Here is a 57,160-nt window from a genome sequence, read left to right on the forward strand (position 1 = left end):
TGGTGGTGGTGTTGGCAGTGACCATTGGTTTAGGCCTGTTGAGCCGACTTATCAGTTACCTGACGCTATGAGCTGCCTCGCGCTCGCTCGGGTAATTGCACCGATTTCTTTTAGCCTTGCGAGATATCCCCATGACTCATCGTATTGTCATCGTTGGCGGCGGCGCCGGCGGTCTGGAGTTGGCTACCCGTCTGGGTAAGACTCTGGGCAAGCGCGGCACGGCCAGTGTAATGCTGGTCGACGCGAACCTGACCCACATCTGGAAACCGCTGTTGCATGAAGTGGCGGCCGGGTCGCTGAACTCTTCCGAAGACGAACTCAACTATGTTGCCCAAGCGAAATGGAACCACTTCGAGTTCCAGCTGGGGCGCATGAGCGGGCTTGATCGCGCACAGAAGAAAATCCAGTTGGCTGCCACCTACGACGAAGCCGGCGTGGAGCTGGTTCCGGCCCGTGAGCTGGGTTACGACTCGCTGGTGATCGCGGTCGGCAGTACCACCAACGATTTCGGCACTCAGGGCGCGGCGCAACACTGCCTGTTCCTCGACACCCGCAAACAGGCCGAGCGCTTCCATCAGCAATTGCTCAACCACTACCTACGCGCGCACGCCGGGCAGACCGACAAGGTCGAGCAGATCAGCGTGGCCATCGTGGGTGCCGGTGCCACCGGGGTCGAACTGGCCGCCGAACTGCACAACGCTGCCCATGAACTGGCGGCTTACGGCCTGGACCGGATCAAACCGGAAAACATGCACATTACCTTGATCGAAGCCGGGCCACGGGTGCTGCCAGCGCTGCCGGAACGTATCGGCGGGCCGGTGCATAAAACCCTGGAGAAGCTTGGGGTTAACGTCATGACCAATGCGGCGGTGAGTGAAGTGACGGCCGACAGCCTGATTACCGCCGATGGCAAAGTCATCAACGCCAGCCTGAAAGTCTGGGCGGCCGGGATTCGTGCACCGGGGTTCCTCAAGGACATCGATGGTCTGGAGACCAACCGGATCAATCAGCTGCAAGTGCTGCCGACCCTGCAAACCACCCGCGACGAGAACATCTTCGCCTTCGGTGACTGCGCGGCCTGCCCGCAGCCGGGCACTGATCGCAACGTACCGCCGCGCGCCCAGGCTGCGCATCAGCAAGCTTCGTTGCTGGCCAAATCGCTGAAGCTGCGGATCGAGGGCAAGCCTCTGCCTGCGTACAAATACACCGACTACGGCTCGCTGATCTCGCTGTCGCGTTTTTCGGCTGTGGGCAACTTGATGGGCAACCTCACCGGCAGCGTAATGCTCGAAGGCTGGCTGGCGCGGATGTTTTACGTATCGCTGTATCGCATGCACCAGATGGCGCTGTATGGCGCGTTTCGCACAGCGATGCTGATGTTGGGCAGCAAGATCGGGCGCGGGACTGAGCCGCGGCTGAAGCTGCACTGATAGACATTGAGGGTGGGGGTGAGCTTGCCTGCTCCCACTTTTCTGCTCATCGCACCGCCGATCTGTGTCTCACTGTATCTCCCCCCATTGTTTCCCCCTTCGCTTACAAACTCCCCCCTTGCGCGACACAGTAGCGATACACCACGCCCGCTAAATGGCCACACCCGAGCAAGGCACCTCGCCTGCACAGGTTTGTCGCCGCACTTACGTGGCGCCCTTTATCGAACGGTTGTGTCGTGCAACCCAGGAGATTTGAAATGTCCCGTACCACCAAAAACACTATCGGTCTGCTCGGCGCTGTTTTGGCCGGTGGCATGATGTTGTCCGGCTCCGTGTTCGCCTCGCAACCGCTGACTCAGGGCTACTTGCTGGCCTCTGCCGAACAGGTGGTGAAGACCCCTGAAGGCAAATGTGGCGAAGGCAAGTGTGGCGATGCGTCGATGGCAAAAACCGACACTGATGGCGACGGCAAGGTTTCCCGTGCGGAATTTCTGAAAGTCGCGCCAAAGTCCAATTTCGACAAGATCGACACCAACCATGACGGCTTCATCGACGAACAAGAGGCTTACGACAACGTGAAAGCCAACTTCGAAGCCAATGGCAAGAAAATGCCAAAAGGTCTGTTCGAGCACTTGAAAGACCAAGACGGCGCCTAAGTTTCTGAGATCCAAGCCGCGCATTCCTGTCGGGAAGCGCGGCTTTTTTCGTCTGGCGGATTTACACCCGAAAGCGCTGCACCATGCTCTGCAAGGCATTGGCCAGTTGTGATAGCTCATGACGTCAAGGGAATCGCATTTCCAGCAGACAAAAAAAATCCCCGAATCTTTCGATACGAGGATTTTTAATATGGTCGGGGTAAGGGGATTCGAACTCCTGACATCCTGCTCCCAAAGCAGGCGCGCTACCGGACTGCGCTATACCCCGGTAAAAAAAAGGCGACCTTTACAAGTCGCCTTCTTCGATCAGTGCTTTTGGCCTCTGATCTTAAGATCTGATCCCAGCGTTAACTGGTTTCAAAAATGGTGGGTCGTGTGGGATTCGAACCTACGACCAATTGGTTAAAAGCCAACTGCTCTACCAACTGAGCTAACGACCCAAAAATGGTCGGGGTAAGGGGATTCGAACTCCTGACATCCTGCTCCCAAAGCAGGCGCGCTACCGGACTGCGCTATACCCCGGTTTGAAATTGGCTCCGTGACCAGGACTCGAACCTGGGACCCAATGATTAACAGTCATTTGCTCTACCGACTGAGCTATCACGGAACTACATATTTCAATTGACAACTGTGAAGCTTGCTTCACCTCTTCGACCCGTTCGCATCGCTGCGTTCGTGTGTCTGAGGCGCGCTATTCTACAATTTTAAGCACCTCTGTCAACCCCCTAAATTGCTTTCAAGTTAATGATTTGCAACTTATTTCAGATTCCTGCTTGGGGAGCAGAAACCCTTCAGGGCGACTTACTGCGGGGCGCACTTTACAAGCCTTTTCCTTTCAGTTCAACAGCCTGGCGAAAAAAAGGCCTCACAATGCGAGGCCTCGTCAGTTTTGCCGGCGCCCTGGATCAGACGAATACAATTTCGTCGTTTTCCACGACACCTTTTGCGGTGTCGCCGGGCATGAAACGGCCCGACAGAATCAGCTGCGCCAGCGGATTCTCGATCCAGCGCTGGATCGCTCGCTTGAGCGGCCGTGCGCCGTAAACCGGGTCGTAACCTACCGCAATCAGCTTATCCATGGCCTCAGGGCTGAGATCAAGCTTCAGCTCGCGCTCGGTCAGGCGACTGCGCAGACGACCCAACTGAATCTCGGTAATGCCCGCGATCTGATCCCGAGCCAACGGTTCGAAGATCACCACTTCGTCGACCCGGTTGATGAACTCCGGTCGGAAGTGCGTGGAAATCGCATCCATCACCGCCGCACGTTGCGCCTCACGATCACCGACCAGTTCCTGGATCTGTACCGAGCCCAGGTTGGAGGTCATGACAATCACGGTATTTTTGAAATCCACCGTGCGGCCATGACTGTCGGTCAGCCGGCCATCTTCCAGCACTTGCAGCAAGATATTGAAGACGTCCGGGTGGGCCTTCTCGACCTCGTCCAGGAGGATGACCGAATAAGGCTTGCGACGCACCGCCTCGGTCAGGTAACCGCCCTCTTCATAGCCCACGTAGCCTGGTGGCGCGCCGATCAGTCGAGCCACGGAATGTTTCTCCATGAACTCGGACATGTCGATCCGTACCATCGCTTCTTCAGTATCAAAGAGGAACTCGGCCAGTGCCTTGCACAGCTCGGTTTTACCGACACCGGTCGGGCCGAGGAACATGAACGAACCGCTCGGGCGATTCGGATCGGACAACCCGGCACGAGAGCGCCGCACTGCGTTGGAAACGGCAATGACCGCTTCGTCCTGGCCGATCACACGTTGGTGCAACAAGCTTTCCATCTTCATCAGTTTGTCGCGCTCGCCTTCGAGCATTTTCGACACCGGAATACCGGTCCACTTGGACACCACTTCGGCGATCTCTTCTTCGGTCACCTTGCTGCGCAGTAACTGGTTTTCAGTTTTGCCGTGCTGGTCGACCATTTGCAGGCTGCGCTCCAGGTCCGGGATGATCCCGTACTGCAGCTCGGCCATGCGGTTCAAGTCGCCTTTTCGGCGGGCCGCTTCCAGTTCCTGACGGGACTGTTCGATTTTCTGCTGGATCTGCGCAGAACCCTGGACTTCGGCTTTTTCCGCGTTCCAGATTTCTTCCAGGTCCGAATACTCACGCTCGAGACGGACGATTTCTTCCTGGAGTTTTTCCAGACGTTTTATGGCCGCTTCGTCGCTTTCTTTCTTCAGCGCCTGGGATTCCACCTTCAACTGAATCAGGCGGCGCTCAAGACGATCCAAAACTTCCGGTTTGGAATCTATCTCCATACGGATGCGGCTGGCCGCTTCGTCGATCAGGTCGATGGCCTTGTCCGGCAGCTGGCGATCCGTAATGTAGCGGTGACTGAGCTTGGCCGCGGCGATGATCGCGCCGTCGGTGATTGCCACCTTGTGGTGAACCTCGTAACGCTCTTTCAGGCCACGCAAGATAGCGATGGTGTCTTCTTCGCTCGGCTCGTCCACCAAGACTTTCTGGAAACGCCGTTCGAGGGCGGCGTCCTTCTCTATATATTGGCGGTACTCGTTGAGCGTGGTTGCACCGACGCAGTGCAGCTCACCGCGAGCCAACGCCGGTTTGAGCATGTTGCCCGCATCCATCGAGCCTTCGCCCTTACCGGCGCCGACCATGGTGTGCAGTTCGTCGATGAACAGAATGATCTGCCCTTCCTGCTTCGACAGTTCGTTGAGCAGGGATTTGAGGCGCTCTTCGAACTCTCCACGGTATTTGGCACCGGCAATCAACGACCCCATGTCCAGGGACAACAGGCGTTTGCCTTTCAGTCCATCCGGCACTTCACCGTTGATGATGCGCTGGGCCAGGCCTTCGGCGATGGCGGTTTTACCCACGCCAGGTTCACCGATCAGCACCGGGTTGTTCTTGGTACGGCGTTGCAGGACCTGAATGGTCCGGCGAATTTCGTCGTCACGGCCGATCACGGGGTCGAGCTTGCCTTCTTCGGCACGCTTGGTCAGGTCGACGGTGTATTTATCCAGTGCCTGGCGCGACTCTTCGTGGTTGGCGTCATTGACGGCCTCACCACCGCGCAAGTTGTTGATTGCATTTTCCAGGGCTTTCTTGCTGACGCCCTGGCCAAGCAACAATTTGCCGAGCTTGCTGTTCTCGTCCATCGCGGCAAGCAGCACCAGTTCGCTGGAGATAAACTGGTCGCCCTTCTGCTGGGCCAGGCGATCGGCCTGGTTGAGCAGCCGCGCCAGGTCCTGCGACATGTTCACATCGCCGGTCGGGTTCTGGATTTTCGGCAGCTGGTCGAGCTCTTTGGTCAGTTCTTTACGCAAGCTGTTGACGTCGAAACCTACCTGCATCAGCAGGGGTTTGATCGAACCACCCTGCTGCTCAAGCATGGCCTGCATCAAGTGCGCCGGCTCAATGCCGGGATGGTCAAGGCCGACGGCCAGAGATTGGGCGTCGGATAGCGCTAACTGCAATTTGCTGGTTAAACGATCTATACGCATGGGTCACCTTCCTTTTGAGCAGGCCGGACCGATAAAACATCCTGAATGAAGAAACCTGCCAGATACCTCATTAGATGTGGTCGATTCTGGGAGTTTCAAGCGTCGTGACGTTGATGCAGGTCAGCTAAGTCTAGCGGTCGTGCCCTGAGACAGCGCACTACAGCCAGATAAGGGAGGCAAACCGACCGGTGCGAGGACTGCGGCGGTAAGAAAAGAAGCGAGGATCGGTCACGGTGCAGAAACCGCCACCATAGACAGCAGTGACGCCACGAGCGGCCAGCCGTAAACGCGCCAGCTCGTAGATATCAGCCATGAATTTGCCAGCATTCTGACTCGGCACAAAGGCGTTAGCGGCTTCGGGCAATTGCTGTACGAAGGTTTCGCGCACTTCCGGGCCGACTTCAAAGGCTTGCGGGCCAATGGCCGGGCCCAACCAGACGAGCACTTCTTCTGGTTGCACGGCCAGCGTGTCCAGAGTCGCTTCCAGCACACCCGCCGCCAACCCGCGCCAACCGGCATGGGCCGCTGCTACGCGAGTGCCGGCACGGTCGCAAAACAATGCCGGCAGGCAATCAGCGGTCATCGCCGTGCAGGCGATACCGGGCGTTGCGGTCCAGCTGGCATCGGCAGTGGCCACCTGGCTTGGGTCTGCGTGGGCCACGGCGATGCCGTGAACCTGCTTTAACCAGGCCGGTTGAATAGAGAAATGATCGGTGAGGCGACGGCGGTTTTCGACAACGGCTTCGGGGTTGTCGTCGACGTGATCGCCGAGGTTGAGGCTGTCGAACGGCGTCAGGCTGACGCCGCCCGCCCGGGTGGTAACGCAGGCTTTGACCCCGGCCGGCGCTGGCCAGTCAGGAATCAGCCAGTCACTCATCCGATGAACGCCTCGCGGTCTTGCTTGAGCAGCGTCAGCAACCAGACGAAATCGTCCGGCAGTGGCGATTCCCAGCTCATCCGCTTACCGGTCGTCGGGTGATCCAGCTCCAGGAACCGCGCATGCAGTGCCTGACGCGGGAACGCCTTCAACGTTTCGACCATGGTCACACTGGCTGCCGGCGGAATGCGGAAACGACCGCCGTAGGCAGGATCTCCGACCAACGGGAAGTTGATGTGAGCCATGTGCACACGAATCTGGTGCGTACGACCGGTTTCCAGTTTCACCCGCACGTGTGTGTGGGAGCGGAAACGCTCGAGCACGCGGTAATGACTGACGGCTTGCTTGCCACCTTCCATCACGGCCATGCGCTGGCGTTGCTGACCGTGACGACCAATTGGCGCGTTGATCTTGCCGCCGGCCGTCACCACACCGATCACAATGCACTCGTAGATACGGCTGACGCTACGGCTCTGCAATTGCGTGACAAGCTGTGTCTGCGCCTGAATGGTCTTGGCCACCACCATCAGACCGGTGGTGTCCTTGTCCAGGCGGTGCACGATACCGGCGCGCGGCACATTGATGATGTCCGGCACGTGGTGCAGCAAGGCATTGAGCAAGGTGCCATCGGCGTGACCGGCGGCAGGATGCACCACCAGACCCGCGGGTTTGTTGATCACCAGGATGTCGTCGTCTTCATAGACGATGTCCAGTTCGATGTCTTGAGCGATCCATTCGCCCTGAGCTTCCTGCTCGGCAGTGAGCTCAAGAATGGCGCCACCATGAACGATGTCTCGCGGGCGGATAACCGCCCCATCCACAGTCAGGCGGCCGTCTTTGATCCAGGCGGAAAGGCGCGAGCGCGAGTGCTCAGCGAATAATTGTGCGGCGACTTGATCGAGGCGTTGGCCGCCCAATTCGGACGGCACCTCTGCGCGAAGTTCAATTTTATCGGACATGCTCGGACTAGGCGTCGGCACAGCCTTTGGTTTCGGCTGCGCGCTTGTGGTTAAATACGGCGTCTTTTGCCCCGAGGCTATTCAACGGGGCGCTCATCATAACAGGACGGCCCCGCCCAAGACAGCGGCCGTCATAGGGACGCAAGCCGCCATGCAAGTGAAACACCTGCTGCTGATCGCCATCCTCGCATTGACCGCTGCTTGCTCATCGAAGGAAGTCGTAGACGAAAACCTGAGCGAAGTCGAGCTGTACCAGCAGGCTCAGCACGATCTGGACAACAATAGCTACACCGCCGCCACAGCCAAGCTGAAGGCGCTGGAGTCGCGTTATCCGTTCGGTCGCTACGCCGATCAGGCTCAACTCGAGCTCATCTACGCCAACTACAAGAACACCGAGCCTGAAGCGGCCAAGTCCGCCGCCGAGCGCTTCATTCGCCTGCACCCGCAGCACCCGAACGTGGATTACGCGTATTACCTCAAGGGCCTGACTTCGTTCGACCAGGACGTCGGCCTGCTGTCGCGCTTCCTGCCGTTGGACATGACCAAGCGTGACCCGGGTGCCGCTCGCGACTCTTACAACGAGTTCGCCCAGCTGACCAGCCGCTTCCCCAACAGCCGCTACTCGCCGGACGCCAAGCAGCGCATGATCTACCTGCGCAACCTGCTGGCGGCCTACGAGATTCACGTTGCCGACTACTACCTGACCCGTCAGGCCTATGTCGCTGCGGCGAACCGTGGTCGTTATGTGGTGGAAAACTTCCAGGAAACCCCTGCGGTCGGTGACGGTCTGGCGGTGATGACAGAGGCCTACCAGCGTCTGCACCTGGACGAACTGGCTGCCACCAGCCTCGAAACCCTGAAGCTCAACTACCCGAACCATCCAACCCTGGTCGACGGTCAGTTCAAGCCTTCGGTAGACGAAGCCGACAACCGTTCGTGGTTGAGTAAGGCGACCCTGGGCCTGATCGAATCCCGTCCACCGCTGCCGCCGGGAGAAACCCGCGCCAACCAGGACGTGCAGAAGCAGTTCCAGGACGCCAAGGATGCGATTCCGAGCGATCTCAAGCCTAAAGACGAAAATGGCGACGTGATCGAAGAAGAGGAACACGAGTCCGAAGCCAACAACAGCGACCGCTCGTGGTTCAGCTACATGACCTTCGGCGTGTTTGACTGACACGTCGGGCGGTACAAAAAGGAGCCTTTCGAGGTTCCTTTTTTATGGGCTCGATTATTACGCTGTGCGCTGGTCATGTCCTTGGCTAAACTGGCTAATCACTCGTCAAATAGCAGCTCATCATGCTTCGTTTACTGTTCTGGATCGCCCTGATTGCCGTTGCGGTATGGTTCTGGCGCAAGTTCAAGGGATCGTCGACAAATCCCAAGTCCTCCGCAGAGCTGGAAGCAGCCCCTATGGTCCGCTGCGCCCATTGCGGCGTACACCTGCCACGCGACCGCGCGCTGAACCTTCAACAACAGTGGTATTGCAGCCAGGCTCACCTTGAGCAAGGCCCGGGCTCCAGTGATCGCTGAGACGTCCAGTCCTGGCAGCAAACAGGCCCTGCGACTGCTGCGCCTCTATCATCTTTACCGTTTGAGCGTCGGCATCACCCTGGTGCTGTTGATCGCCAGCAACATGGACAACCAGCTGCTGACGGTCGCCAATGACGACCTGCTGCGTAGTGGCAGTTGGTTATATCTGGTGCTGAATATCCTGCTGGTGGTGTTTCTCGAGAACACCCGGCGCCCGGCGCAACTGTTCAGCCTGGCGCTGACCGACGTCCTGCTGCTGTGCGGTCTGTTCTACGCCGCCGGTGGTGTGGCCAGCGCCATCGGCAACCTCTTGATCGTATCGGTAGCCATTAGCAACACTTTGTTGCGAGGGCGCATCGGCCTGTTGATTGCCGCCGTCGGCGCGCTCGGCATCGTGGGGCTGAGCTTCCTCCTGAGTTTCAGCCATCCCGCCACCCCCAATGATTACTTGCAAGCCGGCACGCTCGGCGCCCTGTGTTTTGCTGCGGCATTGCTGGTGCAAGGGCTGATCCGACGCCTGGAAGTCAGCGAAACCCTGGCCGAACAACGGGCCAGCGAAGTCGTCGGTCTCGAAGCCCTCAACGCACTGATCCTGCAACGCATGCGTACCGGCATCCTGGTGCTCGACGACCAGCGGCGGGTTCAACTGGCCAACCACAGCGCCTTGAACCTGTTAGGCAGGGAAAGCCTTGTAGGCCAGTTGATCGACGATGACTCACCCATCCTGGTCGAACGCCTGCAACTGTGGCTCAACAACCCGACGCTGCGCCCCCAGAGCCTGAAAGTCGCCAGCAGTGGCCTGGAGTTGCAACCGAGCTTCATTGCCCTGGACCAAAGCCGACACCACCAGACCCTGGTCTTTCTCGAAGACCTCGCGCAAATCGCCCAACACGCCCAACAACTGAAGCTGGCCGCCCTCGGTCACCTGACCGCCGGTATAGCCCATGAAATCCGCAATCCACTGGGCGCCATTAGTCATGCTGCGCAGCTATTGCAAGAATCAGAGGAACTGAACAGCGCGGATCGACGTCTGACACAGATTATTCAAGACCACTCTCAGCGAATGAATCGGGTAATCGAAAACGTCCTGCAACTGTCCCGTCGCCAGCAAACCGTGGCGCAACGGCTCGATCTGAAGCCGTGGCTGGAACAGTTCGTCAACGAAACCCGCGAGGGGGCGACCGAGCATCAGCAGATTCATCTGCGCATCGGCTCAGGAGACTTCAAAACCCTGATGGACCCCAACCAGCTGCCCCAGATTCTCGACAATTTGTTGCGCAACGCCTGGCGCCATAGCGCCTTGAATCACGACCCGGCGCAGGTCTGGCTCGAATTGTTTGTCGACCCGGATAGCCAGCTGCCGATCCTCGAGGTCCTGGACAATGGCCCCGGCGTGGCACCGGAGCATCAAACGCACTTGTTCGAACCGTTCTTCACCACGAGCACCCAAGGCACTGGCCTGGGGCTTTATCTGTCCCGTGAGCTGTGCGAAAGCAACCAGGCCCGCCTAGACTTCAAACCACGCCAAGGCGGCGGCTGCTTTCGCATCACCTTTGCTCACGGACGGAAACAAAGTTGAACATGAGCCCACGGCAAAAAGTCCTGATCGTCGACGACGAACCGGATATCCGCGAACTCCTGGAAATCACCCTGGGACGGATGAAACTCGACACCTTCAGTGCCCGCAACCTCGGCGAAGCCCAGGCCCTGCTGACGCGGGAGACGTTCGACCTGTGCCTGACCGACATGCGCCTGCCGGACGGCACCGGCCTTGAACTGGTGCAACACATTCAACAACGCTACCCACAAATACCGGTGGCAATGATCACCGCTTACGGCAACCTGGAAACCGCGATCAACGCCCTCAAGGCTGGCGCCTTTGACTTCCTGACCAAACCGGTGGACCTCACCCGCCTTCGGGAGCTGGTCAGCAGCGCGCTGCGTTTGCCTGCGTCAGGCGGCACCGGCACCGCCATCGATCGCCGGCTGCTGGGTGACTCACTGCCCATGCGTGCCCTGCGCAAACACATCGACAAACTGGCCCGCAGCCAGGCGCCGGTGTACATCAGCGGCGAATCCGGCAGTGGTAAGGAATTGGTCGCGCGACTGATCCACGAGCAAGGACCGCGCGCCAGCCAACCGTTTATTCCGATCAACTGCGGGGCGATTCCGTCTGAATTGATGGAGAGCGAATTTTTCGGCCATCGCAAAGGCAGCTTCAGCGGTGCCATCGAAGACAAACCCGGACTGTTCCAGGCCGCCCATGGCGGCACCTTGTTCCTCGACGAAGTGGCGGATTTGCCGCTGGCGATGCAGGTCAAGCTGCTACGGGCCATACAGGAAAAAGCCGTTCGCGGTGTCGGCGAGCAGCAGGAAACCGTGGTCGATGTGCGGATCCTTTGCGCCACCCACAAAGACCTCGACGCCGAAGTCGCCGCCGAACGCTTTCGCCAGGATTTGTACTACCGGTTGAACGTGATCGAACTACGGGTGCCGCCCTTGCGCGAACGCCGTGACGACATCGAATCGCTCGCCAGCCATGTGCTCAAACGCCTGGCCATCAGCACCGACCAACCCGCCGCGAAACTCCACCCGGATGCCCTCGACGCACTGAAAAGTTATCGCTTCCCCGGCAACGTGCGGGAACTGGAGAACGTGCTCGAACGGGCTCACACCTTGTGCGAAAACAAGCAGATCGAAGCCAGCGACCTGCGGCTGGCCGAAGGCAACTGCAACCCGGAAGGTGGAGTGCCGGACCTGACGCAGATCGACAACCTGGAAGACTACCTGGAAAACGTCGAACGCAAACTGATCCTCCAGGCCCTGGAAGAAACCCGCTGGAACCGCACGGCGGCTGCTCAGCGGTTGAATCTTTCATTCAGGTCGATGCGCTACAGGCTCAAAAAACTGGGACTCGATTGAGTCTCAGATCCTTCCAACCGGCGCATACGGTGCCGGATCAATGATCGGCTCACGCCCCAGCATCACATCCGCAAACAACTGACACGACGCCGGCGCCAGCACCAAGCCGTTACGGTAATGCCCGCAGTTGAGCCAAAGCCCTTCGAACCCCGGCACCCGACCGATGTAGGGAATGCCTTCCGGCGAGCTCGGTCGCAACCCGGCCCAGTGCCCCACGACCTCGGCATCCGCCAGTGCCGGAATCAACTCCACCGCCGATACCTTCAAACTCTCCAGGGCCGCTTCGGTCGGTGTCTTGTCGAAGCCTTCGTGTTCCAACGTACTGCCAATCAGAATGTGCCCATCGCGCCGAGGAATCGCATAACGCCCCTTGGCCAGAACCATGCTCGGCAGGAAATCCGCGGCGCATTTGTAGAGAATCATCTGCCCTTTCACCGGCTCGACCGGGAGGTCCAGGCCCAGGCATTTGAGTAAATCACCGCTCCAGGCACCCGCGGTCAGTACCACCTGATCGCCATGGATAGCACCCGCGGAGGTCTGCACCCCAACGACCGAAGCGCCTTCACGGATAAACCCGCTGACTTCGCACTGCTCATGAATCGTCACGTTCGGCAGCGCCAACAACGCAGCCTTGAGCGATTTGACTAGCCGCGGATTACGCACATTGGCCACATCGGCCATGTAGATTGCCCGCGAAAAACCCGCACCCAATCCCGGCACGGCATCATGTGCCGCCGAGATATCCACAGCCCGCAGCGGACGGTTTTCCCGCTCGGCCCAGGCCAACGCCTCGGCCTCATCATCCAGGTCCAGCCAATACAACCCGGTGGTATGCACCTCGGGATCAACGCCGGTTGCTGCGAACAACCGCTCACCCAACTGCGGATAAAAGTCTTGGGACCAGTGAGCCAACGCGGTGACCGCCGGGCTGTAGCGCCACGGGTAAAGCGGCGAAACGATACCGCCGCCGGCCCAGGACGATTCCTGACCAACGTTCGAGCGATCCAGCAGCATGACGCTTTGCACTTCGGACGCGAGGTTGAACGCTGTCAGCAGGCCAATCACTCCGCCGCCGACAATCACCACTTGCTGTTGCCTGGTCATGTTCTGATCCAACCGTTAAATAGACAGAGGGACGCAAAAGGCGCCCGAAAAAGGAACTCAGCGACCCCAGCAATCCTTGGTCGTGGCCGTTGCATTGACCATGCTTCTGACACCGGTGTTGGTGATGGTGAAATCCCCACACTGGTCCGTCGCCATGGCTTTGCCAGCCTTGCGAACTGCCGTCAGCAGGAAGGTCTGATCGGTCAGGGTCTGGGTAATGGTGTAAAAGTCATTGCCGGCGCTCAGGCCTGCGGCGCCTGTGTAGACATTACTCTTTGAGTAAAACCGCTCGAGAATTTGCGCCTGCTCGGAGAGCAGACCCGCGACTTCAGTCCTACGCCCCTTTTTCACGTATTCGGTGAGGCTCGGGTAGCCAATGGTGATGACGATCCCGATGATCGCAATCACGATCATGATTTCGATCAGGGTAAAACCTCGGTTGGATCTGCGCATGCCTCAACTCTCACTTACTGAATTTGTCGCCACATGATGCGACGGTTGACACCACCGCCGGGCTTTTCCACCAGCGAGTTCACGCCGCCACCGGAGTCGCTCACGATCTTGCGGGACGCATTGTTGACGATCGCGTTGAGCGTCGGAATACCACCGGTGAAAATCACCCCGCTGGAAATCGAATCCTTGATGTCGACCAGCCCGTCGCCATTGGTGTCGAGCACCGCGTAGTTGAGCATCTTACCGCTGAATGCATCCAGCTCGACCAGTTTGCCGGTACCGGAACTGGCGCAAGGATCGGTGGTGTCCACGCTGGCCGTGGTAAACACTATCCGGCCGGACACCAGATTGGCCTGATTGATCACCCGCTCACCGGTCAACACGTTGTTGTAAACCAATGGCAGATACCAGCCCTTCTCTGCCGGATAGGTCACCTCGTTCCGGCTGGTGGTGATGAATTGTCCGTTGCTGCCCGAGAACACACCGGTCACCGCTTGGGCCTGCAAGCTGGACGTTGTGATTTGCCCGGAGCCACCTTCCGCATCCCACACTGCATAGAACGCCTGGAGGTCTTTGTTGGTCTTGTCGGCCGTCTCGTTGAATTTACCGGTGCCGAAAAACACTTCCTTCCCTCCCAACGGATTGTCCGCCAGCAATGGTTGCGCGGTGATCGGCTGGGTGACGCCACCCGCGGTGGTAAACAGCGGTTTGCGGGAAAACGCCAGGTCCCACGATTCCGGGGCGGTAGCGCTCAAATCAAACTTCCACAGCCGCCCCTTCAAATCGCCGCCATAAGCGGCCTGCACCACATTCTGCGAGTTGACCCGAAGTTTTACCGATGACAAACCGTTGGTAGTTTCGGCGCCGTCGACCACTATTTTCTTGATCAGCGAGCCGTCACGAATGTCGACCACGTACAACGCTGCCACCCCGGAGTTGCTGCCATAACCGTTGGAGATGAATGCGGCCCATCGCCCATCTGCCAAGCGTGCCACTTCCGGTCGTGCGTAGGCATAACCCAGATCATTGAAAACGTTCGCCGTATTTGCAGTGGCCGGCACACTGATTTCCCACACCGCCTTGATCACGTTGCCTGCCGAGGCGTCGAACAACTGCAACGCGTAGAAGGTCCTGCCCCCCGCCCCTGTTCCACCCAATGCCAGGGTCTTCCAGGCGCTGTTGAGTTGCGCATCGAATACCGCAACCTGACCGTCAACCAGAAACTTGTGGCTGACGCCGTTGATGTAATTGGTGTCGGCGATCAAACGCAACGAAGGCAACACACTGGAAGGCATGTAGGCATAACGCCTTGCACCGTTGGCCGAGTTGACGACGTTCACAAAACCGTCGTTGGCGTTCACCACCAGGCTGGCATTCATGTTGGCGGCTTTGGTGGCCAGGTAGGTGCTGTAGGTAGTATCCCCCACCAGATCGGACGCGGTTTGGTCGGTGGGCGCGGCCAGCACGAGTGGCGAATTGATAATGTCGCCGAGCAACACGCTACGCGCTTTCAACCCGGTTTTGTTGGTGCCCTTGCTCCACTCCACCAGATCGCTGCCCGTGATCCCGATGGGCAAGTTCAGGCTGAGGAAAGCCTGCTGGACCGGGGAAAAATTGCCGAAGGCCAGAGTGACGGCGGCGTTGGTCAGGGTGTTCCAGGACTGGTAGGTCGGCGCAGTAGCACCGGGCACGATAGTGGTATCGGTCGTCCATAGAACCGCGGCCGTGTTAACCGCACCCGCCGATGTGAAGCCAAGGGATTTGATGGTGCCCCGCCAGTCCTTGGGGTCGTAGGTGGTCTGGAAGTAGGTTGAGTTGCTGGCAAGAGTGGTGCCGCTGGCAACGCCGCTGCCACCTGAGCCGGCCTTGGCGGTGAGGTCGCTCAAGGCTGCAGTCAGTGCACTGATGAGTTCCGCGCTATCGCTCGCCTGGTAGTATTGGCCCTGTCCGTAGGTCGCCGCATCCGACAACATCTGGTTAGCGACGGCGAAACCCACGGTGTAGGTGTTCATGTTCTGCTTGGAAAAATCCACCTCGTTCCAGCTTTTACCCGCGGCATCTGTCCCTGTGGAGCGCATGTCGATGTCGAAGGCGAACTTGGCGATGTCATCCAGGTACAGGGTGTCGCCCTCATCGTCGCCGGAGAGGTTGGCGCCATCGTTATTGCTGATCCCGTCCCAGTTCGGTAACCCGCTGCCACCCAGCGGATCGTTGGTCGGAAAGGTTCGGTCGTAGGTCGGCAGACCATCGGTAATCACCACCCCGTAATTTTTCTGGCAACGGTACTGAATCGGACTGGTATAGGTGGTGGGCGTCGAGTTGTTGTATGGCGCCATGCCACGGAAATAGCGGGTGATTTCGTAATAGGCTTCTGCCAGCGGTGTATTGGCTTCCGCGCTCAGTTCATCGATCGCGTCGATCAGTGCGTTGTAGTTGGTATTGGCCTGAGCCTGGGTCACGGTGCCGCTGACCGCTGACATATCACTGACCGAACGGGCAATGTAACCGCCGTCATTCTTGTGGTTGCCGACTGCCAGATTGAACGTCGACAGGCCGATGCGCAGCGCGCGGTTGCCAGCCACCAACATCTTGGAAACGTTGCGCGCCACGTTCATCCGGTAATCATTGGGGATCGAGCCATCAGTGAAATCCCGATCTGAATTGTTGGCCAGGCTTTTCAGATAGGACAAGTAATTTGCCGTATACCGCGTGTCCTCGCTCCCCACCGGATCGGGAAGTTTGAGGCAAAGCGAATCCGGACCGGAAGAGCTGTTGTTATAAAAACCGTACCATCCTTTCGAACATTTTCCTCGAGTCAAACTCGACAAAGCAATATTGGTATCGGTCATGTCAAGCTCGCGGCCTTTCGAGCACGAACCATTCGAGAGGCAAATAGTCACCGAGGGGCGTGCGACCGTCGGGTCGAAGCCTGCCGCCCAGATAATGTTGTTCATACTCCCCGAGTCGTCGAGTAACAGCATCACATTGGGTGCGACGGCGGCGGCGCTCAACAGCGGCGAATCCGAGGGCGTGAAGGCGTAAGCCGGCGCTGCCAGATAAAGACTCAACGCCGCGCCGTAGAGCAGCTGCAACAACCAACGGCGCCAGCCTGTGCGGGCCTCAGTACTTCGCATAGATACTCTCCACCACACTGCGCGAGTTGCCTACGATGCCCACAGCGGTCACCCGGTACAGCGTTGCCGACGTGTTGCTCGGCACGTTCACGGCGTTCAGCGTGGTGCCAATGTTCTGCACCCCATAAAAGCCGTTGCCGGAGGCGATCCAGGTCACCCCCGAGGTGGAATTGAACCCGGCGGCGGTGAGGGCCGACGCCTCGGCCGGCGGCGCGCATTGGCTGGTGCCGCTGCAAACCGGCAGTGCGTAGGTATCCAGTTGGACCGCGCTTTCGCCGATGCGCAGCGCGGCTTCGGCGCCCTGGAACGACTGATTGCGCAGGGTCACACTGGCGGCCATTTTTTCCTGCAGGGTGGCGTTTTGCATCGATGAAAGGCCGATCAGTGTCAGCAACAGAAGAAACACCAGGCTGACCAGCAGCGCCATGCCGCGCTGGGAGTGAGGGGTCTTGGAAGAAATACTCATCGGCCCTCCCCTCATGGCAAGCGGTTGCGCAGAGCGGCAACCACGTTAAAGGTTTGATTGCGTACCCGGTTGCTCGGGTCCGTGAGAGTCAACGTCAGGCGTACGCTGCGGATTCGAGCAGGGTCCGACGGATTGCTGCTGTAGCTGGAAGCGGACGAATCGGTAGCCGAACTAGCAAGACCGAAGCTCACGTTGAAGGCACTGACGTTGTCGACCAGCACCGCTTGGGTAGGCGTGGTGCCGCTTCCCATCGTCAGCTGATTGTTCTTAAGGCTGTAAACCAGTCGCCGAATCGGAAACGCCAATTGTCCCGATGCGGGAGCCTGCAAATTTGAATAAGCCGTCGCCGTGTTTCGACAATCGGAAACCACCGTCCAGGTCGACGTACCGCCACCTGCTCCCACATCGGCGGTCACCAAGGTCAGCTTGAGATTGGCATTGTCCCAACTGATCGGCGTTACCTGGCTGGCATTGAAACTCCCCCCGGCGCTTGCGTCAGTGATCGTTCCCAGACAACCAAACATCCCCACCATGCGAATTTCCTGAATCATTTTGCTCAGCACAAATCGAGCATCTTCCTGCAGGTCGGCCGACGCGTTTTGGCTGACGTAGGTGTTCTTGGCTGCAATGAAAATCTGCGCCACACCGAGCACCACGACCAGGCTCAACGCCAGGGCGATCAGCATTTCGATCAGGCCGAAACCTCGATTGAGCCGGCTCATGGCGTCGTCACCGGATCGACGGCGGCGCGACTGCTCAGCACAAAGCTGCGACGGGAATTGGCGGTGTTGGCGGCCCGCGAGTCATCCCAGGTGATGGTGATGGTGTACACCCGCTGATTGAGCGTAACGCTGCCAGTAGCCGTGGCGCCGCCGAAATTGACGATGTTGGTCGTGAAGTCGTAGAGGTCCTGATCCCGGGCGATGCTCAAGTTGCCCGAGGTCGGTGGCGTGACGGTGTAGTCGGCACCGGAGTTGGCGCGAATGCGGTCCATCATGTCGTAGGCGATAAAACTGGCCTGGCTGGTCATCCGCGAGCTGTCAGTATACTTCAGCGCATTGAGCTGAATCGCCGCCGCCCCCAACAGCCCAACACCCAGAATCAACAACGCAACCAAAACTTCGATCAGCGTCATGCCCTCCTGTGCACGCTTGCTCCATCCCCTCATCCGCAACTTCCACCCAATAGAATTCGTCCGTTCAAACACACATTCAGCGTCCTGCTTTGCGCCCCCAGTACATAGCTGATCACTACCGCCGTGGACGGTGCCGACAAACCACCCAGATTGTTGAAATCGATGGCGGTCACTCCTGAGGTTAGCGTCAGAGTCGCCCCGCTGCTCATCGCTGGAACAACCCGCAATACTTTGGCCAATTTGCCAGTACCGTCATAGACCGACAGATCCCCGGTCCAGGCACCGTCTTCTACCGTTGGGCGAACCCGGGTAGTGACACCCCGATCGATCGCCTCGAGCCGGGCGAAATTCAGACCCCGTTGCAGATCACCGATTTCGGTGTCGGCCTTGGTGATTTGCACCGAACGGGTAAATGCCGGTACGGCCAGAGTGATCAGGACCAGAAATACTGCGAGCGCGACCAGCAACTCGATCAGCGTGAAACCTTTTGTACGATGATCCATCGGTGCCCTCCGTTGCCGTCGGCTATACCTGCTTCTACACGCTAGAACATTCGACCGGCAGATGTTCGGTTGTTTTGCCAATACTCGCGCAGGGATCGCGCGGGCCGCAGTACTCCAGGGAGGGAGATGACATGCATCAGCGAGGTTTCAGCCTGATCGAACTGCTCATGGGACTGACAATTGTCGGAATTGTTCTGCAACTGGTCAGTCCGGCGTTCGCAGCACTGACTGAATCGAACCATCGCGAGCAGGCGGCGCAGTTGCTTATCGGCGGTATACGCAACGCCAGAACCGTTGCCATCACACATAACCAGAGCGTCGTGATTCACGGCATCAACGGCGACTGGAGTCAGGGCTGGCGGATCATTCTGGATATCAGTGGTAAAGGGGCAGAGGACAACAGCAATCCGCTGCTCTTTGAGCGCGCGATTGGCGCTCGGGTACCGATTATCGGCAACTGGCCGGTCAGGCGATACATACGTTTCAACAGTATTGGCGAGCCACAGATGCCCGGACGGGCCTTTCAAGCAGGAACATTGCACATTTGCGCAGCCCGCGAACCGGTCACTCACCTCCAGGTGGTGCTGGCCGCTACCGGCCGCGTAAGCCTGCGCAGCCATAAGGCTGAGCAGGCGCTATGCCCTGGGGGCAAAGGCGTTAAAGCAGGGAGCGCACGCGCAACTCTTTAGGCATGGAGAAGGTGATGTTCTCCTCGCGACCGGCCAGTTCATCCGCGCCGGTAGCGCCCCACGCCTGCAACTGCTGGATCACGCCACGCACCAGAACTTCTGGCGCGGAGGCGCCGGCGGTGATGCCGATTCGCTCGACACCCTCGAACCAGCTCTCTTGCAGGTCTTCGGCACCGTCGATCAGGTAGGCTGGGGTGGCCATGCGCTCGGCCAGTTCACGCAAGCGATTGGAGTTGGAGCTGTTCGGGCTGCCGACCACCAGTACTACGTCGCATTCATCGGCCAGTTGCTTGACCGCGTCCTGACGGTTTTGCGTGGCGTAGCAGATGTCGTCCTTGCGCGGACCGCCGATCGCCGGGAAGCGCGTACGCAGTGCGTCGATGACGCGGCTGGTATCGTCCATGGACAGGGTGGTCTGGGTCACGAACGCCAGTTTTTCAGGGTTGCTCACCTGCAAGGCGGCGACGTCTTTCTCGTCTTCGATCAGATAGATCGCGCCACCATTGCTGCCATCGTACTGGCCCATGGTGCCTTCGACTTCCGGGTGACCGGCGTGGCCGATCAGGATGCATTCACGGCCGTCGCGGCTGTAGCGCGCCACTTCGATGTGCACCTTGGTCACCAGCGGACAGGTAGCGTCGAACACTTTCAGACCACGACCGGCGGCTTCGCTACGCACGGCCTGGGAAACGCCGTGGGCACTGAAGATCACGATGACATCATCTGGCACCTGATCCAGTTCTTCGACAAAGATCGCTCCACGAGCACGCAGGTCTTCGACGACGAATTTGTTGTGGACCACTTCGTGGCGCACGTAGATCGGCGGCCCGAAGACTTCCAGTGCACGGTTGACGATTTCGATCGCCCGGTCCACACCGGCGCAGAAGCCACGGGGGTTGGCGAGTTTGATTTGCATGCTGTGCCTCGTGTCTTGCGCGCAAGAAGTTAGATCATTACAACTCTGTAGGAGCAGAGCTTGCTCCGGGCGGCGTTCCGACGAAAGCGGTGTGCCAGTCGACATTGATGTTGAAGGTGACAACACCTTCGTCGGAACGCCGCCCGGAGCAAGCTCTGCTCCTACATTTGACCTTTTTTGGTCAGTTACAGCGATTTGACGTTGATGATCTCGACGTCAAAGGTCAATGTCTTGCCGGCCAGCGGGTGGTTGAAGTCGATGGTCACTTGCTCGTCATCGAATTCCTTCACTACACCGGGCAACTCAGTATTCGCCGCATCGTTAAAGATCACCAGCAAGCCAGGCGACAGTTCCATGTCCTTGAACTGCGAGCGCGGGATGATCTGTACGTTCTGCGGGTTGGGTTGGCCAAAAGCGTTTTCCGGCGCAATTGTCAGCGTACGCTTGTCGCCAGCCTTGAAGCCGAACAGCGCTGCTTCGAAACCTGGCAACAGGTTACCGTCACCGACCTTGAAGGTCGCCGGGGCTTTGTCGAAGGTGCTGTCGACGGTGTCGCCGTTCTCCAGGCGCAGTGCAAAGTGCAAGGTGACTTCCGTGTTCTGGCGGATGCGTTGCTCAGCCAATACCTGTTCAGTCATGAACGGCTTCTCCAGTCTTTTTACTTTTGAACATATCCAGCGCAAGCATCACGGCACCGACAGTAATTGCACTGTCGGCAAAGTTGAACGCCGGGAAATACCAGCGGTTCTGCCAATGCACCAGGATGAAATCGATCACATGGCCATAGGCAATGCGGTCATACAGATTGCCCAGCGCGCCACCCAGAACCAGCGCCAGAGCGACGGCCAGCCAGGTTTCGTTGCGCCCCAGACGCTTGAGCCAGACCACCAGCACTGCACTGACCACCACAGCGATCAGGGCAAACAACCAGCGCTGCCAGCCAGAGCTGTCGGCCAGGAAACTGAACGCCGCGCCTGTGTTGTAAGCCAGTGTCCAGCTGAACAGATCGGGGATCACCACGATTTGCTGGTACATCTCGAGCTTGCCTTCGAAGTAGAACTTGCTGGCCTGGTCGATGACCAGGACCAGCAAACTCAACCAGAGCCAGCTCAGCCGTCCGAAACGACCAGCAGCATTAGGCATAGTGACGAACCTCGCCAGCGCCGCTGATATTGTCGACGCAACGGCCACAGATTTCCGGATGCTCCGGGTTTACGCCGACATCTTCACGGCAGTGCCAGCAACGGGCGCACTTGGCGAAGGCCGACTTGACGATTTTCAACTTCAGGCCGCTGACTTCGGTGACTACCGCGTCCTCTGGTGACTGAACAAAAGGCGCAACGCTGGCGGTCGAGGTGATCAGAACGAAACGCAGTTCGTTGCTCAGCTTGGCCAGATCGGCGCTCAGCGCCTCTTCGGCGAACAGCGTCACTTCGGCTTGCAGGTTGCCGCCGACAGCCTTGGCCGCGCGCTGGATTTCCATTTCCTTGTTGACCGCGACCTTCACCGCCATGATCCGCTCCCAGTAGGCGCGACCCAGTTCGACGTTGTCCGGCAGTTCAGTCAGGCCTTCGTACCAGGTGTTGAGCATCACCGATTCGTTACGCTCGCCCGGCAGGTATTCCCACAGTTCGTCGGCGGTGAAGGCGAGGATCGGCGCGATCCAGCGCACCAGCGCTTCACTGATGTGGTACAGCGCGGTTTGCGCCGAACGGCGGGCCTTGCTGTTGGCGCCAGTGGTGTACTGACGGTCCTTGATGATGTCCAGGTAGAAACCGCCCAACTCCTGCACGCAGAAATTGTGGATCTTGGAGTAGACGTTCCAGAAACGGTATTCGCCGTAGTGCTCTTGCAACTCGCGTTGTAGCAGCAGGGTGCGGTCTACAGCCCAACGGTCCAGGGCGAGCATTTCTTCGGCCGGCAGGATGTCGGTGGCTGGGTTGAAGCCGGTCAGGTTCGAAAGCAGGAAGCGCGCGGTGTTACGGATACGCCGGTAGGCGTCCGCACTGCGTTGCAGGATCTGCTCGGAAACGGCCATTTCACCCGAGTAATCGGTGGAAGCGACCCACAGCCGCATGATGTCGGCGCCCAGGGTGTCGTTGACCTTTTGTGGCGCGATCACGTTGCCCAAGGACTTGGACATCTTGCGGCCGGACTCGTCGACGGTGAAGCCGTGAGTCAGCAGCTCGCGGTACGGCGCGTGGTTGTCGATGGCGCAACCGGTCAGCAACGACGAGTGAAACCAGCCACGGTGTTGGTCAGAGCCTTCCAGGTACAAGTCGGCACGTGGGCCGGTCTCGTGGCCCATCGGGTGCGAACCGCGCAGGACATGCCAGTGCGTGGTGCCCGAATCGAACCAGACGTCCAGGGTGTCGCTGATCTTGTCGTACTGCGGCGCTTCATCGCCCAGCAGCTCAGCGGCGTCCATCTTGAACCAGGCTTCGATGCCTTCGACTTCGACGCGCTTGGCGACTTCTTCCATCAGCTCGGCGGTGCGTGGGTGCAGTTCGCCGCTTTCCTTGTTCAGGAAGAACGGGATCGGCACACCCCAGTTGCGCTGACGGGAGATGCACCAGTCCGGACGGTTGGCGATCATCGAGTGCAGGCGCGCCTGGCCCCAGGCCGGAACGAACTTGGTCTCTTCGATGGCTTTGATCGCGCGCTTGCGCAGGGTGTCGCCGGTCGCTGGTTCTTTGTCCATACCGATGAACCACTGCGCGGTGGCGCGGTAGATCAGTGGAGTCTTGTGACGCCAGCAGTGCATGTAACTGTGTTCGATGGTTTCGGTGTGCAGCAGCGCGCCGACTTCCGACAGCTTGTCGACGATGGCCGGGTTGGCCTTCCAGATGAACTGGCCACCGAAGAACTCCAGCGACGTCGCGTAGACGCCGTTGCTCTGTACCGGATTGAGGATGTCGTCGTTGACCATGCCGTACTTCTTGCAGGTCACGAAGTCGTCCACGCCGTAAGCCGGTGCGGAGTGAACCACGCCGGTGCCGGCGCCCAGTTCGACGTACTCAGCCAGGTAAACCGGCGACAGACGGTCGTAGAACGGGTGACGGAAGTTGATCAGTTCCAGTTCCGAACCGGTGGTTGTCGCGATGACCGAGCCTTCCAGCTTGTAGCGCGCCAGGCACGACTCGACCAGCTCTTCAGCCAGCACCAACAGTTTGTCGCCGACGTCGACCAGGGCGTAGTTGAATTCCGGGTGAACGTTCAGCGCCTGGTTGGCCGGAATGGTCCACGGGGTGGTGGTCCAGATCACGATCGAAGCAGGTTTTCCCAGCGACGGCAGACCGAAAGCGGCCGCCAGCTTGGCTTCGTCGGCAATCGGAAAGGCCACGTCGATGGTCGAGGACTTTTTGTTCTCGTACTCGACTTCCGCTTCAGCCAGGGCCGAACCGCAGTCGAAGCACCAGTTCACAGGCTTGAGGCCCTTGAACACAAAACCGCCCTTGACGATTTCAGCCAGGGCGCGAATTTCACCGGCCTCGTTTTTGAAGTCCATGGTCTTGTACGGATTGGCAAAGTCGCCCAACACGCCCAGACGGATGAATTCGGATTTCTGACCTTCGATCTGCTCAGTGGCATAGGCACGGCACAGTTCGCGGGTCTTGTCCGCGCCCAGATTCTTACCGTGGGTCACTTCGACTTTGTGCTCGATCGGCAGACCGTGGCAGTCCCAGCCCGGAACATAAGGCGCGTCGAAACCCGACAGGGTTTTCGAGCGGATGATCATGTCCTTGAGAATTTTGTTCAGCGCATGACCGATGTGAATCGTGCCGTTGGCGTACGGAGGACCGTCGTGCAGAACGAACTTCGGACGATCCTTGCCAATCTCGCGCAACTTACCGTACAGGCCAATGCTGTCCCAGCGCTGCAGAATCTGCGGTTCGCGCTGAGGCAGGCCGGCCTTCATTGGGAAGGCGGTGTCCGGAAGGTTTAGCGTGGCTTTATAGTCGGTCATTTAAGGCTCTTCATTAGCGATTGGCGCTAGGTGCGACAGGGCACGGGCGGCGGCAACATCCGCATTGATCGCCGTCTTAAGCGCCTCCAGAGAGGCGAAACGCTGCTCTTCACGCAGCTTGTGGTGGAAAACCACCGTCAAACGCCGGTCATACAGATCGCCGGCAAAATCTAAAAGGTGCACTTCGAGGTGGGCTTTGCCATCACCTTGTACCGTGGGCCGCACGCCAATGTTGGCGACACCTGGCCAGGTCTTGCCGTCGATGTCGACGTTGACCAGATAAACCCCAGTCAGCGGCACGCGACGACGCTTGAGTTGTATGTTGGCGGTCGGCGTGCCCAGTTGCCGTGCCAGCTTCTGGCCGTGCAGGACCCGCCCGGTGATCTGGAAAGGACGACCGAGCAGCCCTTCGGCCAAGGCGAAATCGGCGGCGGCCAAGGCATTTCGCACCTGAGTGCTGCTGACGCGAATGCCGTCCAGTACGACGGTTTGCGCCGCTTCGACGGTGAAGCCCTGTATCACGCCGGCCTGTTGCAGGAAATCGAAATCCCCTACCCGGTCACAGCCGAAACGGAAGTCGTCACCGACCTCCAGATGCTGGACCCCGAGGCCGTCCACCAGAATGGTGTCGACGAATTCGCTGGCGCCGAGCTTGCTCAAGCGCTGATTGAAGGCCAGGCACAGGACCCGGTCGACACCTTCCTCAGCCAACAGCTGCAGTTTGTCCCGTAGCCGGGCCAGACGGGCCGGAGCCGTGTCAGGGGCGAAGAATTCTCGCGGCTGCGGCTCGAAAATCACCACGCAGCTGGGCACGCCCAACTCGAGCGCTCGCTCGCGTAGCCTCGCCAGGATCGCCTGGTGGCCACGGTGAACACCGTCAAAGTTGCCAATAGTGGCGACGCAGCCCCGATGCTGGGGGCGCAGATTGTGGAGGCCTCGAACCAGCTGCATAACGCGCTTCTTGCTCATAAAGTGGTCGATTATAACCACACCCGGCGGCCGACGACAGGCAACACCGTAACCCAAAGTGATCGAGCCGACAAAACCGTCGATTCGCCCGTGTTTATCAAGGCAAGGACCTCAGCTCAACGCCTTGCGATTGAAGTCGCGCAAACGGAAGCCCATCAGCAGTAACATGCCGAAATAAGCGACCACACCGGCAACAACCAGTGCGCCCAGACGCAGGAACCGTTCAAGCATATGGCCCTGATCCCACGTCGGCATGAAATGCATCCCGACCAGTAGCACAACAGACATCACCAACACCGCGATCACTAGTTTGGCAGCGAACTTCGCCCAACCCGGTTGCGGCTGATACATCTGCTGCTTGCGCAGTTGATAGAACAGCAGGCTGGCGTTAATGCACGCACCGATGCTGATGGCCAAAGCCAGACCGGCATGGGCCAGCGGGCCGATCAACACCAGGTTGAACAATTGGGTAACGATCAGGGTGAAAATCGCGATTTTTACCGGCGTGCGGATGTTTTGTTGCGCATAAAAGCCCGGCGCCAGCACTTTGATCACGATAATCCCGAGCAAACCGACCGAATAAGCGATCAGAGCCCGTTGCGTCATGGAGGCGTCAAACGCGCTGAACTGACCGTACTGAAACAGCGAAACCGTCAGCGGCTCAGCCAAAATGCCCAACGCCAGCGAGCACGGCAGCACCAGCACGAAGCACAGGCGCAAACCCCAATCGAGGATCCGCGAATATTCCTGGCGATCCTTGCTGGCATAGGTCTTGGCCAGGGTCGGCAGGAGAATCGTACCCAGCGCCACACCCAGAACGCCGGAGGGCAACTCCATCAAACGGTCGGCGTAGTACATCCAGGACACGGAACCGGCGACCAGGAACGAGGCGAAAATGGTATTGATGATCAGCGAAATCTGGCTCACGGACACGCCGAGAATCGCCGGAAGCATTTGTTTCATGACCCGCCAGACGCCGCTGTCACGCAGGTTCAGACGTGGCAACACCAGCAGGCCGATCTTCTTCAGGTGCGGCAACTGATAGAGCAATTGCGCCAGGCCGCCCACCAGTACTGCCCAGCCCAACGCCATGACCGGCGGATCGAAATACGGCGTCAGAAACAACGAAAAGATGATCATGCTGACATTGAGCAGGGTCGGCACGAAGGCCGGCACCAAGAAGCGGTTATACGTATTGAGGATCGCCCCGGCCAATGAAGACAGGGAGATCAGCAATATATAAGGAAAGGTCACCCGCAGCAGATCGGAAGTCAGCTCGAATTTTTCCGGCGTATCGGTGAAACCCGGCGCGGTCGCCCAGATGACCCACGGCGCGGCGATCATGCCCAAAGCGGTGACCAGCGCCAGCACCAGCGTCAGCAGGCCCGATATGTAAGCAATGAAGGTTCGCGTCGCCTCCTCGCCCTTCTGGCTTTTGTATTCAGCAAGAATCGGCACGAACGCCTGGGAAAATGCCCCTTCAGCGAAGATCCGCCGCAGCAGATTGGGCAGTTTGAAGGCGATAAAGAAGGCGTCGGTCGCCATCCCCGCGCCAAATGTACGCGCGATAAGGGTGTCACGTACGAACCCCAGAACCCGGGAAAGCATCGTGATAGAGCTGACGGCGGCCAACGATTTGAGCAGATTCATTGAAAGAGTTTGTGCCTGTCGATAAACAGCAGGCGAACAAAGCGCCTACTTATGCGATACTCCGCGCCGCAGCAGCACAGAGCCAAAGCTCGCGAGTTTACAGGTCAAGCGCCGGAAATAAATATCCCGCCTCTTTATACCTACCACTTAGCGGAACGTCTCAACCGCCCTTGACAAGACATCAACTCATCGGCATGATTCGCGGCCTATTTTGTTTGCTATTTCCTAAAAAGTCTTTCGAGGAGCTCGACGGTGGCCAACACACCTTCCGCCAAAAAACGTGCAAAACAGGCTGAGAAGCGTCGCAGCCACAACGCCAGCCTGCGTTCCATGGTTCGTACCTACATCAAGAATGTAGTTAAAGCCATTGACGCAAAAGACGCTGAAAAAGCTCAAGCTGCTTACGTTCTGGCAGTGCCAGTTATCGACCGCATGGCCGATAAAGGCATCATCCACAAGAACAAGGCTGCTCGTCATAAGAGCCGCCTGAACGGTCACGTCAAGGCTCTGAACCTTGCTGTTGCCGCATAAGCGATAAGCTTGTTGAAAAACCGACCCCAGGGTCGGTTTTTTATTGCCTGTGATTTAGTAAGCCCAGCGCAAAAAAAATGGGAAGGGCCAGCCCCGCCCCATACTTTTGATCTTCTTTAGATTACTGAGCCTGCGCCCACGGCAAAATTGGAATCGCCGTCACCGCATTCTGCGGACTGCCTTCGATCACCCGATCGCTGTAGACCAGGTACACCAGCGTATTGCGCTTCTTGTCGAGGAATCGCACCACCTGCATGGTCTTGAACACCAGCGATGTGCGCTCCTTGAACACCTCGTCGCCACCCTTCAACTCACCCTTGAAGCTGATCGGCCCGACCTGACGGCAAGCGATAGAGGCTTCAGCGCGATCTTCAGCCAGCCCCAAACCACCCTTCACGCCGCCCGTCTTGGCTCGCGACAGGTAGCAAGTCACGCCCTCGACCTTTGGATCATCAAACGCCTCGACGACGATACGGTCGTTCGGGCCGACGAATTTGAACACCGTCGACACCTGACCAATCTCCTCGGCCGAGGCCAGCAGCGGCACCGCCAACAACAGGCCCAACAATCCTTTTGCAACGCGCATTCAGGTATTCCCTCAGACCAGGATCAGGTTATTGCGGTGAACCAGTTCCGGTTCCGCCATGTAACCCAACAGACCGACAATCGCCTCAGACGACTGACCGATGATTTTTTGTGCTTCCAGCGCGCTGTAGTTGGCCAGGCCTCGGGCGATTTCACGACCGTCCGGCGCCACGCAAACCACCATCTCACCACGACGGAAGCTGCCCTGGACCAGCTTGACACCGACCGGCAGCAAACTTTTGTTGCCCTGGGACAGCGCCGTCACCGCACCAGCATCCAGCACGAGCGTGCCGCGGGTTTGCAGGTGCCCGGCCAGCCATTGCTTGCGCGCCGCCAGCAGGCCGCGCTCAGGTGACAGCAAGGTGCCGATGCGCTCGCCCGCCTTGAGGCGATCCAGCACGCGCTCAATACGCCCGCCGACGATGACGGTATGCGCACCGGAACGAGCCGCCAGCCGCGCAGCGCGCAATTTGGTCTGCATGCCGCCACGACCCAGCGCGCCACCCGTACCGCCCGCTACCGCATCCAGCGCCGGATCATCGGCGCGCGCTTCGTAAATCAGATTGGCGTGAGGGTTGTTGCGCGGATCGGCGTCGAACATGCCGTCGCGATCGGTGAGGATCACCAGCAAGTCAGCTTCGACCAGGTTGGCTACCAGCGCCGCCAGGGTGTCGTTATCGCCGAAACGGATTTCGTCAGTGACCACAGTGTCGTTTTCGTTGATCACCGGAATAACTTTCAGCTCAACCAACGCTCGCAAGGTGCTGCGGGCGTTCAGGTAGCGCTTGCGGTCGGACAAGTCGTCGTGAGTCAGGAGAATCTGCGCGGTATGCCGGCCATGCTCGGCAAAGCTCGACTCCCAGGCCTGCACCAACCCCATCTGACCGATGGCGGCAGCGGCCTGCAACTCGTGCATCGCACTGGGCCGTACGGTCCAGCCCAAGCGACTCATACCGGCCGCCACCGCCCCGGAGGACACCAGCACCAGCTCGACGCCAGCCTCATGCAAAGCCACCATCTGCTCGACCCAAACACCCATTGCCGCGCGATCCAGGCCCTTGCCGTCCGCAGTCAGCAAAGCGCTGCCGATCTTCACGACCCAACGCTGCGCACCTGTCACCTTGCTCCGCATCATCTTCAACCCTAGCTTGAGGACAGCGCGACCCAGCGCTGCCCGTGACGTTATTCGTGACTACCAATTTCCAGATACTAAAACGCCGCTCGATTGAGCGGCGCCTAAAGTGCCGGCTTGCCAGCGATGATAACACCGCGATCAGGCAGATAGACCGCCTTCGCGGGCAAGCCTCGCTCCTACCGAATCAGTCACGCACGTAAATGATTTCCGGACCGTCTTCGTCATCCACATCTTCTTCATCCCAATCATCGTCGCCGATGTCGTGGACCGACTTCACGCCGCTACGACGCAGGGCACGCTGGTCATCCAGCGCCTGCAGCTGAGCACGGGCTTCGTCTTCGATGCGCTGATCGAGCTCGGCCAACTCTTCTTTGTAGACCGGGTCGTTAGCCAGGCGATCGGCACGATCTTCCATGTAACGCATGATGTCGTGGCAAAGACGCTCAGTGCCCAGCTTGGAGATGGCCGAGATCACGTAGACCGGACCGGTCCATTCCAGGCGATCAACGATCTCCTTGACGCGAGCATCATGCTCTTCTTCAAGGATCTGGTCGCACTTGTTCAGCACCAACCAACGATCACGCTCAGCCAGGGACGGGCTGAACTTGGTCAGTTCGCTGACGATCACTTCAGCGGCATCCGGGGCGCTGGCGTCATCGAGCGGCGCCATGTCCACAAGGTGCAACAGCAGACGCGTACGCGACAAGTGCTTGAGGAAACGAATCCCCAGACCCGCGCCATCGGAAGCGCCTTCGATCAGACCCGGAATGTCCGCTACCACGAAGCTTTTCCAGCGATCGACACTGACCACGCCCAGGTTTGGCACCAACGTGGTGAACGGATAATCGGCGACTTTTGGCTTGGCGGCCGAGACCGAACGAATGAAGGTACTTTTGCCAGCATTCGGTAAACCCAGCAGACCGACGTCAGCCAACACCTTCATTTCCAGCTTCAGATCACGCGCCTCACCCGGCTTGCCCGGAGTGGTCTGACGCGGAGCACGGTTGGTACTGGACTTGAATCGGGTGTTACCCAAGCCGTGCCAGCCGCCGTGAGCAACCAACAGACGCTGACCCGCTTTTGTCAGGTCGCCAATCACTTCCTGAGTAGCGGAGTCGATGACCGTGGTGCCAACCGGGACACGCAGCACCAGCTCTTCACCTTTCTTGCCAGTGCAGTCGGTGCTGCCGCCGTTGGAACCGCGCTCGGCATCGAAGTGCCGGGTGTAACGGTAGTCCACCAGGGTGTTGAGGTTTTCGTCGGCGATCATGTAGACCGAGCCGCCATCACCACCGTCACCGCCGTTCGGGCCGCCGTTTTCAATGAATTTTTCGCGACGGAAGCTCATGCAACCGTTGCCGCCGTCACCGGCCTTTACTCGAATCGATACTTCATCAACAAACTTCATAACAAAACGCCTCTCGCCATACGGACGAGCCGAAAAAACCTAGACATAAGACTCTTGCAAAAATGAGCGCAGCGACCTCAATCAACGACCGCAAATCCAGCGCTGGAGCCCATCACAAACAGCTTTGCAAGAGACTCACCCCACAAACGAAAAAGCCCCGTCGCAAGACAGGGCTTTTCCAGCAACTGCGTAATTATGCCGCGACGACTTCAGTCTTCGGGACAATGCTTACGTAACGGCGATTGAAAGCGCCTTTTACTTCGAACTTGATCACGCCGTCGATTTTAGCGAACAGAGTGTGATCTTTGCCCATACCAACGCCGTAGCCAGCGTGGAATTGGGTGCCGCGCTGACGCACGATGATGTTGCCCGGAATGATAACCTGGCCGCCATACATCTTCACGCCAAGGCGTTTGGCTTCTGAGTCGCGACCGTTACGGGTACTACCACCAGCTTTTTTGTGTGCCATGAGTCAATTCTCCTAGTGAGGAATTAGGCTGAAATTAAGCCTGAATACCGGTGATTTTGATCTCGGTGTACCACTGGCGGTGGCCCATACGCTTCATGTGGTGCTTACGACGACGGAACTTGATGATGCGGACTTTATCGTGACGACCTTGGGAGATCACTTCAGCCACAACGGTAGCGCCAGGAACAACTGGAGCGCCGATATTCACGTCGTCGCCATTGGCAACCAACAGAACGCGATCAAAAGTAACGGATTCGCCGGTAGCGATTTCCAGTTTTTCGATCTTCAGGTATTCACCTGGAGCAACTTTGTACTGCTTGCCACCAGTAACGATTACTGCATAAGACATGGTATTTCTCCGATAATCCTGCTCACCCAGCTCTTTATAAGAAGAGGTATTGGCTGGCATGGCTGCATAAGGCTGGAAGGCCTGTTTGCAATTGCGTAAGGCAGGTGCTGCCCAGGAAGTTCAGGGTGCGCGATTGTACGCAAGCTACCGGGGCGATGCAAGAGGCCGTCCATCGTACCTTGACACTCGCCGACGCGGGTCCTAGCATGCCGCGCAACCCTTCTGGAGCAACTGTCGCTGATGCAACCCCAAGCTTTCTACCGCGCGGTGGCGGACGATTTTAGCGCCGTCGACGGCATCATCAAGAAGCAGCTGGCTTCCCGAGTGCCGCTGGTATCGAAAATCGGCGACTACATAACCTCGGCTGGCGGTAAACGCCTGCGTCCATTGTTAGTCTTGCTGTGTGGCAAGGCCCTGGGCCGCGAAGGCGATGACCTGCGCCTGCTGGCCGCGACCATCGAGTTCCTGCATACAGCGACCCTGCTGCATGACGACGTGGTCGACATGTCCGGTATGCGCCGTGGCCGCTCGACCGCCAACGCCATGTGGGGTAACGCCCCAAGCGTGCTGGTGGGTGACTTTCTGTATTCGCGGTCCTTCGAAATGATGGTCGAACTGGGCTCCATGCCGGTGATGAAGATCCTTTCGCAAGCCACGCGCATCATCGCCGAAGGCGAAGTGTTGCAGCTTTCCAAGGTCCGTGACGCCAGCACCACTGAAGAAACCTACATGGAAGTCATCCGCGGCAAGACCGCGATGCTCTTCGAAGCGTCGACACACAGCGCCGCAGCCCTGTGCGAAGCCACTCCGGAACAGAGCGAAGCGCTGCGTACCTTCGGCGATCACCTGGGCGTAGCCTTCCAACTGGTCGACGACCTGCTGGACTACAAAGGTGACGCTGAAACCCTGGGCAAGAACGTCGGTGACGACCTGGCTGAAGGCAAGCCGACCCTGCCGCTGATCTACACCATGCGTGAAGGTACGCCGGAGCAGGCTGCACTGGTTCGCAAGGCGATCCAGAAAGGCGGCATCGAAGACCTGGAAAGCATCCGCGAAGCCGTGGAAGCGTCAGGCTCGCTGGATTACACCGCCCAGCTGGCTCGCGACTTCGTGGCCCGCGCGATCAAATGCCTCGATGCGCTGCCAGCCAGCGAGTATCGCGATGCGCTGGTCGAGTTGAGCGAGTTTGCGGTCGCGCGCACGCACTGACACCTCAACCTGTGGGGCCCCTCCCCCACAGGTTTGCTCCATCACCCTCCTCCGCCTAAAAACCCTATACAATGTGCGACTTTTAGCGACCCTGACTCCAAGGAGCTTTAGTGAGCACGTTGCCACCCTGCCCAAAATGCAATTCCGAATACACCTACGAAGACGGCGCCCAGCTGATCTGCCCTGAGTGCGCCCACGAGTGGTCCGCCAGCGGCGAAGCCGAAGCAGTGTCCGATGACACCGCGAAGAAGGATTCGGTGGGCAACGTCCTGCAGGACGGCGACACCATCACCGTGATCAAGGACCTCAAGGTCAAAGGCACGTCGCTGGTGGTCAAGGTCGGCACCAAGGTCAAGAACATCCGCCTGTGCGATGGCGATCACGACATCGATTGCAAGATCGACGGCATCGGCCCGATGAAGCTCAAATCCGAGTTCGTCAGAAAAGTCTGAGCCTGTTGTCTTCCATCCTGCGCCCTGCGTGGGATGGTGGTTCACCTCCCCCGCTTTACCCAACAATCCTTCGCAATAGCCAAACGCCAGCCGTTTTGACCTACGCAACCCTTACCCAGAATAAAACACAAGCCGCCAATAGGTCCTTGCTATTTGATGAATAAGAATTATTCTCATTGAAACCAATCAATGGAGATGAGACCCATGACTTATTTGATCGATGCCTGGCTGGACCGGCCACACCCTTACCTCAGGATCCTCCATCGGGAAACCGGGGAAGTCTGTGCGGTGCTTGAAGAAGAAGCCTTGAACGAGCTGCAGGATCAGGGTGATCTGGATGTCGACGGCTTGAGTTCCAGCGAGCCGGTGGTGCTTAAGGAACTGGTGCGCAATCTGTTTCTGTTCTGCTATGCCCGGGCATTGCGCCCGACAAGCGAACTGCACCACAAGATTGAAATATGAAAAACGCAAAACCTTGTAGGAGCGAGGCTTGCCCGCGAAACAGGCAACTCGGTTCCGACTTGAAACCGAGGTGATGCATTCGCGAGCAAGCTTCGCTCCTACAGGCTCATGTATTACAGAACGTCGAGCAGCTCGACGTCGAATACCAGTACGCTGTGCGGTGGAATGCTGCCAACGCCTTGAGCGCCGTAAGCCAGTTCGCTCGGCACGTACAGACGCCATTTGCTACCGGCGTTCATCAGTTGCAGGGCTTCGGTCCAGCCAGCGATCACGCCGCCGACCGGGAATTCTGCAGGCTGACCACGATCGTAGGAGCTGTCGAACACAGTGCCGTCGATCAGGGTGCCGTGGTAGTGAGTACGCACTTGATCTTCACGGGTTGGCTTGGCGCCCTCACCGGCGGTCAGCACTTCGAATTGCAGGCCGGAAGCCAGGGTGGTGATGCCGTCACGCTTGGCGTTTTCAGCCAGGAATGCCAGGCCTTCGCCAGCCGCTGCTTCAGCTTTGGCGGCTGCTTCAGCTTGCATGATTTCGCGGATCACCTTGAAGCTTGCGGACATTTCTTCCTGACCCACACGGCTTTCCTTGCCGGCGAATGCGTCGGTCAGACCCGCCAGGATCGCGTCCAGGTTAACGCCCGGTGGCGGGTTGTCGCGCAGTTGGTCGCCCAGCTGACGGCCAATACCGTAGCTGACGCGGGTTTCGTCGGTGGACAGATTTACTTCGGACATGACACTGCTCCGCTGTGCGGACGGCCCTGGAACTTGCCGTGCGTGCACAGCGCATCCCGGAGCGCCCGGAACCAAAAGGGCCAGCAGACTAGCACAGATGCCATCGCGTTGATGAGAGGTGTCAGTGCTGCCACGCGATCGGTACCTTCAGGCTTTCCTCGATGCCGAGTCCACACATCTCGTCATGAACCGAAACATGTACAAGGTTGAATGGCAAGCTGGGAAAGGCGTGAAGCACTTCACGCGCATGCTCGACCGAGCGCAGATGAAACATCTGGCCGCGGGCATCACTCAATGGATACGCCGCGCCGTGCATCCGCGCTTCCAACAGGTAGATCCCACCTTCCATCGAGATCAGGTTGAGCTCATCGATCTTCCCGGCGATGGCATAGGCATTCAACTCTTGCAGGTCCATGAACACACCTCACACAGTGGCGAGCCAAGATCCTTACAGGCATAAGCCTCGGCGCATCAAAGTACAAGCCACAAACAACACCGCCCGTCTGTTTCGCAACTCTGTCTAGCCAATCAGTGCTTGGTCAGCTTATCCAGATAACCCATGGCAAACGCCGAAATCACGAAGGTCATGTGGATGATCACGTACCACTTCAAATGCTCGGGATCGATGTTCTTGGCGTCCATGAAGACCCGCAGCAGGTGGATGGACGAAATCGCCACGATGGAAGCGGCCACCTTCATCTTCAATGAAGAGGAGTCCATGGTGCCCAACCAGTTGAGTTTCTCCTTGCCTTCGTCGATATCCAGTTGGGAAACGAAGTTCTCGTACCCGGAGATCATCACCATCACCAGCAGGCCGCCCACCAGCGCCATGTCGATCAGCGACAGCAGCACCAAAATCAGATCCGACTCGGCCATCGAGAACACGTTGGGGATGACGTGAAACACTTCCTGGAAGAATTTCAGCGCCAGCGCCAGCAGACCGAGGGACAGACCAAAGTAGATCGGCGCCAGCAGCCAGCGGGAGGCGTACATTGCATTTTCGATAAAGCGTTCCATTAAATCTCACATGTGGGCTGGAAATGGCCGCGAGTATATCAGCCACCCGTTACACCCAGAAACCGTCGGGAAATCCGCAACCTGCGCGTGTGTGACAAGGTTTTTCTGCTAGTGTCCAAAGCATTGACAGCTCAGCGACATCGGACAGGAAGACGGGAAATGGATGTGCGATTGCCTCTAACGAGCGCCGGAATTTGCCTGGCTTTGCTGATGAGCGCCTGCTCTCCCAGCGATGAGAAGCGCCAGGTCAGCCTCGAGGAAAAAACTGCGCAGCTCGAGAAGTCTCTGGATGCGATTCAGGATCCGAAACTCAAGGATGCCGTGGCTGAACTCGGCGGCTCACTGTTGTTGCTCGAGCGTGCGCAACTCAAGCTCGACAGCAAACCGGTAGAAACAGAATACGGCGAAGACGCCCTCGCCGTGCTCCAGCACTACCCCACGCCACAAGCCTTGGTCGACACGTACATCAACGGTCTGTTCGTGCTGCACAAAGACTCCAGTTCCGACTACCTGACCGATCTGCAACCGGTGTTCCCTTTCAACTTCAGCATTCCGGCCGCGTTTCTCTTTCCCCATGGCCTGGAATGGCAGTCGGTGACCCTGAGCGACAAGCGCGTCATCCCGTTTCAGCCGGAATGGTCGGAAACCGATCCCGGTATTCAGTTGAGCCCGTCGAGCTCAAACCTGACCAACCCCGACGACCTGACGGTGACCTACCCCTTCATCGATGGCCTGGACGTCGATAACAAGAACCAGCCACAACCGGTGAGCCTGCAAGGCAAGGTAGACGTGATCGCACCGCGCCGGCTCTACAGCTTCGACCTGACGAAAAAGGACGTTGGCCAGACTCGCACCAACGACAACCTCAGCGTCACCCTGCTGAAACTTGCCAACAACTACGCCGAAATCGAATTCAACAACAGCGCACCACTGGCCCCCGAGGTCAGCGAAACACCGTTGAACCCGCTGATCGTTCAGGCCAAGGACAGCACCGGGCAGTTTCTCTCGCGCTCAGGCTCGATCAATGAAACCGCCGCACAAATTGCTTTCTATCAACAGCAACTGGCGAAAATGCAGCAGCAGAAAGCCTGGAGCGAGAACTTCGAAAAACAGATCGATGACGAGCAGCGCGCGTTTAAGAAGCAACAGAGCCACCATTATTCCAAGGTGTACTTCAATGGGCCGATCGAGACCCTTGAGGTCAGCGTACTGGACTTTTCAACCGCCACGGTGACCCACAAGAACCTGGACCTGCCAGTCCGTCGCTTCGACCCACACACCACGGAAAAGACCATCCAGCCACTGACTTTGCCGGTGGTGGTGTACGACGATCAGGCCCCGATCTGGCTCAAAGGCGCAACGCTTGGCGAGGAAAAACTGAAAAAGAACGTCAGCATCAGTCAGTCGGTCGAAGACCCCAGCGCCGCCCGTATCGAGTTCGATCACTCCAAAAGCTTCAATGATGAGCTGCTCGGCACCTCCTTCAACCCCGGTGAAAGCCCGGTCAGCTTCTTTACCGAGGACGGTAACGGCAAGCGCAATGAGCCGATCGAATTGCCGCCTGAGGCTTACCAGGTCGATCCCCTGCGCGGCACCATTACCTACGACTTGAACCTGTTTCCAGAAACCCCGGCTTACGCGGTGGGCTCCATGCCGCTGTTCCTCGCCACCGTCGAAAAGAAAACCATCGACGCCCACCAGTTGCCCAAAGGCCTGGCGCTCAAAGGCAATGCGCTGGTGGTTGATCTGAAGCTGTTTCCCGCCCAGGACTGGCGTTTCTTCGCCAAGGACGACAGCGGCAATTATCTGAAGGAGATTCTTTCGGTCATTCACGATGCGAGCGCAGAAGGCCCGGCATTATTGGGCGTGCATTACTTCTACGGGCAGCCTGCCCGACTGGAAACCTATCAACGAACCGACCTCACCACCGTGCAATATGGATTCGAGGTCAAACTCGACACGGCGGATACGTCCCACCTTGCCCAATAGCCGGTTCAGTGCTCGGGTCGAAACTCGAAACCTCCAGGATTACGGCAACGGCCACCATTGATTTCCCGCAGCTGAGCTTGCAGGTGCAGGCACCAGATTTGCGGATCATCGGCCAGTTCATAGCCGTGCAGGGTGAGACTTTCAACGATGGTGTCGAGGATCGACTCAGCCACAAAGGGACCATGAAACGGGCCCTGGGCCTTAATGGCAGAAGGTTGTTCGCCGGCCATTCCGGCGGCAAAGAGTAAGGTCCACATGCCCGTATCTCCCGCCAATGGGCGGATGGCACACTCGATACGGGTCACAAGGCCCAGGCATTGACGGGTGAGGCAGAGGTTGCGCGACATGGCGGCGACCCTCGGTAGATCCGGTATTCAGCCCCCACGGGAGGACTGTCTCGATCCAGTGATTACTGTCGATATCCTTGAGCTGAGAATAGAAGAAAAGTTTGACTTGTACGTCAGGTGAGACCGAAAGGCGCCGAATGGTCATTGTGTGAATATTGACGTCAGACCGACGGCACTTGTAGGAGCGAGGCTTGCCCGCGAAAGCCGTGACGCGGTTTTACCGGAATAACCGCGTTATCGCTCTTCGCGGGCAAGCCTCGCTCCTACAGGGGGCTCTATGTCAGGCGGGTTTGGCTTCCACTAACGCTTCCTGCGCAGCTTCTTTTTCCGCTTCCTTGAGGTCTTCTTCGCTGATCATTTCTGCGATGACCCGCAGGCGTTCTACCACCCGCGCGTTAACGCTGCCTTCAGGGAACTGACCATCGGCGTCTGGCGCACCAGCCGGCTCGCCAACCAACAGGCTCAGCGCCTCATCGGCCTGGCGCACGGCGTAGACGTGGAACTGCCCCGCGCGCACCGCCGTCAGCACTTTCTCGTCGAGCATCAGCGTGGCAACGTTGGCCTGAGGAATGATCGCCCCTTGCTCACCGGTCAACCCGCGCGCTTCGCAAAGTCGGAAGAAGCCTTCGATTTTCTCGTTGACCCCACCCACCGCCTGCACTTCACCGAACTGGTTGATCGAGCCGGTGATCGCAAAGCACTGCTTGAGCGGGGTTTTCGACAAGGCCGAAATCAAGGTGCAAGCCTCGCCCAGCGATGCACTGTCGCCATCGACGTAACCGTAGGACTGCTCCAGGGCGATACTCGCGGAAATCGCCAGCGGGAATTCCTGGGCGTAACGGCTGCCCAGATACCCGGTGAGGATCATCACGCCTTTGGAGTGAATGGGCTGGCCGAGATTGACCTCGCGCTCGATGTCGACGATGCCGCTACCGCCCGGATACACCGTGGCGGAAATCCGCGCCGGCACACCGAACGCCGAGTCGCCGACCTCCAGCACTGTCAGCCCGTTACATTTGCCCACCGCCGCGCCATCCGTGTCGATCAGGATGATTCCCGCCAGCATGTCATCAAGAATCCGCGCCGAGACGCGCCCGGTACGCGTGGCCTTGGCCTTGAGCGCACGTTCGATGTGCCCGGCGTCGGTCATTTCATCACCGGCCAGTTGGCGAATGAAATCCGCCTCGCTGACCAGTTGGAACAGATCACCGATCCGCGCCGACAAACGCCCCTGGTGCTCAGCCAGGCGAGCACTGTAAGTCGCCAGACGCGCCACCGCATCAGCGGTCAGCGGCGCCATGCCTTCTTCGGAGGTGCGGGTTTTGAGCAACTGAGCGAACTGCTCCAGGCTTTCGTCAACCATCGGGATGTCTTCGTCGAAGTCCACCAGAACGCGGAACATCTCCTGGAAGTCCGGATCGAGGTCCTGCAGCGTGTAGTAGAGCTGTCGGGCGCCAATGATGACGACCTTGACCTGCAACGGAATGTGTTGCGGTGCCAGGGTCACGGTGGCCAGGCGGCCCAGCTCACCGAGTGGCGATTCCATTTTCAGCTTGCGCGATTGCAAGGCGCGCTTGAGCGCATCCCATACGAACGGCTCGCTGAGCATTTTCTCTGCTTCGAGGATCAGGAAACCGCCGTTGGCCCGATGCAAGGCGCCCGGCCGCAACTGCCGATAGGTCGTGTAGAACGCGCCCTGATCGGTGCTGTATTCGATGCGGCCAAACAGGTTGTCATAGGTCGGATGCGGCTCGAAGACCACTGGCGCACCGCCGCTGAACGGATGACCGACCACCAGGCTCGGCGCGTATTGCTCTTCCAGCAGCTTGCGGGCGATGGCGTCAGTTTTGCTGTCGTCCACCAATTGCTCGACCACAGTCTTGAGCAGGTACACCTGCATCGCTTGCAGGTAACCGCAAACGCCGGCGTTTTCCGCGTACTTTTCCGACAGCGGTGCGAGCAATGGCTGCAAGGCCAGTGTGATGGTTTCTTCGTTGAGCTGGCGCAGTTGATTGCTCGACTCACGCTTCCACTGCGGCAGGCTGGCGAGCTCTTCGTTCAGCCGCTCTTCCAGCCACGCAATGTCGTCGTGAAAACGCTCGCGATCGGCTTCCGGCAACTGGGCAAATTCGGCTTCGTCCACGGCCTTGCCTTCGCTCATCGGGGTGAAGGCGATATTGGTGCTGTCGCGGTACAGCGCGACTTCCTTCTCCAGCGCCAGGCGCTCGATCACATCCAACGCGCGGTCATAGCGTTGATTGAAGGCGCGGTCGATGGCGCTTTTCTTCTGCTGGTAGGACGGGTGCTCGAACACTGCCGGAAAAGTCGCCAGCAGGTTGTCGATCAAGCCGTTGATGTCATCGATAAAGGCACCGGCGGTGCCAGAGGGCAACTCCAGGGCACGAGGTTCGCGAGGATCATCGAAATTGTTGACATAGACCCAGTCCGCCGGGGTCTGCAGGCGTTTGCCTTCGGCTTTCAGGTAGCGTTTGACGAACGAGAACCGGCCAGTGCCGGGCTCACCCATGACGAATACGTTGTAGCCGGGGCGTGGCATCGCCACACCGAACTGCAAGGCTTCGACCGCACGTTCCTGGCCAAGCACACCGCGGAAGGGCTCCAAATCATTGGTGGTAGAGAAGCTGAACTGTTCAGCGGAAAACGGACGGGTCAGCGATTCAGGCGCTAGACGCAAGCTGGCAGCAACAGGATCAGACATCGGGCTTCCTTACATCAGGCGGGGCAGATAGCGGCATTCTGGCGCCGCCCATACCTCACTTGCAAGGCGCGCCTCTAGCCAAAGCATAGACAAAGCGGTATCGCTAAGCGGGTCGGGTCTAAATCAATGTTTTCAACGAATGTTATGCAAAAAATAACGGAACCTCAGGAACGTGCCTAAACTCCAAACTGCGCGGCTGGAACAATAACCGGCCCACTGGCGCCAGATCGGGCCAGACCCCTTGTCCATTGGTATGCACATAAAGAGAACAAAGCTATGAAACGGATTCTTCTCGGTACTCTCTTCACCGTTGTATCCCTCAATGCCATGGCTCAGGCGCCAGGCGGCCCGGATTGCGGTTGGGGCAACATGCTGTTCGAAGGTCAGCGTGGCACCCCGGCTCACTTCCTGGCATCCACCACCAACGGCACTTCCGGCAACGCAACGTTCGGTATGACCTCCGGTACCAATGGTTGCTCGACTAATGCGTCGCTGACCTATGGCGGCAAATCCTGGATTGCCATGAATGGCATGATGAACGAGCTGTCCGAAGACATGGCTAAGGGTCAGGGCGAAGCGCTGACCACATACGCCGTGGTAATGGGCGTGGCGCCGGAAGACCGTGCGCACTTCGCCGCCGTCACTCATAAGCACTTCCAGCAGATCTTCAGCAAGGCTGACGTGACCGCTGACGACGTGCATACCAACACCCTGGCCGTTCTGAAGAACGATCCTCGTCTGGCTAAGTACGTTACTCAAGCTTAAGCTCGACCCGCCCGTTCCTTTCGGGGAGCGGGTTTTATTTTTTGGACCTGACCCTTTTTGGTCTTTGTATTCTTCGAGTTTAAGTAGCCCACTATGCTCAAACGCCTTGCCTGGCTGGCGCTCTGTGTCTGCGCCCCGCTGTCCGCCGCGCCTCACATAGACAATCAACGTTTGCAGCAACTGGCCAACGACCCCTTCTGGATTTCCCTGGGCCACTACGAAACCGCCAAACTCGGCGGCTGGCGGAGCTATGTCAGCGACAAGAAGTTTTTTCTTGCACCCGATGGCAACGAACATCCCGACCGCGAACTGGCCGCCACCGTGCAAGCGCTGTACGCCCCGGCCAGTGCCGGCGAAAAACACGCCCAATGCGTCTACCCCGCCCGCACCCGCTGGCTGAAGGCGCAGCTCAACCTGAGCGATCTGCCGACGCTTCCCTGCACAGAATTCAAGCAATGGTTCAAGGATGTTTCACCCCACAGTGCGGTGATGATTTTCCCGGCGGCGTATCTGAACAGCCCGTCATCGATGTTCGGCCACACGTTGCTGCGCATCGACCAGGCCAATGTGCAAAGCGATCAAACCGCCCTGCTCAGTTATGCGATCAACTTCGGTGCGTACATTGAGGGTTCCGACAACAGCATCCTGTATGCCTGGAAAGGCTTGATGGGCGGCTATCCTGGTTTGTTTGCGCTAGTGCCTTATCAGGAAAAACTCTCGGAGTACCGCAGTCTCGAGAACCGCGATCTGTGGGAGTACCGCCTGAACCTGACCCAGACAGAAACCGAGCGCATGGTCGAGCACGTCTGGGAACTGAAACAGATCCAGTTCGACTATTTCTTCTTCGACGAAAACTGCTCCTATCGCCTGTTGGAACTGCTGCAAGTGGCCCGCCCGAGCCTGCGATTGACCGAACAATTCCCGCTGACCGCGATTCCTACGGACACCGTGAAAGCGGTGAAAGAAGCCGGACTGGTGGAATCCATTCAGTATCGACCGTCTCGCGAACGTGAACTGCTGAGCCGCGCCGAGCCGTTGACCGACGAAGAACAGGTTTGGGTGCTGAATGTCAGCGCCGACCAGAAGCAGTTGCAGGCGCCGGCGTTCAAGGCTCAACCGCGCGAGCGTCAGGCGCTGATCATCGACGCGGCCTATCGCCTGGAGCGCTACCGCGCCAACGGTCAGGAACGTGACCCGCAACGGGCGCAGCGCAGTTTCGAACTGCTGCGGGCGATCAACCAGAACCCGGCACCGGAACTGGACATCCCGCAACCCGGCCTGCCCGAGGATGGCCATGAATCGCGAACCTGGCAGGCCGGCATCGGCACCCGAGGCGACAAGGCCTTTGGCGAATATGGCCTGCGCATGGCGTATCACGATCTCAACGACAACGCCGAGAGCTTCCCCCTCGGTGCGCAGATCGAAATCCTGCAAATGAAACTGCGCCAGTACGAAGGCAATCACTGGCAGTTGCAGCAATTGGACCTGGCGACCATCCGCTCCCTGACCCCGCGCAATGAGTTGCTGCAACCGCTCTCGTGGCAGGTCACCGGCGGCCTGGAGCGAGTGCCCGGCAAACATGACGACGAAACCCTGGTCAGCCACGTCAATGGCGGTGGCGGCGGTACCTGGCAACTGGGCGACGACATGCTCGGCTTTGCCTTGGGCACCGTGCGCGTGGAGCACAACAACGACTTCGCCGGTTTCATCGCTCCGGCGGCGGGCTTCAATACGGGCCTGCTGTGGAAAAACCCGCTGGGCAACTTCAGCCTGGAGGCCAAAGGTGATTACTTCACCAATGGCGAAGTACGCCGTAGCGTGAGTCTGAATCAGCAGTGGGAATTGTCGCGCAACCTGGGTGTGCGCCTGAGTGCACAGCGCGAATTCAGCCACCTGGCTTCGCCCGAGAACGAAGTGATGCTTGAGGTGAAGTGGTATCACTACTGATCTTTTGATCTCTCTTTCACATCCCATCGACGAATCCACTCCTAGACTTCTGATATAGGCCGTAGAACGGCCCCGGGAGTCTGAGATGTGGCGTTGCGTGGGTGTGGTGGGTTTGCTGATGTTGATCGCGGGTTGCCAGACGACCCACGAGGATCTGATCGCCAAGGGCTATCCACCGGCGTTCGCCGATGGCTTCGATGACGGTTGCAGCAGTGGCCGGCAAGCCGCTGGCGCAATCACTGGCGAGTTTCGAAAAAATGTCCCGCGTTACCTCAAGGACAAGCAGTACGCCGAGGGCTGGAGCGATGGCTTCCGTAAGTGTCAGGCGATGCGCGAAAGCGAGGATCGCGAAGATTATCGCCGCCATCATTGGGACGACCGGGACAAAGCCTGGCAGCAGCAAAAGGATCAGGGTGCCGCCCGTGCGTATCGCTCGCAATGAGTCGCTGACAGACATCCGTCGAAACTAAAAGCCTGCGACCATGGCCCAAACCCTATAACGGGAGAAAACCATGAGTCGCGCCTTCGTCAATGAAGATAACGCCGCCGCGCAAGCCGATCAGCCAGTCGAACGGCAGGTCAGCGCGCAGCCCAATTACGTCACGCCCGCCGGGCTTGCGCAGCTTCAGGCGAAAGTCGCCGAGGTGCAAAACCTGCTCAATGAACAGAGTTCTCGGGGTGAACTGGCGGACAAACAGCGCCAGGCCGACCTTGAGCGTGACTGGCGGTATTTCAATCAACGCCTGCAAAGCGCTCAGTTAGTCGTGCCGGCCTCCTCGACCAACAAAGTGCAGATGGGCGCCTGGGTGACCTTTGCCGATGAACAGGGCAACGAACAACGCGTGCAATTGGTGGGCGAGGATCAGGCGGATGCCGCGAGCGGGCTGATCAATTGGGGTTCGCCGCTGGGTCGGGCGTTGCTGGGTGCGCAGGTTGGGGATGAAGTGCTGTGGAAGCGGCCGGCGGGGGATTTGTTGATTGAGGTGTTGGGCATAGAGATTGGGTGAGCTTGCTCGCGATGGCCGCGCCGCGGCTTATCTGAAACCCCATAAAAAAACGGAGCCCCAAGGCTCCGTTTTTTCATGCAACCAACCTGAAATCAGGCCAGTTTCTTGTGCCGTACACGATGCGGCTGAGTGGCCGCTTCGCCAAGACGTTTGCGGCGATCGGCTTCGTACTCGGTGTAGTTGCCTTCGAAGAACACCGCTTGCGAGTCGTCTTCGTACGCCAGGATGTGAGTCGCGACGCGGTCAAGGAACCACCGATCGTGAGAGATCACAATGGCGGCGCCCGGGAAGTCCAGCAGGGCTTCTTCCAGGGAACGCAGGGTTTCAACGTCGAGGTCGTTGGACGGTTCGTCGAGCAGCAGGACGTTGCCGCCCTCTTTCAGGGTCAGGGCCAGGTGCAAGCGACCGCGCTCACCACCGGACAGGTCCTTGACGAACTTCTGTTGATCGCCGCCCTTGAAGTTGAAGCGACCGACGTAGGTGCGCGACGGGATCTCATAGTTGCCAATGCGGATCTGGTCGGAACCTTCGGATATTTGCTGGAAGACAGTCTTGCTGCCGTCCAGGTCTTCGCGGCTCTGATCGACGCACGCCAGTTGCACGGTTTCGCCGACTTCGATGCTGCCCGAATCCGGCGTTTCCTTGCCCATCAGCATGCGGAACAGGGTCGATTTACCGGCACCGTTACCGCCGATCACGCCAACGATGGCGCCTTTTGGCATGGAGAACGACAGGTTGTCGATCAACACCCGATCGCCATAGCCCTTGGAAACGTTCTTGAACTCGATGACCTTGTCGCCCAGGCGCGGACCGGCCGGGATGTAGATCTCGTTGGTTTCGCTGCGCTTCTGGAATTCCTGCGATTGCATTTCTTCGAAGCGTTGCAGACGAGCCTTGGATTTGGACTGGCGGGCCTTGGCGCCTTTGCGCACCCACTCCAGTTCTTCCTTCATGGCTTTTTCATGGGCCGACTGCTGCTTGGATTCGGCAGCCAGACGATCGGACTTGGCTTCAAGCCAGCCCGAATAGTTGCCCTCGTACGGGATACCGGCGCCGCGGTCGAGCTCGAGGATCCAGCCGGCGACGTTGTCCAGGAAGTAACGGTCGTGCGTGATCGCTACCACGGTACCCGGGAAATCGTGGAGGAAATGCTCCAGCCAGGCGACGGAATCGGCGTCCAGGTGGTTGGTTGGTTCGTCGAGCAGCAGCATGTCGGGCGCGGACAGCAGCAGGCGGCACAGGGCCACACGACGCTTTTCACCACCGGACAGGAATTCGACCTTGGCATCCCACGCTGGCAGACGCAGCGCATCGGCGGCGACTTCCAGTTGGCGATCCAGATTGTGACCGTCGCTGGCCTGCAGGATGGCTTCGAGTTTGGCTTGTTCAGCGGCCAGTTTGTCGAAGTCGGCATCCTCATCAGCGTAAGCCGCGTAGACCTCGTCCAGGCGCGCCTGGGCGTTCTTGATCACGCTGACCGCTTCCTCGACCACTTCACGCACGGTCTTGGTCGGGTCCAGGATCGGTTCTTGCGGCAGGTAGCCGATGTTCAGGTCCGGCATCGGACGGGCTTCGCCGTCGAACTCGGTGTCGACGCCAGCCATGATTTTCAACAGCGTGGATTTACCCGAACCGTTAAGGCCGAGTACGCCAATCTTGGCGCCCGGGAAGAACGACAGCGAAATGTTTTTGAGGATTTCCCGCTTCGGTGGAACAACTTTACCCAGCCGATGCATGGTGAATACGTAAGAACCTGTCTGTCCGTGCTTGTCACCTTTTGCCATTTTTGAGGACACCTATAAGTCAGATAATGTAGGGCTTTGCAGTGCTTTTCAACACGCGATCCAGAATGAAAAAAGTCACGTTTCAATCTGAGCTAAATTCGATTCGTTACTATACTCGAAAAAGTCAAGTTTTGGAGCCGGGTCGTGGGCCATCAGATAGTCGAGATAAGGGTCAATGGTGCTAGAGGAAAGGTGCTGTTGCAAGACCACATTCCTGCCTATTACCCAAACCTTTTTGTGACGTTGGAGCAGTCAGGCCGCGCTTTGAATACGCAGCATAAGTATCTGGAGCACATAGCAGTCATCGAAGACTATTTGAAGCATGAGTCAATTGACCTCATCACTCGCTTGGAGGAGCGACCGACGTCTCGCTACCTAACTGATAGTGAAATTTCACGCTTCGTAGCTGACGCAGCATTGTGTAAATCAACTCTGGACAAAAAATACAGAGGTATGTGCCTGTTACCTGCAGCTTACAAAACAGTAGGTAAAATTCACGCGCAACAACGACTCGAAACTGTACGCGACTATTTAAAATTTCTTTATGACAAGTTGGGTGACGAGGTGACGCGAACCGCAGCCATTCATGAGGTTGAGCTCCGCATTAACCGCAAGATAAAGGCTGCGAAACCTTCATGGAAGAAAATCAGAAATGATGACATGAAAGAGCTGACCACGCGGGAGCGAGATCGCTTGTTGGAAATTATGCATCCTGAAAGTGTAGAAAATCCTTTTGCGAATGAAGCGTTGAAGCTGCGCAATTACATTATTTTGCTGCTGGGCCTTGATATGGGTCTTCGCCGATCAGAAATGCTACTTATCAAAGTCGGCGATATTCGGTGGCACAATCGTGAACTATATGTCGTGGATATCGAGCGTGAGGAAATCGATCCGCGCACGCTGGCTCCGCAATTTAAAACTCACGAGCGCGTGCTGGAAATGGGTGATGAGCTAACCTTTGCACTTAAGACATATATCGACAACTACCGCGCCTGCAAAAGAGGGGCGCCAGAGGCACACAAACACCCTTTTCTGCTGGTGTCCCATCGACGCAATGAAGGAAGGCCGCTGAGCGTTAAAGCCCTTGATTGCGTTTTGCCACGGGTTGGAAAGGTCGCGGCCGAGCTGTCACATGTTCACCCGCATGTGCTACGCCACGATGCGGTCTTCACCCTCCTTGAGAGTATGCGAGAGGACTTAGAAGCACTTACCCCCGAGGATCGCACGACAAAGGCTCAAAAAATCCTCACCTACGCTTTTGGATGGAGCCCTGATTCCAATATGCCTAGCCTATACGGTGCGAAATTTTGGAAGGAAGAGGCAAATAAGGCGATGAAAAAACGCTCGGACAAGTTTAGAGCTATCCAAACGCGTCCCGAGGTTTAATCCTGAGGAGGCCACGCAAAGTGAACATCTCGGTTTTAGCACTTGAAATACCTACGCCGGACTCTTTTGACGCATGGTTGAATGCACCTCGCCTTGCCAGGTGTGGAGTGCCTTTCACTCCTTCGGAACCGATGTGGTGGCCTGATAGATCCTCCCGTAGCGCGATCAATTGGCAGGCCGCAATCCGGTGCGTTCCACTTGATTGGCAACGGTGGCTACATGCCGCCTTAGCCTATCGTATGGCCGAGGCTTCACAGGGGACCGTTAGTCTAGCTGCTTCAATTATGTCGCGTGCGGCGCAGGCGGGACTAGATCCCTTAACTGAGGAACACCTGATCGATTTGCGCGAGCGTTTTAACATGGGAGAGTTTTCCGCGCTGGTGGGGTTTATGGAATTCTGGCAAGCATGCGAATCCCTTGAACAGCGACCATCAATATCCTTACTTGAGGCTTATTACTCACTCCCTAAAAAGAAACGGCCGCGAAACGATGTCATCTTGCGCTTAGATCCCGAACAGGGGCCGTTCACACAGGCGGAGCAGGACGCACTGTATCAGTGGGCACATGAACAATTCTGTCACGGAGTATTAGACGCTGAGCGCTATCTTTATTTGCGCCTGGCAATGACCTACGGACAGCGTGGAACGCAACTGCGCATGATGGTCTTTGATGATTTTCTAAAAACCGCGCGAGGACTTTTTGTACGAATATTCTGGGCAAAACAGAAAAACGATGATGCTGGATGGCGGGCAAAGTACGAAACCTTCAACCTAGATGAAGATCTTTACAATACAGTGCAGGCCTACAAAATGATTGTTCTAGCTCAGCTTGAGCACGAATATCCACATCGCGCCAATTGGTCTGAAGCGATCGGGCACGTGCCACTCTTTCGCCGTAAATTTATTCATGAAAAAAAAGACCATAGACAGATTTCAATTTTAGTTGATCTGCCGGATTTAGAAAAATTGGAGCAGAGCCCACAGCCTGAATTTCATATCTCAGGTGGAACGGTAAGAGCTTGGCTCCTGCAAATGGAAGGTATGCCTGGATTCCCCATATCCTCGCGCACTCATCAGCCTCTTAAAATTTCTAAAGGACATCGCTTTAGGCATACGCTCGGTACAGACCTCTCCAACGCGGGACTGGACGAGTGGTCAATAGCGAGCGCGCTGATGCATTCCGGCACACGCACTGTTCGCAAGTACAGGGCAGTCTCAGCTGAGTTAATGAAGTTGATTGACGAGAAGATGAGTGATCATCTGGCACTAGTTGTGGGAGCGTTTACAGGTTTGATCGTTAGTGATCGTGCCTATGCAAAAAACGGAGATAATGTTGATCGGCAGATTGAGGACTTGGCTGTCTGTGGTGCAGATAATACCTGCTATCTAGATGCTCCTTTTACATGTTACGGATGTAGTAAATTTCAACCCCTTCTAGACGCCGACCACAGCGCCGCACTGGAACGGCTTGAACGCCGCCGCGAGCAAACCATCAGCAACGATAAGACCACGGGCATTCTATGGGATCGTGCAATTCTAGCATGCCGCAAAGTAATTCTTGACTGCAACGTGTTGCGAGAATCGCGCAAGACAGATGGAAATTGATGCATGGCTCCTGTCACCGACTTTAGGCCCCGCTGCCACGTCAAAGCTGCTACGCAACTGGCTCACTTTATCGCCTGGGCCCAACTCACCTTGCCCAAGGGCGTCTCTAATCACCGTGTTCATGCGGGAATTCGATGGGATATGGACTCATGGCATCATTCCGGAATTACGAGCTGCTCCTTCGCTGCACATGGCTCACCAAGAAACTTGAATACAAAAAATAAGAAACTCATGGAAGCGCCATTCATAGATTTTGCGAAAGCTCTGATAGTGCATCACTGCGTATTTCGAGCAAAGAAATCTGCCAAAGACATACTTTCCGGCGCGAAAATTCTTGAAGTAGCGCTGTATGACATGACTGGGACAAACGATCCAACTCGAACTTCAGCTGCCGTCTGCAACAGAGCTTGTGAGTACCTAAAGGCCGACTATCCTGACGGAGACAGTGCTTACAGAAGGAGCAAATTCCTTGAACAAATAGTCGTGTTGATGAGGGATAAAGGTTTGTTTGAAAAACCATTTCGATGGATTTCGCCACTGCAATACAAAAATTCGGGAACGCTAAAAGAGCAGCAAACAAATAATCGGAAAAGATTACCAAGTCGGGAGTCGATTCGAGCCCTGGGCGAACTATTTAATAACGAATTGAACAGCCCGTTAGACGTTATAACGCTTTCAGCATGTGTCCTTTTGCTTAGTCAGCCCAGTCGCGTAGGCGAGTTAGCTGACGTCGAGCAAGACTGCTTATTATTCAAACACGACGCTCAGGGCGGTCATCGCATGTTCCTAAGATGGTATGCCGAAAAGGGCTTCGGTGCGTCAACCAAGCCAGTTGTTACAGGCATGGAGTCTTCAGTGGCCCGTATGATTAAACTGCTGACACCAATAACCCAAGAGGCTCGAAATTATGCCGCCTGGCTCGAAGATCACCCCGAAGACTTTCCTCTGCATGAGGGGGTGCCCTCGAAGGGTCCCGATGATCCACTATCATACGATGAAGCCTGCGCAGCGCTTAAAACCAAAGTTTATGGAGGCCAACAAGCGCGTAGGATTTTTGAAATAAGATGGCTCCGCTCGCTTGAGAAACGTACTGCTTTAAGTCCTAACACATTGGTGGTACTGGAAGAAATACGGCAAGGATGGGATACAGGTACCGGAAAACGTGTCTATGTGAACGGTAGACTCCATTCCTATCAGTTTAACGACAAAGCGGTCATTACCTTACGAAAGCTTAATGTCCTAGTTCGCGAAAAATATCTACCTAGAAACTTCCCCTATACTACTGCTGCAGAGGACGGAAAAGAACGTATAAAATATCGTGACGCATTATTCACGGTGCGAACGGGTAGCCTTCCCGATGAGACAAAAAATAATTTCGCAATGCAACGTGATTTTGGAGTTGAGATAGCTGTCGGCTATACACGAATGACAGCGCAATTGGGAGGTGTTTCGCACACACAAAGTATCTTCCAGCGACATGGATACGGAGATCTTAAGGTAAACACGCACGCCTTTCGACACGAATTGAATACAGAAATGCATCGGGCAGGCCTCTCCCAACTACTGATTGATGCTTTTTCAGGACGTACAACTCAAGGATCCGTCTATAATCATGTAACTGTAGAAGAGCGTCGCCAAGCGGTTGCGGCTGTTCACCCTAAGACCAAGCAAAGTAATGCCGCGAAGTGCTGGGAAAAGATTAGTACAAATGCCCCTTTAAATCTCAGTGATATTCTGGATATTGCTGAGGGCGATCAAGATCGAGTCATTCATAGAACTCACCTCGGTCTCTGTATTCATTCCTTTGAAAGTGAACCCTGCCCCAAAATGGGAGCCTGTTTGACTTGCGGAAGCTTAGGCTGCGTAAAAGGGGATAATGTAAAACTGGCCAACTTAAAGGAAGAGATGGCTTACCTAAAGAATCGATACGATAAAGCGGTGACTGCAGAATCTCGCAGCGCATTTGGTGCCTCGCAATGGCGAGAAAAAATAGCTATCGATCTGTTCAAATGTGCGGCTCTGATCAAGGTCTTAGAAAACCCTGAACTTCAGAACGGCGACATTGTGTGGAATGTTGATAACGGCTGGAACTTGACCAAAAATGCTGCCGCCATGATGAAACTTATCGACGTAAAAGCTATTGAAGCACCGAAGCATGATACGGCACCGTCTTTAGACGACCTAGCAACTATGCTAAAAGAGATTGAGGTGTAAACGTGGGACATTTAACCGAAAAAAACGTGGCGCAGATCGTCGAACTTATTGAAGAATGGCCTGAACCTAAATTGACTTGGCCTCTTCTAGTCGAGGCTTGCAAAAAAAAATTAAATATCAGTCGGGCCCGCCAATCGTTGATGAAACTTCCAGCAATAGACATGGCAATGAAGGATCGTAAGGCAACGCTTAAGACACCAGCTGAAAAGCAAAGCTGGATAAAAGACATTCAAAAAGCGAATGAGCGCATAGAAAAGCTTACAGAATCCAATCACCGCCTAAAATTTATTAACCAGCAGCTACTTGCACGGTTCCTCACCTGGCAGGCTAACGCAGATATGCATGGCTTAACTCGGGCGATATTGGATCGACCTCTGGTACATTTCAGAAAATAGCTCGAAAGAAACGCCTTATGCGGGGCATCCGAACGCAAGACAGAAAGATTGAGCGATTGCTAAGATCAGCGAAGCTGCGCTAGTCGGAAGCAACCCTTGTAAAGGGAAAACTGCGACCGGGTGGTATGCGTCCGGGCATCACGTCTTGCGTGATTAAACCGGCTGCCACTTATGCGGAAGCAGCTGCTCGATTTCACTCGCCCGCTGCGTCGGCAGGCGCGTGAGAACATCCTTTAGATAGGCGTACGGATCATGACCATTCAGCCGCGCAGACTGAATCAAGCTCATGATCGCCGCCGCCCTTTTTCCGCTGCGTAGCGATCCGGCGAAGAGCCAGTTCTTGCGTCCAAGGGCCCATGGTCGGATCTGGTTCTCCGCCCAATTATTATCAATGGGTACGGCCCCGTCATTGAGGTAGCGCGACAGCGCTGCCCAGCGTTTTAGGCTGTAATCGAGTGCTCTGCTGATGGCCGAACCTTCGGGCACAAGTTCACGCTGGGCCATCATCCAGGCATGCAGCCTATTCATCACCGGTGCGGCTTTTTCTTGCCGTATCTGGCATCGTAAATCCGGCTCCAGGTCACGCACTTCGCTCTCGATTTCGTACAACAACTGGATGTAGCGCAGCGCCTGCTCGGCGATCTGGCTCTTGTTCGTTGCGTGCAACTCGAAGAACTTGCGCCGGGCGTGGGCCATGCAGCCGATCTCGGTCACGCCGAGTTCGAAGCTGGCCTTATAACCGCCAAAATCGTCGCAGACTAACTTACCTTTCCAGCCTTGCAGGAAGTTACGAGCATGCTCACCGGCGCGGCTGGGGCTGAAGTCATAAACGACAGCGGCTGTTTCGCAGAACTGGCTGGTGGCGTACGCCCAGACATAAGAGCGGTGGGTTTTCTTCGAGCCCGGAGCGAGCATTTGCACGGGTGTTTCATCCGCGTGCACGACCTGTTGCCCGATCACTACGTCACGCAAGGCATCGACCAAGGGCTGCAACTGCACGCCCGTCATGCCAACCCATTGGGCCAACGTCGAACGTGGAATCGCCAAGCCAGCTCGACCGAAAATTGATTCCTGACGGTAAAGCGGAAGATGATCAGCGAACTTCGCGATCATGACGTGCGCAAGTAATCCGGCAGTCGGGATGCCCTTGTCGATAACTTGCGCAGGTACCGGCGCCTGGATCAGCGTTTCGCAGTCATCGCAAACCCACTTGCCACGAACATGGCGCTCAACGGTGAACACGCCCGGCGTGTAGTCCAGCTTTTCGCTGACATCTTCACCGATGCGCTTCAGTGCGCAGCCGCATGGGCAGTGAGTGTTGTCCGGTTCGTGATGGATCAACGTGCGCGGGAATTCTGCCGGCAATGCCGTGCGCTTGGGCTTTTGCTTTTTCTCGGTCGCCGCTGGTGCTATTTGCAACGCCTGAAGCTCGGCCTCAATCGCCGCAATATCGGTATCGATCAGGTCATCCAGCAGGCTGGCCTGCTCAGGATTCATCTGCTCACTGCGCTTGGCAAACTTCAAACGCTTGAGCTGTGCGATCTCGTGGGTCAGCTTCTCGATCACCGTTTGATCGCGGTTGATCTTCTTGCCCATGGTTTCGACCGTTCTGCCCATGGTCTCGACTTGCGACAGCAGCTGCGCAGCGAATGCACGCAGTTGGTCGGGAGTCATTTGATCGAGATTGGGCGAGGAAGTGTCGGGTAGCCCCAGATCATTACTGATCCGGGGCCCCCTTAGAACCGTACGTGCGAGTTTCCCCGCATACGGCTCAAGCTTACGAAAGCCAGTCTATTACTGGCCGGTCACGCGGAAGGTGGTTTTTGCAAACCGCTATGCTTAAGTGGCTCCTTGAATCCCTGCTTGTGGCACTGTAAGTGGCAGTCGGGATGGAGCAGTACACGGTTATTTAGTTTATCCGGGCCGCCATCCACCCGCCTGACAATGTGGTGATCGTGCCAGCCGGTATCCTTGCTGATGGCATGCCCGCATAAAGCACATTTACCCTGTTGCCGCCTGAAAAGACTCAGTATCTGCCGCCGATACCGGAGCTTATGTAGCATCCGTTGAACCCTTAACGCCTCCCACTTAAACTCCTGTTCTGCATCGTACGGCTGATACGCACCCGGCAAGCGCTTGTGACGAACGATTACGGTATCCGCCAGCATGTATAGCTGGCGAAACTTCACTGTCCCGTCGATCCCCTTTACTGGGTATACAAATGCCCGGTGAATTCTGGAACAGTAATATCGCCGTTTAAGCCAACCAACAGACTTCCTCGGATGCCGACGCTTTGCCCACCTCAAGATCCGCCAGAAGATAAGGTTGTCCAGCTTGTTAAAGGTGGCTTTCGCCACAACCGGGGAGTGATATTGCGCCCACCCTCGCAGCACTGGGTTCAGTCGCCCCATCAGTGCACCCTGAGTAAGGGTTCCGCTGTTTTTTATAATATCTCGCACTTTCCGATAGAACGTTGAAACATTCTTCTTCGCAGGCTTGATAAACAGCTTTGCCTTTCTGTGCGGCGACTTCGGGACGTACTTCCTAAAATTCCACCCAAGAAAATCAAAGCCTTGATGGATGTGTGCGATGCGCGTTTTTTCTTGCGATAATGCAACCCCGCGTACAGACAGGAATTGCTCTATCCAAGGCTTGATTTCGTTTTCAAGCAACTCTTTCGAGTTTGCCAAAACCACAAAGTCATCTGCATAGCGCACAACCTGAACCTTGGTTTTCTTCGCTTCTATGGTGCCAAAGCGCTTTTTCAAGTGATCTTTCAGCAAAAGCTCCAAACCATTCAAGGTGGCGTTTGCCAGACAGGGAGAGATGATACCGCCCTGTGGCGTGCCTGCCTCCGTAGCAACAAATTGCCCCCGGTCAACAACCCCGGTTTTCAGCCATTTGCGCAGTATCGTCTTATCCATTGGGATATTTTGACAAAGCCAATCATGGCTGATGTTATCGAAAAAACCTTTGATGTCCCCTTCCAGAATCCAGACAGGGGCTACTTGGGGGGCCAGCAAATGAAACAGCTCTACCATTGCGTCGGCCGTGGAGCGATCCGGTCGGAAGCCGTAGCTTCGGGGGTCGCTCTGGCTCTCTACAACAGGTTCAATTGCCAGCAGATGAAGCGCTTGCATGGCCCGGTCCAACATCGTGGGAATTCCGAGTGGGCGTTTCTCCTGTTTGCCAGGTTTCGGTATCCATACCCGCCTCAACGGTTTAGAACAGTAACCCCGCTTGATCGATAGACACATCACCCCTCGAAGTTTGGCTTGGGGCGTCTCCCACGTTTCGCCATCGACCCCCGGCGTCCTGCGACCCCGGTTCTCCGTGACTCGCCGCACAGCTAAGCATCGCCCATGAAACGAGTGAGTTAGCATGCGTTGCAGGCGCTTCACCTTTCGCCAGTCGGCCTTCCTTGTTGCCTGCGCAATTTTCAACTGTGTTTTCCGAACGGAGGTTTGAATTCTGGCCCAATCGAGACCGTACCAATTCATGGCCCCATCCAAGGACGCAGACGTAACCGAAGTCGGTGGTTGCGTATTCATACAGTCCTGCTCGAAGTTAGAAACTGTTTGCACAGGATCTCTTAGCGTGTACCCGTGCTAACTTCATAGTTCGACGGAATCAACAGTTGTATTTGCGCTCGTAAACCAGATGCACGTCAGCCAGGGTTGCCCCTGCCGGTAATGTTGAAACCGGTATGCCATCCGTTACAGACGGCCCTTTGCTTTTTGCATCCTCCTATTCCCCACACTCATCAACGTCCCTTGCGGAAAGTCTGCCTTGCCGATGTGGATGGTAAGGCGAGTGGTCGGGATTGCCACGTTCCCTGAATCGCATCAATTCCCCGTTTAGGCTTCGTCTATCCCCCGGCAGCGCTTCTAGTACCGCATCCCATTACATGACAGGAATGGCTGGCTGCAATGCCTTTTTTTTGGCTGGGGCCGATAATTGCCGTAGGCCCGTCAATCCTTACGAGGGTTCTGTCGACGATTCACATATGTTAGCCATGCGGGTTGGGTCACTAGTCCCCGTACTACCGTGCAATTCGGTTGTGCTGCGCATCCCGTTACCGGGTTGCACTCTCTTGCGGGAGGGACATTGTTGATCGGGCTTCACACCCCAAGATTGGCTCCTGACGCATGCCGATCTAGTGAACTGACGGATACACGTCAGGCTCGTTACTCCAGAAAGCGGAGTTGAGCAATGAGATCCAGAGCTTACGACACGTGTTTGACTGCTAACCTATTGAAGTTAAACAGTTGAACACGCGATCTCGTGTCGCACCATACCGTGGATTTTACCAAAGCAGACCGCTTGCGGCAGCAAACCGAGATGCTAATTACAGTTTTTAAAGCAGCGTAATAGCTCCGCCAGACCCCACGCGTTGCCAAGGTAGGCCTAGTACCAAAGCCTGAAGTTGCTCGGTATCCAACTGCACTTCACTGCCTTGCCGAACGCCTGGCCAATGGAATTTACCTTGGTTCAAGCGACGTGCCGCCAGCCATACGCCAATCCCATCGTGTACCAGCACTTTCATCCGAGTCGCGCGGCGATTGGCAAACAGATAAGCGCAGTGCGGCTTCGCCGCACCGAACACCGCGACCACCCTCGCCAGCGCCGTTTCAGTGCCGGCGCGCATATCCATGGGCTCGGTGGCGAGCCAGATGGCGTCGATGCGGATCATCGCAACAGGTCTCGAAGGAAAGCGGCGCAGGCAGCAGCGCTATCGGTTGGCCAGTTCACTTTGACGGTGCCGCGTGGGTGCAGAATCTCAACGCTGATATTCGATGAAGATACGGGCGCCGTTGTTTGCATAGGCAATGGGATGAATGCTGGTTGAAGCGCCATGCTTTTCTGCACTTGCACCCGAATCCATTTGTGAACGAGGTTTGCGTTAAGGCTATGGCTGAGGGCGATGCTGGCAATCGATGCGCCGGGTTGGGCACACTCTTGAATGACCTGGGCTTTGAAGGATTTGGAATACGAACGGCGTGTTGGCTGCATGAAATACCCGCTTAAAAGGCTAGAACTGGTGCCCACCTAAATTTAAGTGCACACCATGTCCCGGCTTTGCGGGGTTGGGTAGATGACTTGGCCGGACGCATACACCGGGTGTTGTTTGGTTCGGGGAATATCTACCAGCAGCTGCGCAGAAACGTCCGGTTCTGGCGGCGAGAGATTGCGATCTTCTGCTTTGGATAAGCACTTCGGGTGTTGTTTTCCCGGCGGCCAAAATTCCCATGATGGCCTTACAGGCTGGCGCCTACGTGGTGCAATCAACCCTGAGCAAGTTGCTGAGCCGCCAAGCAGCCGGGAACTGTTTAGTGGGACGCACCACTGAACACGTCCCGACCCTCGTTTCGCTGATGTCCCTATCGACCCCGCACCCTAAATCAAGAACGGATGCACCAATCTCATTACCCGCCTCATTCTAGCTTTGCAGCTCTCTGCCTCTGACGCGAAGAACGACCAATGTTAATGGTTTCGATAGCGAAGAGATAAAGCGCAAAAAGGCGGATGAAATTGGGCATGCCGAACAGCTTGAGGCTCAGAGGTTCAGGCACGTTGGACACATACCAAAAGGTCACCGTCAAGCAAAACGCCAAGAGTGAGCCACCAAGCAACGGTCCCCAGCTAGCCTGGTCATGATCAGCCAAGCGGCTATTAAAACGGTGAATCAAGTCAACCCAACAGACGAGCAGCAGTGATGAAAAAAACACCAGAAACGGTAGCACCAAGCTGATCTTCGAAAAAGGATCGGCGATAGGGCCACCATTTTCCGCGAAAGTTGAGATCGCCAGTGCAATGAACACGCT

At 57.2% G+C, this 57,160-nt stretch carries 53 protein-coding genes and 4 tRNA genes (2 of these 57 only partly in view); 21 read left to right on the forward strand and 36 right to left on the reverse strand.

Translation table 11 applies throughout. The annotated features are described in order from the left end of the window. The 3 genes from ACYZT3_RS25200 to ACYZT3_RS25210 form a co-directional block, all read left to right on the forward strand. A protein-coding gene (locus ACYZT3_RS25200) for a DUF3094 domain-containing protein (protein ID WP_032830895.1) crosses the window boundary here: on the forward strand, positions 1–71 show its 3' end. Its footprint begins 103 nt before the window's first position; the window shows 71 of its 174 coding nt (coding positions 104–174); its start codon lies off the left edge, out of view; its stop codon occupies positions 69–71. Between the two features lie 60 nt (positions 72–131). After that, positions 132–1,430 carry an NAD(P)/FAD-dependent oxidoreductase gene (locus ACYZT3_RS25205; RefSeq protein ID WP_095130590.1) on the forward strand — a complete coding sequence of 433 codons (1,299 nt, stop codon included), beginning with the start codon at positions 132–134 and terminating at the stop codon, positions 1,428–1,430. Between the two features lie 257 nt (positions 1,431–1,687). After that, complete coding sequence (locus ACYZT3_RS25210; RefSeq protein WP_282381121.1) at positions 1,688–2,086, forward strand: HvfA family oxazolone/thioamide-modified RiPP metallophore; 399 nt, start codon at positions 1,688–1,690, stop codon at positions 2,084–2,086. Positions 2,087–2,277: 191 nt separating this feature from the next. Here ACYZT3_RS25210 and ACYZT3_RS25215 read toward each other — a convergent pair. The 7 genes from ACYZT3_RS25215 to rluD form a co-directional block, all read right to left on the reverse strand. After that, positions 2,278–2,354, reverse strand: a tRNA-Pro gene (locus ACYZT3_RS25215). Between the two features lie 96 nt (positions 2,355–2,450). Next, positions 2,451–2,526: transfer RNA gene (locus ACYZT3_RS25220), tRNA-Lys, on the reverse strand. Between the two features lie 5 nt (positions 2,527–2,531). Next, positions 2,532–2,608: transfer RNA gene (locus ACYZT3_RS25225), tRNA-Pro, on the reverse strand. Between the two features lie 9 nt (positions 2,609–2,617). Then, positions 2,618–2,693: transfer RNA gene (locus tag ACYZT3_RS25230), tRNA-Asn, on the reverse strand. A gap of 298 nt (positions 2,694–2,991) precedes the next feature. Further along, positions 2,992–5,556: an ATP-dependent chaperone ClpB gene (gene clpB, locus ACYZT3_RS25235; RefSeq protein WP_095130594.1), complete on the reverse strand. Its 2,565-nt coding sequence runs from the start codon at positions 5,554–5,556 to the stop codon at positions 2,992–2,994. Positions 5,557–5,713: 157 nt separating this feature from the next. Beyond that, positions 5,714–6,433 (reverse strand): peptidoglycan editing factor PgeF, encoded by a 720-nt coding sequence (gene pgeF / locus ACYZT3_RS25240; RefSeq protein WP_282381116.1) that lies wholly within the window; start codon positions 6,431–6,433, stop codon positions 5,714–5,716. Further along, a complete protein-coding gene (rluD, locus tag ACYZT3_RS25245; RefSeq protein WP_282381114.1) occupies positions 6,430–7,392 on the reverse strand; it encodes a 23S rRNA pseudouridine(1911/1915/1917) synthase RluD in 963 nt (320 codons plus the stop codon). The genes pgeF and rluD overlap by 4 nt, the downstream gene beginning before the upstream one ends. Before the next feature lie 151 nt (positions 7,393–7,543). Between rluD and ACYZT3_RS25250 the strand changes: the two genes are divergently transcribed. From ACYZT3_RS25250 to ACYZT3_RS25265, 4 genes are all read left to right on the forward strand, one after another. After that, complete coding sequence (locus ACYZT3_RS25250; protein ID WP_282381112.1) at positions 7,544–8,566, forward strand: outer membrane protein assembly factor BamD; 1,023 nt, start codon at positions 7,544–7,546, stop codon at positions 8,564–8,566. Between the two features lie 122 nt (positions 8,567–8,688). After that, entirely contained in the window at positions 8,689–8,922 is a 234-nt protein-coding gene (locus tag ACYZT3_RS25255) for a PP0621 family protein (protein WP_282381110.1), read from the forward strand. Further along, complete coding sequence (locus ACYZT3_RS25260; protein WP_462032424.1) at positions 8,912–10,501, forward strand: sensor histidine kinase; 1,590 nt, start codon at positions 8,912–8,914, stop codon at positions 10,499–10,501. Before ACYZT3_RS25255 ends, ACYZT3_RS25260 begins: the two co-directional genes overlap by 11 nt. A 2-nt stretch (positions 10,502–10,503) precedes the next feature. Further along, complete coding sequence (locus ACYZT3_RS25265; protein ID WP_462030979.1) at positions 10,504–11,844, forward strand: sigma-54-dependent transcriptional regulator; 1,341 nt, start codon at positions 10,504–10,506, stop codon at positions 11,842–11,844. A 3-nt stretch (positions 11,845–11,847) separates the two neighbouring features. Here the strand turns inward: ACYZT3_RS25265 and thiO are convergent, their stop codons facing one another. Genes thiO through ACYZT3_RS25300 form a run of 7 tightly spaced genes read right to left on the reverse strand, consistent with a single transcriptional unit; the run spans position 11,848 to position 18,639 of the window. Beyond that, the gene (gene thiO / locus ACYZT3_RS25270) at positions 11,848–12,948 is read right to left on the reverse strand and encodes a glycine oxidase ThiO (RefSeq protein WP_282381104.1); all 1,101 of its coding nucleotides are present in this window, start codon (positions 12,946–12,948) and stop codon (positions 11,848–11,850) included. A 57-nt stretch (positions 12,949–13,005) separates the two neighbouring features. Further along, entirely contained in the window at positions 13,006–13,401 is a 396-nt protein-coding gene (locus ACYZT3_RS25275) for a type IV pilin protein (protein ID WP_282381102.1), read from the reverse strand. Positions 13,402–13,415: 14 nt separating this feature from the next. Next, on the reverse strand, positions 13,416–16,535 hold the full coding sequence (locus ACYZT3_RS25280) for a pilus assembly protein (RefSeq protein ID WP_462030980.1): 3,120 nt from the start codon (positions 16,533–16,535) through the stop codon (positions 13,416–13,418). After that, positions 16,522–17,001, reverse strand: coding sequence for a pilus assembly PilX family protein (locus ACYZT3_RS25285; RefSeq protein ID WP_282381098.1), 480 nt, complete (start codon positions 16,999–17,001; stop codon positions 16,522–16,524). Before ACYZT3_RS25285 ends, ACYZT3_RS25280 begins: the two co-directional genes overlap by 14 nt. Positions 17,002–17,012: 11 nt before the next feature. Beyond that, positions 17,013–17,723, reverse strand: coding sequence for a PilW family protein (locus tag ACYZT3_RS25290; RefSeq protein WP_462030981.1), 711 nt, complete (start codon positions 17,721–17,723; stop codon positions 17,013–17,015). Further along, positions 17,720–18,169 carry a type IV pilus modification protein PilV gene (gene pilV, locus ACYZT3_RS25295; RefSeq protein ID WP_282381094.1) on the reverse strand — a complete coding sequence of 150 codons (450 nt, stop codon included), beginning with the start codon at positions 18,167–18,169 and terminating at the stop codon, positions 17,720–17,722. The genes ACYZT3_RS25290 and pilV overlap by 4 nt, the downstream gene beginning before the upstream one ends. After that, positions 18,166–18,639, reverse strand: coding sequence for a GspH/FimT family pseudopilin (locus ACYZT3_RS25300; RefSeq protein WP_282381092.1), 474 nt, complete (start codon positions 18,637–18,639; stop codon positions 18,166–18,168). Before ACYZT3_RS25300 ends, pilV begins: the two co-directional genes overlap by 4 nt. A gap of 131 nt (positions 18,640–18,770) precedes the next feature. Between ACYZT3_RS25300 and ACYZT3_RS25305 the strand changes: the two genes are divergently transcribed. Continuing rightward, complete coding sequence (locus ACYZT3_RS25305; protein WP_282381090.1) at positions 18,771–19,328, forward strand: GspH/FimT family pseudopilin; 558 nt, start codon at positions 18,771–18,773, stop codon at positions 19,326–19,328. Here the strand turns inward: ACYZT3_RS25305 and ispH are convergent. The 6 genes from ispH to murJ all read right to left on the reverse strand — a co-directional run bounded on the left by ispH (position 19,297) and on the right by murJ (position 26,830). Further along, entirely contained in the window at positions 19,297–20,244 is a 948-nt protein-coding gene (gene ispH, locus ACYZT3_RS25310) for a 4-hydroxy-3-methylbut-2-enyl diphosphate reductase (protein ID WP_282381088.1), read from the reverse strand. The two genes, ACYZT3_RS25305 and ispH, sit on opposite strands and share 32 nt — an antisense overlap. A 185-nt stretch (positions 20,245–20,429) precedes the next feature. Next, positions 20,430–20,867 carry an FKBP-type peptidyl-prolyl cis-trans isomerase gene (fkpB, locus tag ACYZT3_RS25315; RefSeq protein ID WP_282381134.1) on the reverse strand — a complete coding sequence of 146 codons (438 nt, stop codon included), beginning with the start codon at positions 20,865–20,867 and terminating at the stop codon, positions 20,430–20,432. Positions 20,868–20,874: 7 nt separating this feature from the next. Then, complete coding sequence (lspA, locus tag ACYZT3_RS25320; protein WP_282381086.1) at positions 20,875–21,387, reverse strand: signal peptidase II; 513 nt, start codon at positions 21,385–21,387, stop codon at positions 20,875–20,877. Beyond that, positions 21,380–24,211, reverse strand: a complete 2,832-nt coding sequence (gene ileS, locus ACYZT3_RS25325; protein WP_462030982.1) for an isoleucine--tRNA ligase — start codon at positions 24,209–24,211, stop codon at positions 21,380–21,382. The genes lspA and ileS overlap by 8 nt, the downstream gene beginning before the upstream one ends. Next, positions 24,212–25,162, reverse strand: coding sequence for a bifunctional riboflavin kinase/FAD synthetase (ribF, locus tag ACYZT3_RS25330; RefSeq protein ID WP_282381081.1), 951 nt, complete (start codon positions 25,160–25,162; stop codon positions 24,212–24,214). A 129-nt stretch (positions 25,163–25,291) separates the two neighbouring features. Beyond that, positions 25,292–26,830 (reverse strand): murein biosynthesis integral membrane protein MurJ, encoded by a 1,539-nt coding sequence (gene murJ / locus ACYZT3_RS25335; protein WP_462030983.1) that lies wholly within the window; start codon positions 26,828–26,830, stop codon positions 25,292–25,294. A gap of 252 nt (positions 26,831–27,082) precedes the next feature. Between murJ and rpsT the strand changes: the two genes are divergently transcribed. After that, positions 27,083–27,361, forward strand: a complete 279-nt coding sequence (gene rpsT, locus ACYZT3_RS25340; protein ID WP_008154937.1) for a 30S ribosomal protein S20 — start codon at positions 27,083–27,085, stop codon at positions 27,359–27,361. 121 nt (positions 27,362–27,482) lie between these two features. Here the strand turns inward: rpsT and ACYZT3_RS25345 are convergent, their stop codons facing one another. The 5 genes from ACYZT3_RS25345 to rplU form a co-directional block, all read right to left on the reverse strand. Next, on the reverse strand, positions 27,483–27,947 hold the full coding sequence (locus ACYZT3_RS25345) for a CreA family protein (RefSeq protein ID WP_462030984.1): 465 nt from the start codon (positions 27,945–27,947) through the stop codon (positions 27,483–27,485). A 12-nt stretch (positions 27,948–27,959) separates the two neighbouring features. Further along, complete coding sequence (gene proB / locus ACYZT3_RS25350) at positions 27,960–29,078, reverse strand: glutamate 5-kinase (RefSeq protein ID WP_462032425.1); 1,119 nt, start codon at positions 29,076–29,078, stop codon at positions 27,960–27,962. Positions 29,079–29,265: 187 nt separating this feature from the next. Continuing rightward, a complete protein-coding gene (gene cgtA / locus ACYZT3_RS25355) occupies positions 29,266–30,489 on the reverse strand; it encodes an Obg family GTPase CgtA (protein WP_046048789.1) in 1,224 nt (407 codons plus the stop codon). Positions 30,490–30,682: 193 nt separating this feature from the next. Then, positions 30,683–30,958, reverse strand: a complete 276-nt coding sequence (rpmA, locus tag ACYZT3_RS25360; RefSeq protein WP_003215862.1) for a 50S ribosomal protein L27 — start codon at positions 30,956–30,958, stop codon at positions 30,683–30,685. Positions 30,959–30,992: 34 nt separating this feature from the next. After that, positions 30,993–31,307, reverse strand: coding sequence for a 50S ribosomal protein L21 (rplU, locus tag ACYZT3_RS25365; RefSeq protein ID WP_007901869.1), 315 nt, complete (start codon positions 31,305–31,307; stop codon positions 30,993–30,995). 240 nt (positions 31,308–31,547) lie between these two features. Between rplU and ACYZT3_RS25370 the strand changes: the two genes are divergently transcribed. The 3 genes from ACYZT3_RS25370 (at position 31,548) to ACYZT3_RS25380 (ending at position 33,430) form a co-directional block, all read left to right on the forward strand. After that, positions 31,548–32,516, forward strand: a complete 969-nt coding sequence (locus ACYZT3_RS25370) for a polyprenyl synthetase family protein (protein ID WP_282381070.1) — start codon at positions 31,548–31,550, stop codon at positions 32,514–32,516. 110 nt (positions 32,517–32,626) lie between these two features. Continuing rightward, positions 32,627–32,968, forward strand: coding sequence for a zinc ribbon domain-containing protein YjdM (locus ACYZT3_RS25375; protein WP_282381068.1), 342 nt, complete (start codon positions 32,627–32,629; stop codon positions 32,966–32,968). Between the two features lie 204 nt (positions 32,969–33,172). Next, entirely contained in the window at positions 33,173–33,430 is a 258-nt protein-coding gene (locus ACYZT3_RS25380) for a PA4570 family protein (protein ID WP_462030985.1), read from the forward strand. 113 nt (positions 33,431–33,543) lie between these two features. Here the strand turns inward: ACYZT3_RS25380 and ACYZT3_RS25385 are convergent, their stop codons facing one another. From ACYZT3_RS25385 to ACYZT3_RS25395, 3 genes are all read right to left on the reverse strand, one after another. Beyond that, positions 33,544–34,161, reverse strand: a complete 618-nt coding sequence (locus ACYZT3_RS25385; protein WP_282381064.1) for an FKBP-type peptidyl-prolyl cis-trans isomerase — start codon at positions 34,159–34,161, stop codon at positions 33,544–33,546. Positions 34,162–34,282: 121 nt separating this feature from the next. Next, positions 34,283–34,576, reverse strand: a complete 294-nt coding sequence (locus tag ACYZT3_RS25390; RefSeq protein ID WP_282381062.1) for a DUF6482 family protein — start codon at positions 34,574–34,576, stop codon at positions 34,283–34,285. Positions 34,577–34,689: 113 nt separating this feature from the next. Next, positions 34,690–35,178, reverse strand: a complete 489-nt coding sequence (locus tag ACYZT3_RS25395; protein WP_282381060.1) for a TIGR00645 family protein — start codon at positions 35,176–35,178, stop codon at positions 34,690–34,692. A 159-nt stretch (positions 35,179–35,337) separates the two neighbouring features. On the opposite strand from ACYZT3_RS25395, the gene ACYZT3_RS25400 reads away from it, so the two are divergent. Then, complete coding sequence (locus ACYZT3_RS25400; protein ID WP_462030986.1) at positions 35,338–37,167, forward strand: hypothetical protein; 1,830 nt, start codon at positions 35,338–35,340, stop codon at positions 37,165–37,167. Between the two features lie 5 nt (positions 37,168–37,172). Here the strand turns inward: ACYZT3_RS25400 and ACYZT3_RS25405 are convergent, their stop codons facing one another. Together ACYZT3_RS25405 and ACYZT3_RS25410 are read right to left on the reverse strand one after the other, a co-directional pair. Further along, complete coding sequence (locus ACYZT3_RS25405) at positions 37,173–37,514, reverse strand: PA4575 family protein (protein WP_046048783.1); 342 nt, start codon at positions 37,512–37,514, stop codon at positions 37,173–37,175. A 280-nt stretch (positions 37,515–37,794) separates the two neighbouring features. Further along, complete coding sequence (locus ACYZT3_RS25410) at positions 37,795–40,233, reverse strand: Lon protease family protein (RefSeq protein WP_462030987.1); 2,439 nt, start codon at positions 40,231–40,233, stop codon at positions 37,795–37,797. Positions 40,234–40,509: 276 nt separating this feature from the next. Here ACYZT3_RS25410 and ACYZT3_RS25415 point away from each other — a divergent pair, with 276 nt between their 5' ends. The 4 genes from ACYZT3_RS25415 (at position 40,510) to ACYZT3_RS25430 (ending at position 43,952) form a co-directional block, all read left to right on the forward strand. Then, positions 40,510–40,998, forward strand: a complete 489-nt coding sequence (locus ACYZT3_RS25415; protein ID WP_282381052.1) for a DUF3015 domain-containing protein — start codon at positions 40,510–40,512, stop codon at positions 40,996–40,998. A 93-nt stretch (positions 40,999–41,091) separates the two neighbouring features. After that, a complete protein-coding gene (locus ACYZT3_RS25420) occupies positions 41,092–42,945 on the forward strand; it encodes an Lnb N-terminal periplasmic domain-containing protein (RefSeq protein WP_462030988.1) in 1,854 nt (617 codons plus the stop codon). 85 nt (positions 42,946–43,030) lie between these two features. After that, complete coding sequence (locus ACYZT3_RS25425; RefSeq protein WP_462030989.1) at positions 43,031–43,387, forward strand: hypothetical protein; 357 nt, start codon at positions 43,031–43,033, stop codon at positions 43,385–43,387. Positions 43,388–43,457: 70 nt separating this feature from the next. Continuing rightward, positions 43,458–43,952 carry a GreA/GreB family elongation factor gene (locus ACYZT3_RS25430; protein WP_282381046.1) on the forward strand — a complete coding sequence of 165 codons (495 nt, stop codon included), beginning with the start codon at positions 43,458–43,460 and terminating at the stop codon, positions 43,950–43,952. Between the two features lie 92 nt (positions 43,953–44,044). Here ACYZT3_RS25430 and ettA read toward each other — a convergent pair whose 3' ends face one another. Continuing rightward, positions 44,045–45,736 (reverse strand): energy-dependent translational throttle protein EttA, encoded by a 1,692-nt coding sequence (ettA, locus tag ACYZT3_RS25435; protein WP_462030990.1) that lies wholly within the window; start codon positions 45,734–45,736, stop codon positions 44,045–44,047. A gap of 144 nt (positions 45,737–45,880) precedes the next feature. On the opposite strand from ettA, the gene ACYZT3_RS25440 reads away from it, so the two are divergent. Genes ACYZT3_RS25440 through ACYZT3_RS25455 form a run of 4 tightly spaced genes read left to right on the forward strand, consistent with a single transcriptional unit; the run spans position 45,881 to position 51,335 of the window. Next, positions 45,881–47,122: a site-specific integrase gene (locus ACYZT3_RS25440; RefSeq protein WP_462030991.1), complete on the forward strand. Its 1,242-nt coding sequence runs from the start codon at positions 45,881–45,883 to the stop codon at positions 47,120–47,122. 20 nt (positions 47,123–47,142) lie between these two features. Then, complete coding sequence (locus tag ACYZT3_RS25445; RefSeq protein WP_462030992.1) at positions 47,143–48,726, forward strand: site-specific integrase; 1,584 nt, start codon at positions 47,143–47,145, stop codon at positions 48,724–48,726. Between the two features lie 3 nt (positions 48,727–48,729). Then, on the forward strand, positions 48,730–50,940 hold the full coding sequence (locus tag ACYZT3_RS25450) for a hypothetical protein (RefSeq protein ID WP_462030993.1): 2,211 nt from the start codon (positions 48,730–48,732) through the stop codon (positions 50,938–50,940). Between the two features lie 2 nt (positions 50,941–50,942). Continuing rightward, on the forward strand, positions 50,943–51,335 hold the full coding sequence (locus ACYZT3_RS25455; RefSeq protein ID WP_462030994.1) for a hypothetical protein: 393 nt from the start codon (positions 50,943–50,945) through the stop codon (positions 51,333–51,335). Positions 51,336–51,488: 153 nt separating this feature from the next. Here ACYZT3_RS25455 and tnpC read toward each other — a convergent pair whose 3' ends face one another. From tnpC to ACYZT3_RS25480, 5 genes are all read right to left on the reverse strand, one after another. Beyond that, positions 51,489–53,009 (reverse strand): IS66 family transposase, encoded by a 1,521-nt coding sequence (tnpC, locus tag ACYZT3_RS25460; RefSeq protein WP_462030995.1) that lies wholly within the window; start codon positions 53,007–53,009, stop codon positions 51,489–51,491. A gap of 131 nt (positions 53,010–53,140) precedes the next feature. Then, positions 53,141–54,886, reverse strand: a complete 1,746-nt coding sequence (gene ltrA / locus ACYZT3_RS25465) for a group II intron reverse transcriptase/maturase (RefSeq protein ID WP_462030198.1) — start codon at positions 54,884–54,886, stop codon at positions 53,141–53,143. Positions 54,887–55,692: 806 nt separating this feature from the next. After that, positions 55,693–56,028 carry an IS66 family insertion sequence element accessory protein TnpB gene (gene tnpB, locus ACYZT3_RS25470; RefSeq protein ID WP_083359309.1) on the reverse strand — a complete coding sequence of 112 codons (336 nt, stop codon included), beginning with the start codon at positions 56,026–56,028 and terminating at the stop codon, positions 55,693–55,695. After that, positions 56,025–56,348 (reverse strand): IS66-like element accessory protein TnpA, encoded by a 324-nt coding sequence (tnpA, locus tag ACYZT3_RS25475; protein WP_462030996.1) that lies wholly within the window; start codon positions 56,346–56,348, stop codon positions 56,025–56,027. The genes tnpB and tnpA overlap by 4 nt, the downstream gene beginning before the upstream one ends. A gap of 422 nt (positions 56,349–56,770) precedes the next feature. Then, positions 56,771–57,160 carry the 3' portion of a hypothetical protein gene (locus ACYZT3_RS25480; RefSeq protein WP_462030997.1) on the reverse strand. 54 nt of this gene lie beyond the right edge of the window, so 390 of the gene's 444 nt are visible here — the last part of the coding sequence; its start codon lies beyond the right edge, outside the window; its stop codon occupies positions 56,771–56,773.

Source organism: Pseudomonas sp. MDT1-16, from assembly GCF_054898115.1.

Bases quoted from the DNA above. Each gene is read 5' to 3' on its own strand.
- ACYZT3_RS25415 (WP_282381052.1), top strand. From the start codon at position 40,510: ATGAAACGGATTCTTCTCGGTACTCTCTTCACCGTTGTATCCCTCAAT.
- ACYZT3_RS25290 (WP_462030981.1), bottom strand. From the start codon at position 17,723: ATGAGCCGGCTCAATCGAGGTTTCGGCCTGATCGAAATGCTGATCGCC.
- ACYZT3_RS25280 (WP_462030980.1), bottom strand. From the start codon at position 16,535: ATGCGAAGTACTGAGGCCCGCACAGGCTGGCGCCGTTGGTTGTTGCAG.
- ACYZT3_RS25420 (WP_462030988.1), top strand. From the start codon at position 41,092: ATGCTCAAACGCCTTGCCTGGCTGGCGCTCTGTGTCTGCGCCCCGCTG.
- rplU (WP_007901869.1), bottom strand. From the start codon at position 31,307: ATGTCTTATGCAGTAATCGTTACTGGTGGCAAGCAGTACAAAGTTGCT.
- murJ (WP_462030983.1), bottom strand. From the start codon at position 26,830: ATGAATCTGCTCAAATCGTTGGCCGCCGTCAGCTCTATCACGATGCTT.
- ACYZT3_RS25205 (WP_095130590.1), top strand. From the start codon at position 132: ATGACTCATCGTATTGTCATCGTTGGCGGCGGCGCCGGCGGTCTGGAG.
- ettA (WP_462030990.1), bottom strand. From the start codon at position 45,736: ATGGCAAAAGGTGACAAGCACGGACAGACAGGTTCTTACGTATTCACC.
- lspA (WP_282381086.1), bottom strand. From the start codon at position 21,387: ATGCCTAATGCTGCTGGTCGTTTCGGACGGCTGAGCTGGCTCTGGTTG.
- ACYZT3_RS25390 (WP_282381062.1), bottom strand. From the start codon at position 34,576: ATGGACCTGCAAGAGTTGAATGCCTATGCCATCGCCGGGAAGATCGAT.
- tnpB (WP_083359309.1), bottom strand. From the start codon at position 56,028: ATGATCCGCATCGACGCCATCTGGCTCGCCACCGAGCCCATGGATATG.
- ACYZT3_RS25385 (WP_282381064.1), bottom strand. From the start codon at position 34,161: ATGTCCGAAGTAAATCTGTCCACCGACGAAACCCGCGTCAGCTACGGT.
- thiO (WP_282381104.1), bottom strand. From the start codon at position 12,948: ATGACCAGGCAACAGCAAGTGGTGATTGTCGGCGGCGGAGTGATTGGC.
- ACYZT3_RS25250 (WP_282381112.1), top strand. From the start codon at position 7,544: ATGCAAGTGAAACACCTGCTGCTGATCGCCATCCTCGCATTGACCGCT.
- ACYZT3_RS25265 (WP_462030979.1), top strand. From the start codon at position 10,504: ATGAGCCCACGGCAAAAAGTCCTGATCGTCGACGACGAACCGGATATC.
- ispH (WP_282381088.1), bottom strand. From the start codon at position 20,244: ATGCAAATCAAACTCGCCAACCCCCGTGGCTTCTGCGCCGGTGTGGAC.
- ACYZT3_RS25210 (WP_282381121.1), top strand. From the start codon at position 1,688: ATGTCCCGTACCACCAAAAACACTATCGGTCTGCTCGGCGCTGTTTTG.
- proB (WP_462032425.1), bottom strand. From the start codon at position 29,078: ATGCGGAGCAAGGTGACAGGTGCGCAGCGTTGGGTCGTGAAGATCGGC.
- ACYZT3_RS25425 (WP_462030989.1), top strand. From the start codon at position 43,031: ATGTGGCGTTGCGTGGGTGTGGTGGGTTTGCTGATGTTGATCGCGGGT.
- ACYZT3_RS25405 (WP_046048783.1), bottom strand. From the start codon at position 37,514: ATGTCGCGCAACCTCTGCCTCACCCGTCAATGCCTGGGCCTTGTGACC.
- ACYZT3_RS25345 (WP_462030984.1), bottom strand. From the start codon at position 27,947: ATGCGCGTTGCAAAAGGATTGTTGGGCCTGTTGTTGGCGGTGCCGCTG.
- ACYZT3_RS25305 (WP_282381090.1), top strand. From the start codon at position 18,771: ATGCATCAGCGAGGTTTCAGCCTGATCGAACTGCTCATGGGACTGACA.
- ACYZT3_RS25275 (WP_282381102.1), bottom strand. From the start codon at position 13,401: ATGCGCAGATCCAACCGAGGTTTTACCCTGATCGAAATCATGATCGTG.
- cgtA (WP_046048789.1), bottom strand. From the start codon at position 30,489: ATGAAGTTTGTTGATGAAGTATCGATTCGAGTAAAGGCCGGTGACGGC.
- ACYZT3_RS25430 (WP_282381046.1), top strand. From the start codon at position 43,458: ATGAGTCGCGCCTTCGTCAATGAAGATAACGCCGCCGCGCAAGCCGAT.
- ACYZT3_RS25395 (WP_282381060.1), bottom strand. From the start codon at position 35,178: ATGGAACGCTTTATCGAAAATGCAATGTACGCCTCCCGCTGGCTGCTG.
- ltrA (WP_462030198.1), bottom strand. From the start codon at position 54,886: ATGAATACGCAACCACCGACTTCGGTTACGTCTGCGTCCTTGGATGGG.
- tnpA (WP_462030996.1), bottom strand. From the start codon at position 56,348: ATGCAGCCAACACGCCGTTCGTATTCCAAATCCTTCAAAGCCCAGGTC.
- rluD (WP_282381114.1), bottom strand. From the start codon at position 7,392: ATGTCCGATAAAATTGAACTTCGCGCAGAGGTGCCGTCCGAATTGGGC.
- ileS (WP_462030982.1), bottom strand. From the start codon at position 24,211: ATGACCGACTATAAAGCCACGCTAAACCTTCCGGACACCGCCTTCCCA.
- clpB (WP_095130594.1), bottom strand. From the start codon at position 5,556: ATGCGTATAGATCGTTTAACCAGCAAATTGCAGTTAGCGCTATCCGAC.
- ACYZT3_RS25400 (WP_462030986.1), top strand. From the start codon at position 35,338: ATGGATGTGCGATTGCCTCTAACGAGCGCCGGAATTTGCCTGGCTTTG.
- ACYZT3_RS25410 (WP_462030987.1), bottom strand. From the start codon at position 40,233: ATGTCTGATCCTGTTGCTGCCAGCTTGCGTCTAGCGCCTGAATCGCTG.
- rpmA (WP_003215862.1), bottom strand. From the start codon at position 30,958: ATGGCACACAAAAAAGCTGGTGGTAGTACCCGTAACGGTCGCGACTCA.
- ACYZT3_RS25450 (WP_462030993.1), top strand. From the start codon at position 48,730: ATGGCTCCTGTCACCGACTTTAGGCCCCGCTGCCACGTCAAAGCTGCT.
- pgeF (WP_282381116.1), bottom strand. From the start codon at position 6,433: ATGAGTGACTGGCTGATTCCTGACTGGCCAGCGCCGGCCGGGGTCAAA.
- tnpC (WP_462030995.1), bottom strand. From the start codon at position 53,009: ATGACTCCCGACCAACTGCGTGCATTCGCTGCGCAGCTGCTGTCGCAA.
- ribF (WP_282381081.1), bottom strand. From the start codon at position 25,162: ATGCAGCTGGTTCGAGGCCTCCACAATCTGCGCCCCCAGCATCGGGGC.
- pilV (WP_282381094.1), bottom strand. From the start codon at position 18,169: ATGAGGGGATGGAGCAAGCGTGCACAGGAGGGCATGACGCTGATCGAA.
- ACYZT3_RS25380 (WP_462030985.1), top strand. From the start codon at position 33,173: ATGACTTATTTGATCGATGCCTGGCTGGACCGGCCACACCCTTACCTC.
- ACYZT3_RS25300 (WP_282381092.1), bottom strand. From the start codon at position 18,639: ATGGATCATCGTACAAAAGGTTTCACGCTGATCGAGTTGCTGGTCGCG.
- ACYZT3_RS25255 (WP_282381110.1), top strand. From the start codon at position 8,689: ATGCTTCGTTTACTGTTCTGGATCGCCCTGATTGCCGTTGCGGTATGG.
- ACYZT3_RS25285 (WP_282381098.1), bottom strand. From the start codon at position 17,001: ATGAGTATTTCTTCCAAGACCCCTCACTCCCAGCGCGGCATGGCGCTG.
- ACYZT3_RS25370 (WP_282381070.1), top strand. From the start codon at position 31,548: ATGCAACCCCAAGCTTTCTACCGCGCGGTGGCGGACGATTTTAGCGCC.